The organism is Stappia sp. WLB 29, from assembly GCF_023507705.1.
Classification (GTDB): domain Bacteria; phylum Pseudomonadota; class Alphaproteobacteria; order Rhizobiales; family Stappiaceae; genus Stappia.
The window spans coordinates 1-57671 of the sequence record NZ_JALBGD010000011.1; the positions used below are offsets into that span (position 1 = coordinate 1).

Annotated in this window: 51 protein-coding genes and 1 riboswitch (1 of these 52 running past the window's edge); of the genes, 21 read left to right on the forward strand and 30 right to left on the reverse strand. The window is 65.0% G+C overall.

Features of this window, described 5'->3' with window-relative positions; all coding sequences use genetic code 11:
• Positions 1-266: 266 nt before the first annotated feature.
• Positions 267-617, forward strand: a complete 351-nt coding sequence (locus MNI96_RS18280) for an acyl-CoA thioesterase (RefSeq protein WP_067222700.1) — start codon at positions 267-269, stop codon at positions 615-617.
• Here the strand turns inward: MNI96_RS18280 and MNI96_RS18285 are convergent.
• The 9 genes from MNI96_RS18285 to MNI96_RS18325 form a co-directional block, all read right to left on the reverse strand.
• Entirely contained in the window at positions 575-955 is a 381-nt protein-coding gene (locus MNI96_RS18285) for a hypothetical protein (RefSeq protein ID WP_249695500.1), read from the reverse strand. The genes MNI96_RS18280 and MNI96_RS18285 overlap by 43 nt on opposite strands.
• A 43-nt stretch (positions 956-998) precedes the next feature.
• A riboswitch (SAM-I-IV-variant riboswitch) is annotated at positions 999-1138 on the reverse strand.
• 61 nt (positions 1139-1199) lie between these two features.
• A complete protein-coding gene (locus tag MNI96_RS18290; RefSeq protein ID WP_249695502.1) occupies positions 1200-2462 on the reverse strand; it encodes an MFS transporter in 1263 nt (420 codons plus the stop codon).
• Positions 2463-2675: 213 nt separating this feature from the next.
• The gene (gene serA, locus MNI96_RS18295) at positions 2676-3920 is read right to left on the reverse strand and encodes a phosphoglycerate dehydrogenase (protein ID WP_249695504.1); all 1245 of its coding nucleotides are present in this window, start codon (positions 3918-3920) and stop codon (positions 2676-2678) included.
• Between the two features lie 82 nt (positions 3921-4002).
• Entirely contained in the window at positions 4003-4884 is an 882-nt protein-coding gene (locus MNI96_RS18300) for an N-formylglutamate amidohydrolase (protein WP_249695505.1), read from the reverse strand.
• 3 nt (positions 4885-4887) lie between these two features.
• Positions 4888-5886: an ABC transporter ATP-binding protein gene (locus tag MNI96_RS18305; protein ID WP_249695508.1), complete on the reverse strand. Its 999-nt coding sequence runs from the start codon at positions 5884-5886 to the stop codon at positions 4888-4890.
• Complete coding sequence (locus MNI96_RS18310; RefSeq protein ID WP_249695509.1) at positions 5883-6881, reverse strand: ABC transporter ATP-binding protein; 999 nt, start codon at positions 6879-6881, stop codon at positions 5883-5885. The genes MNI96_RS18305 and MNI96_RS18310 overlap by 4 nt, the downstream gene beginning before the upstream one ends.
• Positions 6882-6888: 7 nt before the next feature.
• On the reverse strand, positions 6889-7812 hold the full coding sequence (locus tag MNI96_RS18315; RefSeq protein WP_249695511.1) for an ABC transporter permease: 924 nt from the start codon (positions 7810-7812) through the stop codon (positions 6889-6891).
• 10 nt (positions 7813-7822) lie between these two features.
• Positions 7823-8800 carry an ABC transporter permease gene (locus MNI96_RS18320; RefSeq protein WP_249695512.1) on the reverse strand — a complete coding sequence of 326 codons (978 nt, stop codon included), beginning with the start codon at positions 8798-8800 and terminating at the stop codon, positions 7823-7825.
• A gap of 155 nt (positions 8801-8955) precedes the next feature.
• Complete coding sequence (locus MNI96_RS18325) at positions 8956-10548, reverse strand: ABC transporter substrate-binding protein (RefSeq protein ID WP_249695515.1); 1593 nt, start codon at positions 10546-10548, stop codon at positions 8956-8958.
• Here MNI96_RS18325 and MNI96_RS18330 point away from each other — a divergent pair.
• From MNI96_RS18330 to MNI96_RS18345, 4 genes are all read left to right on the forward strand, one after another.
• The gene (locus MNI96_RS18330) at positions 10536-11690 is read left to right on the forward strand and encodes a LysR family transcriptional regulator (protein WP_249695516.1); all 1155 of its coding nucleotides are present in this window, start codon (positions 10536-10538) and stop codon (positions 11688-11690) included. The genes MNI96_RS18325 and MNI96_RS18330 overlap by 13 nt on opposite strands.
• A gap of 25 nt (positions 11691-11715) precedes the next feature.
• Positions 11716-12882 carry an acetylornithine deacetylase gene (argE, locus tag MNI96_RS18335; protein ID WP_249695519.1) on the forward strand — a complete coding sequence of 389 codons (1167 nt, stop codon included), beginning with the start codon at positions 11716-11718 and terminating at the stop codon, positions 12880-12882.
• A 37-nt stretch (positions 12883-12919) separates the two neighbouring features.
• Positions 12920-13879 (forward strand): M14 family metallopeptidase, encoded by a 960-nt coding sequence (locus tag MNI96_RS18340; RefSeq protein ID WP_249695521.1) that lies wholly within the window; start codon positions 12920-12922, stop codon positions 13877-13879.
• Positions 13880-14116: 237 nt separating this feature from the next.
• Positions 14117-16300: an anthranilate synthase gene (locus tag MNI96_RS18345; RefSeq protein WP_249695523.1), complete on the forward strand. Its 2184-nt coding sequence runs from the start codon at positions 14117-14119 to the stop codon at positions 16298-16300.
• 51 nt (positions 16301-16351) lie between these two features.
• On the opposite strand, the gene MNI96_RS18350 is transcribed toward MNI96_RS18345, so the two are convergent.
• Complete coding sequence (locus MNI96_RS18350; RefSeq protein ID WP_249695524.1) at positions 16352-16741, reverse strand: winged helix-turn-helix transcriptional regulator; 390 nt, start codon at positions 16739-16741, stop codon at positions 16352-16354.
• A gap of 221 nt (positions 16742-16962) precedes the next feature.
• Here MNI96_RS18350 and gstA point away from each other — a divergent pair, with 221 nt between their 5' ends.
• From gstA to MNI96_RS18365, 3 genes are all read left to right on the forward strand, one after another.
• A complete protein-coding gene (gene gstA, locus MNI96_RS18355) occupies positions 16963-17577 on the forward strand; it encodes a glutathione transferase GstA (RefSeq protein WP_249695526.1) in 615 nt (204 codons plus the stop codon).
• Positions 17578-17662: 85 nt separating this feature from the next.
• On the forward strand, positions 17663-18064 hold the full coding sequence (locus tag MNI96_RS18360) for a nuclear transport factor 2 family protein (protein ID WP_249695527.1): 402 nt from the start codon (positions 17663-17665) through the stop codon (positions 18062-18064).
• Positions 18065-18080: 16 nt separating this feature from the next.
• Complete coding sequence (locus MNI96_RS18365; RefSeq protein WP_249695529.1) at positions 18081-18299, forward strand: tautomerase family protein; 219 nt, start codon at positions 18081-18083, stop codon at positions 18297-18299.
• A 15-nt stretch (positions 18300-18314) separates the two neighbouring features.
• Here the strand turns inward: MNI96_RS18365 and MNI96_RS18370 are convergent, their stop codons facing one another.
• The 8 genes from MNI96_RS18370 to MNI96_RS18405 all read right to left on the reverse strand — a co-directional run bounded on the left by MNI96_RS18370 (position 18315) and on the right by MNI96_RS18405 (position 26800).
• Positions 18315-20321, reverse strand: a complete 2007-nt coding sequence (locus MNI96_RS18370; protein ID WP_249695532.1) for an acyltransferase family protein — start codon at positions 20319-20321, stop codon at positions 18315-18317.
• Positions 20322-20392: 71 nt separating this feature from the next.
• Positions 20393-21064: a nitroreductase gene (locus MNI96_RS18375; protein ID WP_249695534.1), complete on the reverse strand. Its 672-nt coding sequence runs from the start codon at positions 21062-21064 to the stop codon at positions 20393-20395.
• A gap of 94 nt (positions 21065-21158) precedes the next feature.
• Positions 21159-21608: a RidA family protein gene (locus MNI96_RS18380; RefSeq protein ID WP_349629196.1), complete on the reverse strand. Its 450-nt coding sequence runs from the start codon at positions 21606-21608 to the stop codon at positions 21159-21161.
• Between the two features lie 36 nt (positions 21609-21644).
• Positions 21645-23297, reverse strand: a complete 1653-nt coding sequence (locus MNI96_RS18385; protein ID WP_249695536.1) for a benzoate-CoA ligase family protein — start codon at positions 23295-23297, stop codon at positions 21645-21647.
• Positions 23298-23351: 54 nt separating this feature from the next.
• Positions 23352-24551: an acyl-CoA dehydrogenase family protein gene (locus MNI96_RS18390; protein ID WP_249695538.1), complete on the reverse strand. Its 1200-nt coding sequence runs from the start codon at positions 24549-24551 to the stop codon at positions 23352-23354.
• Positions 24552-24578: 27 nt separating this feature from the next.
• The gene (locus MNI96_RS18395) at positions 24579-25448 is read right to left on the reverse strand and encodes an enoyl-CoA hydratase family protein (RefSeq protein WP_249695540.1); all 870 of its coding nucleotides are present in this window, start codon (positions 25446-25448) and stop codon (positions 24579-24581) included.
• On the reverse strand, positions 25441-25992 hold the full coding sequence (locus MNI96_RS18400) for a MarR family winged helix-turn-helix transcriptional regulator (protein ID WP_158196352.1): 552 nt from the start codon (positions 25990-25992) through the stop codon (positions 25441-25443). The genes MNI96_RS18395 and MNI96_RS18400 overlap by 8 nt, the downstream gene beginning before the upstream one ends.
• Before the next feature lie 34 nt (positions 25993-26026).
• Complete coding sequence (locus MNI96_RS18405; RefSeq protein WP_249695542.1) at positions 26027-26800, reverse strand: SDR family NAD(P)-dependent oxidoreductase; 774 nt, start codon at positions 26798-26800, stop codon at positions 26027-26029.
• Positions 26801-27011: 211 nt separating this feature from the next.
• On the opposite strand from MNI96_RS18405, the gene MNI96_RS18410 reads away from it, so the two are divergent.
• Entirely contained in the window at positions 27012-29351 is a 2340-nt protein-coding gene (locus MNI96_RS18410) for a bifunctional salicylyl-CoA 5-hydroxylase/oxidoreductase (protein ID WP_249695544.1), read from the forward strand.
• Between the two features lie 134 nt (positions 29352-29485).
• On the forward strand, positions 29486-30877 hold the full coding sequence (locus MNI96_RS22030; protein WP_249695545.1) for a DUF418 domain-containing protein: 1392 nt from the start codon (positions 29486-29488) through the stop codon (positions 30875-30877).
• A 14-nt stretch (positions 30878-30891) separates the two neighbouring features.
• Here the strand turns inward: MNI96_RS22030 and MNI96_RS18420 are convergent, their stop codons facing one another.
• Entirely contained in the window at positions 30892-31404 is a 513-nt protein-coding gene (locus MNI96_RS18420; RefSeq protein WP_249695547.1) for a hypothetical protein, read from the reverse strand.
• Between the two features lie 263 nt (positions 31405-31667).
• Here MNI96_RS18420 and MNI96_RS18425 point away from each other — a divergent pair, with 263 nt between their 5' ends.
• The 6 genes from MNI96_RS18425 (at position 31668) to ilvD (ending at position 38327) form a co-directional block, all read left to right on the forward strand.
• Entirely contained in the window at positions 31668-32834 is a 1167-nt protein-coding gene (locus MNI96_RS18425) for an ABC transporter substrate-binding protein (protein WP_502960358.1), read from the forward strand.
• 94 nt (positions 32835-32928) lie between these two features.
• A complete protein-coding gene (locus MNI96_RS18430; RefSeq protein ID WP_249695549.1) occupies positions 32929-33852 on the forward strand; it encodes a branched-chain amino acid ABC transporter permease in 924 nt (307 codons plus the stop codon).
• A 4-nt stretch (positions 33853-33856) separates the two neighbouring features.
• The gene (locus tag MNI96_RS18435) at positions 33857-34858 is read left to right on the forward strand and encodes a branched-chain amino acid ABC transporter permease (protein ID WP_249695551.1); all 1002 of its coding nucleotides are present in this window, start codon (positions 33857-33859) and stop codon (positions 34856-34858) included.
• A complete protein-coding gene (locus MNI96_RS18440; RefSeq protein WP_249695553.1) occupies positions 34851-35603 on the forward strand; it encodes an ABC transporter ATP-binding protein in 753 nt (250 codons plus the stop codon). Before MNI96_RS18435 ends, MNI96_RS18440 begins: the two co-directional genes overlap by 8 nt.
• Positions 35603-36313, forward strand: coding sequence for an ABC transporter ATP-binding protein (locus MNI96_RS18445; RefSeq protein ID WP_249695556.1), 711 nt, complete (start codon positions 35603-35605; stop codon positions 36311-36313). The genes MNI96_RS18440 and MNI96_RS18445 overlap by 1 nt, the downstream gene beginning before the upstream one ends.
• 169 nt (positions 36314-36482) lie before the next feature.
• Entirely contained in the window at positions 36483-38327 is a 1845-nt protein-coding gene (gene ilvD / locus MNI96_RS18450; protein ID WP_249695558.1) for a dihydroxy-acid dehydratase, read from the forward strand.
• 131 nt (positions 38328-38458) lie between these two features.
• Here the strand turns inward: ilvD and MNI96_RS18455 are convergent, their stop codons facing one another.
• The 5 genes from MNI96_RS18455 to MNI96_RS18475 all read right to left on the reverse strand — a co-directional run bounded on the left by MNI96_RS18455 (position 38459) and on the right by MNI96_RS18475 (position 44765).
• The gene (locus MNI96_RS18455; protein WP_067341340.1) at positions 38459-39226 is read right to left on the reverse strand and encodes an SDR family NAD(P)-dependent oxidoreductase; all 768 of its coding nucleotides are present in this window, start codon (positions 39224-39226) and stop codon (positions 38459-38461) included.
• Positions 39227-39337: 111 nt separating this feature from the next.
• Entirely contained in the window at positions 39338-40669 is a 1332-nt protein-coding gene (locus MNI96_RS18460; protein WP_249695560.1) for an adenylate/guanylate cyclase domain-containing protein, read from the reverse strand.
• 119 nt (positions 40670-40788) lie between these two features.
• Complete coding sequence (locus tag MNI96_RS18465) at positions 40789-41607, reverse strand: MBL fold metallo-hydrolase (protein WP_249695562.1); 819 nt, start codon at positions 41605-41607, stop codon at positions 40789-40791.
• Between the two features lie 19 nt (positions 41608-41626).
• Complete coding sequence (locus MNI96_RS18470) at positions 41627-42085, reverse strand: cyclic nucleotide-binding domain-containing protein (RefSeq protein WP_249695563.1); 459 nt, start codon at positions 42083-42085, stop codon at positions 41627-41629.
• Between the two features lie 85 nt (positions 42086-42170).
• Positions 42171-44765 (reverse strand): ABC transporter ATP-binding protein, encoded by a 2595-nt coding sequence (locus MNI96_RS18475; protein ID WP_249695565.1) that lies wholly within the window; start codon positions 44763-44765, stop codon positions 42171-42173.
• A 200-nt stretch (positions 44766-44965) separates the two neighbouring features.
• Between MNI96_RS18475 and MNI96_RS18480 the strand changes: the two genes are divergently transcribed.
• From MNI96_RS18480 to MNI96_RS18500, 5 genes are all read left to right on the forward strand, one after another.
• Complete coding sequence (locus tag MNI96_RS18480) at positions 44966-46186, forward strand: glycosyltransferase family protein (protein ID WP_249695567.1); 1221 nt, start codon at positions 44966-44968, stop codon at positions 46184-46186.
• Positions 46187-46248: 62 nt separating this feature from the next.
• Positions 46249-47490, forward strand: a complete 1242-nt coding sequence (locus tag MNI96_RS18485; RefSeq protein WP_249695569.1) for a glycosyltransferase family 4 protein — start codon at positions 46249-46251, stop codon at positions 47488-47490.
• A 20-nt stretch (positions 47491-47510) separates the two neighbouring features.
• Entirely contained in the window at positions 47511-48638 is a 1128-nt protein-coding gene (locus tag MNI96_RS18490; RefSeq protein WP_249695571.1) for a glycosyltransferase family 4 protein, read from the forward strand.
• A 98-nt stretch (positions 48639-48736) separates the two neighbouring features.
• A complete protein-coding gene (locus MNI96_RS18495; protein ID WP_249695573.1) occupies positions 48737-49789 on the forward strand; it encodes a glycosyltransferase family protein in 1053 nt (350 codons plus the stop codon).
• Positions 49786-50595 (forward strand): polysaccharide deacetylase family protein, encoded by an 810-nt coding sequence (locus MNI96_RS18500; RefSeq protein WP_249695575.1) that lies wholly within the window; start codon positions 49786-49788, stop codon positions 50593-50595. The genes MNI96_RS18495 and MNI96_RS18500 overlap by 4 nt, the downstream gene beginning before the upstream one ends.
• On the opposite strand, the gene MNI96_RS18505 is transcribed toward MNI96_RS18500, so the two are convergent.
• From MNI96_RS18505 to MNI96_RS18530, 6 genes are all read right to left on the reverse strand, one after another.
• Positions 50576-51169 carry a class I SAM-dependent methyltransferase gene (locus MNI96_RS18505; RefSeq protein WP_158195656.1) on the reverse strand — a complete coding sequence of 198 codons (594 nt, stop codon included), beginning with the start codon at positions 51167-51169 and terminating at the stop codon, positions 50576-50578. The genes MNI96_RS18500 and MNI96_RS18505 overlap by 20 nt on opposite strands.
• Before the next feature lie 92 nt (positions 51170-51261).
• Positions 51262-52422 carry an ABC transporter permease gene (locus MNI96_RS18510; protein ID WP_249695577.1) on the reverse strand — a complete coding sequence of 387 codons (1161 nt, stop codon included), beginning with the start codon at positions 52420-52422 and terminating at the stop codon, positions 51262-51264.
• Entirely contained in the window at positions 52422-53441 is a 1020-nt protein-coding gene (locus tag MNI96_RS18515) for an ABC transporter permease (RefSeq protein ID WP_249695579.1), read from the reverse strand. Before MNI96_RS18515 ends, MNI96_RS18510 begins: the two co-directional genes overlap by 1 nt.
• A 39-nt stretch (positions 53442-53480) precedes the next feature.
• Complete coding sequence (locus MNI96_RS18520; RefSeq protein WP_249695581.1) at positions 53481-55379, reverse strand: ABC transporter substrate-binding protein; 1899 nt, start codon at positions 55377-55379, stop codon at positions 53481-53483.
• The gene (locus MNI96_RS18525) at positions 55376-57268 is read right to left on the reverse strand and encodes an ABC transporter ATP-binding protein (protein WP_249695583.1); all 1893 of its coding nucleotides are present in this window, start codon (positions 57266-57268) and stop codon (positions 55376-55378) included. Before MNI96_RS18525 ends, MNI96_RS18520 begins: the two co-directional genes overlap by 4 nt.
• 196 nt (positions 57269-57464) lie before the next feature.
• Positions 57465-57671 carry the 3' portion of an adenylate/guanylate cyclase domain-containing protein gene (locus tag MNI96_RS18530; protein WP_249695585.1) on the reverse strand. Its footprint extends 1701 nt past the window's final position, so 207 of the gene's 1908 nt are visible here — the last part of the coding sequence; its start codon lies off the right edge, out of view; the stop codon is at positions 57465-57467.

The following is a 57671-nucleotide window of genomic DNA, read 5'->3' on the forward strand; positions in this document are numbered from 1 at the left end:
CTGCGCAGCGAAATCGACAGGTTCCTGAAGGACGTCGCAGCGGCCTGACATCGCAGCGTCCCGCCCAAGGCAGGGAACTGCTCCCTTTCGCAAACAATTGCCCCCGGATCGCGTCACGGCCCGGGGGCCTTTTTCTTTCGCGTTGCGGCAAAGCAAGGCTAGGCTTGCGCTGGATATTCCACGATTCCGCAACGAGACAGGAGACATCGCCCGTGAGCGACCAGGAGACCATCGAAACCCCGAACGGCGAACTGACGCTACGGACGATGGCCATGCCCGCAGACACCAACGCGGCCGGAGACATCTTCGGCGGCTGGGTGCTGTCGCAGATGGACCTTGCCGGGGGCATCGCGGCCGGGCAGCGGGCACGCCGGCGCGTCGTGACGATCTCCGTCGAGCGGATGACCTTCATCCGCCCGGTCCATGTGGGCGACGTGCTTTGCGTCTATTGCCGAGTGACAGGCGTCGGCCGCACCTCAATGAAGATAGGTATCGAGGCCTGGGCCCTGCGCCATCGGCACGGTCAGCGCGAAAAGGTGACGGACGCGACCTTCACCTTCGTCGCGGTCGACGATCAGGGGCGGCCGATCCCGGTCCCGGCAGAAGACGAGGACTGACGCCGCCGCAGGCGGGCACGCAGCGCCACGGCAAGCTGCGGATAGCGGGCGGCGATGTCGCGGAACAACACTTCGTCGACCGCCCTGCGGCAGCCGCCGGTCCACAAGCGCTCGAGATCGGCGAGACGCTGCGCACGTTCGGCGTCGTCAAGAAGAGCCTGCCCCGGCCGCCCGGCCCGGCCGAGGCCGATGCAGGTCGCGCGCATTCTCAGGCCCGCGGCCAGAACGCGAATTTCGGAAAGACGCAGCGGTGCCTGGGCAGCCAAAGCACAGGGCCCTTTACGGCTCGCGGCTGCGGCATCAACATTCGCCTGCGCGGCAAAAGCGGCTGTGGACATAAAAAATCCTCCATCGGTTTCCCGAGGAGGACTGGCGCGGATCGAATGACCGTTTCGTTGCCGCTGATCTGCGGCCACATCCCCAAAACGCAAACCGGTTGTGCCGGTTCCTTGTGTCAGGGAGACCACCTTGCCCGGTCGGGCAGGTTGGCGAGGGCGCCAGCCCTTCTCTTGATGACCCGCGATCTATGCCATGCGGCACGCGCCGGTGCAAGAGGCAAGGCCGCGCGTCCTTCCGCTAAGGTCAGGCCGCGTCGCGCGACGTCTCTTCCTCGTCCTCGGCGCGTGGATCGAGGGCCAGCGTTTCCGGCGTGGAGAACCGGACACCCGACGCCATGGCGACGAAGTCCTCCTTGTCCTCCTGCGCCAGCGGCGCGCGCTGGGTCATGCGCCAGATGGAAAAGCCGATGATCAGCGCATGGGCGGCCGAGGTGACGGCAAAGAGCCCTTGCGGACGCGTCATCGTCATCATCACGGCCGCAAGCAGCGGACCGACGACGGAGCCGATACCGAACAGCAGAAGCAGGCCACCGCTGGTCTTGAGGAACTCGCCCGGTGGGGAGTGGTCGTTCGCATGGGCGACGATGACCGGATACATCGAATAAATCATGCCGCCGAAGGCGCCGACCAGCGCAATGATCGCGAGTGGAGACAGCGCGCCGCCGAAAGTCAGCGCGGCGCCGAGCAGGCAGCCGACGACCGCGATGCCGATCAGGACCATGCGGCGATCGATCCGGTCCGACAGGACCCCGATCGGGATCTGGATCAAGGCACCGGCAAGCAGCGCCACCGACATCATGGTGGCGATGGACGAGACGGACAGCCCGACCTGGCGGCCATAGACGGCGCCGAGCGTGCCGAAGGCGCTGTTGGAAATGCCCACGAGAAAGACGCCGATCACCGCGACCGGCGAGTTTCGCCACAGAGAGCGGATGTCCAGACGCACCTGGGACAGCGGCTGGGGGGCAGCGGCGGTCGACAGGGCGGTGGGCAGAAGCGCGCAGGAATAAACCATCGCGCCGACCACGAAGAACAGGAAACCAGCCGGATCTCCAAGGGTCAGCAGCATCTGCCCGGCGGTCGTCGCGCCGAGATTGATCATCGTGTAAATGCCGAAGATGCGGCCGCGCGTTTCCGGGTTGGCCCGCTCGTTGAGCCAGCTCTCCACCACCATCGCAGCCCCGGCAAAACAGAAGCCGGAGAGCGCCCGCAGCGGGATCCACGCCCAGGGCGTCATGAAAACGAGGTTCAGCAGCACGACGATTGAGGCGAGCGAGCAGAACGCACCAAAGGAGCGGATGTGGCCGACGCGGCTGACGATCACCGGCGTCAGCAGGCAGCCGCCGATATAGCCGATGGCCCAGCCGGTGCCCAGAAGACCGAGAGAACTGTCGGAAAACCCCTCGAACGAGCCCCTCAGCGGCAGCAGCAGCCCCTGTAGACCGCCCGCGAGCAGCAGCAGCGCGGAACCGATGAGAAGGGCAGCGATGGGAACGATCTGGGTCATGCGGGCCCGTGGGCTGGCGAAACGGGAATGCCTGCGGCGCAGGAGGGCGGGGCCGGAGGGCCGTCGTCCAACCTATCTTGCGGGCCTGCGTCGGAATTGAGGCAGGCGGCGGCGAAAGCCGACAGCGCGAAGCAGCCGGCAACTGCCGCGAAGCGTAACAAATTCCCGTTGAAGAACAACCGCTGCCGGAAAAACGGCGACAGTCCTGCCCACTCAGACCCGGTTCAGCAGACGGGCACGGATGGTGCCCGACAGGAGGCGGATCTCCTCCAGGATCTCAACCGCATTCGCCACCGGTCCATCGGCATCGAGCACGACGTAACCGATCTCGCCGTCGGTCTGGTAGTGCTGCGCCGCGATGTTGATCTTGTAACGGGCGAAGAGGTCGTTGAGCTTGCCGAGCTCGCCCGGCAAGTTGCGCTGGACCTGGATGAAGCGGGTGTTGCTCGTGCCCTTGGGCAGCTGCACCTGGGGGAAGTTCACCGCTCCGATTGTCGAGCCGACATCGGAATACTCGATCAGACGGCGGGCGACTTCCTCGCCGATCCGCTCCTGGGCCTCTTCCGTGGAGCCGCCGACATGCGGGGTGAGGATAACGTTGTCGAGGCCGCGCAGGGCCGAGACGAATTCCTCGTCGTTGGACTTGGGCTCGCTCGGGAAGACGTCGACAGCAGCGCCTGCCAAGTGACCGGAGCGCAGGGCCTGCGCCAGTGCATCGATGTCGAGCACCGTGCCGCGAGCATTGTTGATCAGGTAGGCACCCTTCTTCATCGCGGCGATCTCGTCGGCGCCGATCATGCCGCGGGTTTCCGGCGTCTGCGGCAGATGCAGCGAGACGACATCGGAAACAGTCAGCAACTCGCCGAGCGAGGAGACCGGCTCGACATTGCCGTGGCGCAGCTTGTCGGTGTGATCGTAATAAACCACCCGCATGCCCATCGCCTCGGCGAGCACGGCAAGCTGGGAGCCGATATTGCCGTAGCCGACGATGCCCAGCGTCTTGCCGCGGACCTCATTGCTGCCCGCCGCCGTCTTCAGCCAGCGGCCGTTATGGGCGGCCATCGACTTGGTGAACGCACCGCGCATCAGCATGACGATCTCGGCGATGGTCAGCTCGGCAACGCTGCGGGTGTTGGAGAACGGAGCATTGAAGACAGGGATTCCGCGCCGGTTGGAACCCACGAGGTCCACTTGGTTGGTGCCGACGGAGAAGCAGCCGACCGCGACCAGGGTGCCGGCGGCCTTGAGAATCTCCTCGTCGATCTGAGTGCGCGAGCGAATGCCGACGATGTGGACGCCCTGCAGCGCCTCGATCAGCGCATCGCGATCCAGCGCCGTCTTGAGTTGGGTGACGTTGGTGTAGCCCGCCTGCTCCAGCAGGACGGAGGCGGTCGGGCTGATGCCTTCCAACAGGAGCCAGCGGATTTGGTGCTTCGGGCGCGACAGACCGGTCTTCATGAAAGGGCGTTCCGTATGCGGTGCAAGGGAGGGGGCGGCGCATGCCGCCGCTGCGCTCTGGTGCCCTGTCTGCCGCAAAAATTCAACCGCCGCTTTTTGCAGCCCAGTCACGCAGGGAGACCAGAAAGGCGGAAAGCCGTGCTCGCGTCTCGGAAAAACGCGCGGTTTTGCCGTAGGTCTCGACATCCATGTAGAGCGCGCGGTTGACCTCGATCTGCAGCGAATGGACGCCGCGTGCCGGATCGCTGTGGCGCCGCAGGATCTCCGCGCCCTTGAAGGGATCGTTGACCGCAACCGAAAAGCCGAGATCCAGCAGCAGAGCCCGCGCCGCCTCCAGATAGCCCGCCCCTGCACTTGCCCCCTCGCGGTCCGACAGCACAATATCGGGCCGTAGCGATCCGATTGCGTCCTCGTGCATGGTGTTGGCCACCGGCTGCATGGAATGCAAGTCGAGGTGAAAGACGCGGCCATGCGCCGCGCGTGCTTCGGCGACCAGCTCGCCAAGCGCATCGTGATACGGATGCCAGCAGCGCTCCAGCCGGTCGAGGTACTCCGCGCGGAGGACCGGCCCGGCGAGAAGCGGTGCGCCGTCGGGCGGGGTCGCGGTCCACACGACACCCTTGCCGAGCTGCGCCTTGGCAGACGGAGCAAGCTCCAGTCCCTCAGCATTGTCGAGCGATTCCGGATCCAGATCGTCGGACGCGCGATTGACATCACAGTAGATGCGGCCGAAGCGCGCCTTCAGAAGCGGTACACCGAGGAAAGGAGCAGAGGAAAAGAGTTCATCGACATACATGTCTTCCGCCCGGCGATAGCGCTGGGGCGGCTGTGCGGGCCGGAAGTCCGGCGGATAGACCTTGCCCGAATGCGGACTGTCCAGCACGAGCGGCGCGACCGGACCGGCAGGCCGCAGGATGTCGAACACCTCCCCTTCCCCGTCCTTCGCCAGCGCCTCCGTGCCCATGTCCTATGCCTCGTTGAGATGGCAGGCGGAGACGCGGCCCGGAGCGATCTCGCGCAAGGCCGGCGCCTCCTCCCGGCAGCGCGGCATCGCATGCGGGCAGCGCGGATGGAAATGACAACCGGTCGGCGGGGCGAGCGGCGACGGGATCTCGCCCTTGACCGGCTGGAACACCCGCTTGCGCGTGTCGATGCGCGGCACCTCCTCCAGAAGCGCCCTAGCATAGGGGTGGTTCGGATCGGCGAAGAGCTCAGCGGCCGGCGCGCTTTCCACAACGCGGCCGAGATACATGATCACCACCCGGTCGGCGAGATGCTCGACGACACCAAGGTCGTGGGAGATGAAGAGATAGGTGAGGCCGAGATCCTCGCGCAGGTCCATGAAGAGATTGAGCACCTGCGCCTGGATCGAGACGTCGAGCGCCGCAATGCTCTCGTCGCAGACCAGAAAATCGGGCTGCACGGCGAGCGCCCGGGCGATGCCGATGCGCTGGCGCTGACCGCCGGAAAACTGGTGCGGGTAGCGGCTCTTGTAGCTGGGATCGAGGCCGACGCGCAGCAGCATGCGGTCGACATAGTCGGCGACCTCGCCGCTCGACACCAGACCGTGCACCCGTGGCGCCTCGCCAACGATGTCGCGCACCCGCATGCGCGGATTGAGCGAGGACATGGGATCCTGGAAGATCATCTGGATCTTCAACGTGGCTTCGCGCCGCTCTGCCCCGGACAGGCTGTCGATATCCCGTCCACGCCACAGGACGCGGCCGGAACTGGCCGCGTGGACGCCGGCGACCACGCGACCGAGGGTGGACTTGCCGCAGCCGCTCTCGCCGACAAGGCCGACCACCTCGCCTTCGGCGATCTGCAGCGAGACGTTGTCGACGGCGTGAACGACCTCCTCACGCCGGTTGCCCCCGAATAGGTTGACGATCTTCTCCGCCGCATCGAGACGGCGCACGAAGCGCTTCGACACGGCATCGAGGGCAAGAAGCGGTGCGGCGCTCATGCGGCACCTCCCCTGGCGGTTTCGAGAGTTCGATGCGGATGGTGGCAGCGCGCGAGGCGGCCGGCCTCCAGTTCGCTCAGTTCCGGCATGACCGTGCAGGCGGCATCGGCGCGCGGACAGCGGGCGGCAAAGCTGCACCCTTCCGGCAGGGACAGCAGCGACGGCGCCATGCCGGGAATCTGCGTCAGGCGCTCGCCGCGCCGGTTCTGGCTCGGCACGGAGCCGATCAGCCCATGCGTATAAGGATGGAAAGGCGCGTCGAGAACGGCATCGACCGGCCCCTGCTCGACGATGCGGCCGGCATACATCACCGCCACCCGGTCGGCGAGCCCGCCGACAACGGCAAGGTCATGGGTGATCCAGATCATCGCAAGACCGGTATCGGCGCACAGCTTCTGCACCTCGTAGAGGATCTGCGCCTGGATGGTGACGTCGAGCGCGGTGGTCGGCTCGTCGGCGACGATCACCTCCGGCTCGTTGAGAAGCGCAATGGCAATGGCGACGCGCTGGCGCATGCCGCCGGAGAACTGGTGCGGATAGGCCGCGAGCCGCTCGTCCGGCGAAGGAATGCCGACACGGGCGAGCGCCTCGCGTGCCCGCTCGCGAGCCGCCTCGCGCGACACGCCGGCATGGGCGCGGATCGCCTCGATCATCTGCGTATCGATGCGCAGGACCGGGTTCAGCGTCATCATCGGGTCCTGGAAGATCATGGCGATGCGGCGGCCGCGGAGCCGTCGCCATCCCTCCTCGGGCAGACCCGCCAATTCCTCGCCGCCCAGGCGGATCGAACCCGAGACGAGACGCCCAGGAGGATCGACAAGGCCCATCAGCGAAAAGCCGGTGACAGTCTTGCCCGATCCGCTTTCGCCGACAAGGCCGAGCACCTCACCGCGGGCAAGCGAGAAGGAGACGCCGTCAACGGCGCGGGCGACACCGGCCTTGGTGAAGAAATGGGTCCGCAGGTCGCGGACCTCGAGAACGGTTTCGCGGGTCATGCGGCCCTCATTTCTGCAGCCGCGGGTTCAGCACATCGCGGAGCTGGTCGCCGACAATGTTGATGGTGACGATGGTGATCAGCAGCGCCACACCCGGGAAGACGGCAATCCAGTACTTGCCGGACAGCATGTATTCGAAGCCGTTGGAGATCAGCAGCCCAAGGGAGGGCTCGGTCTGCGGCAGACCGACGCCGAGAAAGGACAGTGTCGCCTCCAGTGCGATGGCATGCGCCGTCTGCACCGTGCCGACGACGATCAGCGGCGCGATGCAGTTCGGCAGGATGTGGCGAAAGACGATACGCGCATGCGACAGGCCGAGACAGGCGGCGGCCTCGACATATTCGCGCCGTCGCTCGACCAGCGCCGAGGCCCGCACTGTGCGGGCGTAGTAGGCCCACTGCGCAATGACGAGCGCGATGATGATCTTGTCGATGCCCTTGCCGAGGATCGCAAGGAGTATCAGCGCGATCAGCACGGCGGGCAGCGACAGCTGGATGTCGACGATGCGCATTATCAGCCCTTCGATCCGACCGCCCGCATAGGCGGCAAGAAGACCGACGATCATACCGACCGTGAGCGCGATGATGGCCGAGGCGACGCCGACCGAGAGCGAGATGCGCAGCCCATAGATGATGGCCGAAAGCAGGTCGCGGCCGGCGCCGTCCGTGCCGAGCCAGAAGGTGACGCCGTCCATGCTCTGCGAGCCCGGCGGCAGACGGGCGTCGAAGATCGAGACGACAGCAAGATCGTAAGGGTTCTGCGGCGCGAGCCAGGGGGCGAAGACCGCCAGAATGATGATCGTCACGAGCAGAATGGCCGCAAGAACCGCCAGCCGGCTGTCGGTGAAATCCGACAGGAACCGGCGGAACGGCGTATCGAGCGCGGGCCGGACGGGCGCTGCACCGCCCGCCGGGGTTTCCGTGGATGCCATGGGATCCGCCTCACTGACCGCGGTCGCCGAGCCGCACGCGCGGATCGAGGACCGAATAGAGGATGTCGACCACCAGGTTGATGACGACGAACAGGAAGACGATCATCATCAGGTAGGCGACGATGATCGGACGGTCGAGCTGCTGGATCGACTCGATGAGCAGTTTGCCCATGCCCGGCCAAGCGAAGATCGTCTCCGTCACGACCGAGAAGGCGATGAGCGAGCCAAACTCGAGGCCGAGAACCGTGACGACCGGGATCAGGATGTTCTTCAGCAGGTGCACGCCGACAATGCGCGAGCGCGAGAGGCCCTTGGCGCGGGCGAACTTGATGTAGTCCTGCAGCATCGCCTCGCGTGTACCGGCCCGCGTCAGGCGGATCACCAACGAAATCTTGAGAAGCGCCAGATTGAGCGCCGGAAGCGCCAGATGCCGCAGCCCGTCGAGAGTCAGGAACGACAGCTGGATGCCGAAGACATCCACGGTATCGCCGCGCCCTGTCGAGGGAAGCCAGCCGAGCATCACGGCAAAGACCATGATCATCATGATCCCGACCCAGAAGGTGGGCAGCGAGAAGCCGACGATGGACCCGGCCATGATGGTCCTGGAGGCGAGGCTGTCGGGATAAAGCCCGGCATAGAGGCCGAGGGGAATGCCGATCACCACCGCCATGAGCAAGGCGGCGAAGGCAAGCTCCAGTGTCGCCGGCATGCGCTGGATGATCAGCCCGAGTGCCGGCTCGCCGAAAATGAAGGACTGGCCGAGATTGCCGCTGAGCGCGTTGGCAATGAACAGCCAGAACTGCTCCCAGATCGGCCTATCGAGGCCGAGGGCCCTTGTGACGTTCTCGATGTCCTGCTGGTCCATATCGGGGGTAACAAACATGTAGACCGGATCGCCGACCAGATGGACGCCGAAAAAGACGATCATGGCCATGGCGACCATGACCAGCGCGCTCTGCAGGAGGCGGCGGAGGATGAAGACGCTCATGGGGCGGTCTCCCGGCCTTGCGGCATGGGCTGGACAGGAAAGGCGGTAGCCACGACCGGCAAGGGCGGGGGCCCACCCCTACCGGCCAGTTCATCGCGACAGGAAATTGCGGGTGCCTCTGCCCCGGCTCGATGCCGGCGGCAGAGGCTTTCCGCTCAGTCCTTCAGCACGCCATAGGCGACCGTGTACTCGTCCGTGCGCGGGATGTACTTGAGGCCCTTGCGGCTCGCCCAGGTGTTGACCTGATAGTGGATCGGGATGATCGCGAGATCGCCGATGGCCACTTCGGTCGCCTTGGCCAGCAAGCCTGCACGCTTCTCGTCGTCCACCTCGGACAGCGCATCCTCGATCAGCTTGTCGACCTCGGGGTTGGAGTAGCGCCCGCGATTGGCCGTGCCCATGCCCTTGTCATTGTCGAAGGAGGCGATGAGCGCGCGCAGCGGCGAAGAGGCCTCGCCCGAGCCGGCACCCCAGCCGACCAGGATCAGCGAGAACTCCGGCAGGCCGTCCGCACCGGTGGACGCACGGGTGAAGTAGACCGAGCGCGGCATCGTCTCGACGGCTGTCTTGATGCCCGCCCGCGTCAGCATCTGGGCGATGGCCTCGGCGATCTTGGCATCGTTCAGATAGCGGTCGTTCGGCCCGTGGATGGTCAGCTCGAAGCCGTCCGGCAGCCCGGCCTCGGCGAGCAGCGCCTTCGCGCCTTCCACATCGTAGGCTTCGGCCTTCAGGTTCTCCGAAACGCCGAAGAAGCCTTCCGGCAGCAACTGGCCGGCGGGAATGGCGAGCCCTTCCATGACGCGGTCGCGGATCAGCTCGCGCGAGATCGCCTTGGAAATAGCCTGACGCACGCGCAGGTCCTGCAGCGGGTTCTTGATGTCGCCGCCGCCATTCGCCTTCACGAAGGGCGAGTTCTCGCGGAAGTGGTCGAGGTGAAGATAGATGACGCGGTTGGAAACGCCCTGCGAGAGAGCCACGTTGTCGCGCCCCTTCAGCGTTTCGATGTCGGTGGTCGGCACACCGTTGATGATGTCGACATCGCCGGCTAGAAGCGCGGCGACGCGCGAAGGGCCGGACTTGATCGGCTTCAGGGTGACCTTGTCCCAGATCGGCTTCTCGCCCCAATAGTCCGGGTTGGCCTCCAGCACGATCCGGTCGCCCGGCACGTATTCGGCGAACTTGTAAGGTCCGGTGCCGGCTGCCGCCTCACCCGAGTTGAAGGCTTCGGTCGTGCCGTTGCAGCCCGTCTCGTTGGAGATGATGGCGACGTTGCCGAGATCGTTGACCATGACCGGATAAGGAGCCTCCGTCTTCACGTGCACCGTGAAGTCGTCGATCTTCTCGAAGGTCTTGCCCTTGATGTAGGTACCGAAGCCGGCCGGCGAGTTCGGCACGTTGGGCGCGCGCTCGAAGGTGCAGATGACGTCGTCGGCATTGAAGTCCGACCCGTCGTGGAACTTCACGCCCTCGCGCAGCTTGAACTCCCAGGTCGTGCTGTCGATCGGCTTCCACGAGACGGCGAGGCCCGGCTTGAAGTTCTGCCGCTCGTCCGGATTGGCCAGGCGGTCGAACATCATGAAGCCGAGCTGGTTGTTCGGTCCCAGATTGTGGAAATGCGGATCGATGGAGGTCGCCTCGGAATCGAGCCCGATCACGAGATCCTCGGCGGCCGCGGGCGCGGAGAAGGCGACAATGGCACAAGCCGCCCCCATGAGCGCGCGCGCGAGCGGCGTCCTTGCAGACTTCATCAGGTAACTCCCCTCTGGATCCCCTCTGGATTTTTCCAGACGGGGCGGGATCGAGTGGTCCCCGTCTGCTGGTGCCTTGTCTCGAGGTCGATCGCCCCGGCGGCTTGTGGGAAAGGCTATTATGCGTTTATATAATCGACAAACGAAAAACGATAACTCAAACGCATAATGCTATTCCCATGGCAAATACAGAGGTTACGGACGAAGCCCCGGCCCGGCAAGCTGCCAACAGTCTCAACCGCAGCGGCTTGACGCTTCGCGAGCTGGAGGTGCTGCGAGCGGTCATCTCCGAAGGCAAGACGACGGCGGCGGCACATCGGCTGGGGATATCCCAGCCGGCCGTCAGCCGTGCGATCGCGCAGCTGGAGGCGCGGCTCAATCGCCAGCTCTTCCACCGCAACGGAAACAAGATCCTGCCGACCTCGGAGGGGCTGGCATTCAACGAGCAGATCGAACCGATCTTTGCGACGCTCGCCCGCCTCAATGCGGCGGAAACCGAAGACCTCAACGCCCAGCGGCTGCGGATCGCAGCACCGCCCACCCTCGCCCACAGGCTGATGACGCGGCTCATCCCCGGTTTCCTGAAGGAAAATCCGGAAGCCTCGGTGCATCTGGAAATCGGCATGTCGACCAACGTCACGGCGGCAGTCGCCGACGAAAACGCAGATCTCGGCATCAGCGACGGCCGAATGCGGCATGACGGCCTGAAGATGTATCCGTTCCGTCAGGCCATCGCCCACGCCGCGATCCCGGTCGACCACAGGCTTGCGCAACGGGACGAGATCGTGCCGGAGGACCTTGCCGGCGAATCCTTCATCGCGCTGACCCGCCGCTTCCATCAGCGCAACGTCTACGACCGGATCTTCGCCGAACGCGGTATCGAGCGGAAAATCCGTGCCGAAACGGCAACCAGCATCGCCATCTGCGAACTGGTGCGCGAGGGAATGGGAATCGGGCTGGTGAACCCGTTCCCGGTGAGCCTGCGCCCACTCGAGGGCGTGGTGTTCCGCCGATTCTCGCCAAGGGTCGACTACCTCACCCAGTTCTTCGTTCCCGCCGGACGCGTCTCACCGATCGCCCAGCGCTTCATCGAACATGCGCGCCGGGCCGTGCCGGTCGACGCCTACTCGCATCCGGCCTGATCCGGCCGCAAGGAAAGGAAATCGCATGCTCCAGCTTGCTGCCCCACGCTCGGCCGGCACCCTGAAGGACCTTGTCGGCTTCGACACGACAAGCCGCAATTCCAATCTCGCATTGATTGCCCATGTCGAAACGTTCTTCGCCGCGCGCGGGATCGCCACGACGCGCGTGCCGGACGAGACCGGAGAGAAGGCGAACCTGATCGCCACCATCGGCCCGAAGGACGTTCCGGGCTTCGTGCTGTCGGGGCATACGGATGTGGTGCCGGTGGACGGGCAAAACTGGACCAGCGACGCCTTCACGCTGACCGAGCGCGACGGCCTGCTCTACGGGCGCGGCGCCTGCGACATGAAAGGTTTCCTCGCCTGCTGTCTCGCGAAGGTCGACGACATGCTGGCGCGCGATCTCGCCAAGCCGATTCATTTCGCCTTCTCCTATGACGAGGAAGTGGGCTGCAAGGGCGTGCCGAGTCTCATTGAGCGGCTGGTCGAAACTGTCGCGTTGCCTGAGGCCTGCTTCGTCGGCGAGCCGACGGAGATGCAGGTGATCATCGGTCACAAGGCCAAGCGCTCCTACCGGGCCATCGTTACGGGCCGGACCTGCCATTCCTCGCTGGCCCCGCAGGGCGTCAACGCCATCGATCATGCCGCGCGCCTGATCCTCAAGGTGCGCGAGATGGGCATGGAGCTCGCGGCGGGTCCGAGCGACCCGCTGTACGATGTGCCGGTGACGACGGCCCATACGGGCACGGTTTCCGGCGGCACGGCGCTCAACATCGTGCCGGACCACTGCGAGTTCGCCTTCGAGTTCCGGATCCTGCCGGGCGAAGATGCCGATGCCTTGGTCGACGAGGTGATGCGCTTTGCCCGGGAAGAGATCGAGCCGGAAATGAAGGCACGTGCGCCCGAAACCAGCATCGCCTTCGAACAGATCTCCAGCTTCCCCGGCCTCGACACCTCGGCGGACGCCGATGTGACCCGCCTTGCCAAGCGGCTGGCCGAACGCAACGACCACGCCAAGGTCGCCTACGGCACCGAAGGCGGCCGGTTCGTCGAGATCGCCGCGATCCCGACCGTGGTGATCGGCCCCGGCTCCATCGAGCAGGCCCACAAGGCGGACGAGTTCATTGCCGTCACGGAACTCGCCAAGTGCGAGGCCTTCCTCGACCGGCTGATCGACGAAGCCGCCCGCTGAATCATAGTTTCCCGTACCGCCATCGCCGAGAGACACCATGACCGCCCAGACCCCGCCTGTCGAACTGTCGAAAACCGACATCACCCCCTATCGCGCCGGCAATACCGGCATCGAGGGCGTCACCACTTTCGATAGCGGCGTTGCCGGTCCGCACGTAGCCGTGACGGCGGTGGTTCATGGCAACGAGTTGTGCGGCCCGATCGCACTGGACTGGCTGTTCCGCCAGGATGTCCGCCCGGTGCGCGGCAAGCTCTCGCTCGCGTTCATCAACCTGGATGCCTACGACCGTTTCGACCCGGCCGATCCCTTTGCCTCGCGCTGGGCGGACGAGGACATGAACCGCCTGTGGCAGCCGGAGACGCTGAACGGCGGCGAGACCTTGGAGCGCAAACGTGCCAAGGAGCTGCGCCCCTTCATCGACGACGTCGACCTGCTGCTCGACATCCACTCCATGCAGAGCGCGACGGCACCGCTCTACATCGCTGGCCCGCTGGCCAAGGGGCGTACGCTGGCCCGTGCGGTGGGAACGCCGGCGCTGGTGGTCAGCGACGAGGGCCACGCGGCCGGCAAACGGATGCGCGACTATGGCGGTTTCGGTGATCCTGCGAGTCAAAAGAACGCGCTGCTGGTGGAATGCGGCCAGCACTGGGAGGCGGCCAGCGCCGATGTGGCGCTGGAGACGGCCCTCCGTTTCCTGCAGGTGACGGGTGCCGTGGCCGAGAACGCCTTTGCCGACGAACTGGCCCGCTTCCCCCCGCCGAAGCCACAGGACTTCATCGAGATCATCGAGCCGGTGACCATCATGACCGATGCCTTCCGCTTCGTGGAGGACTATGTCGGGCAGGAGGTGATCGAAAAGGCCGGTACCGTGATTGCCCATGACGGCGATACGCCCGTGACCGTGCCGGAAGACCGCACGGTGCTGATCATGCCGAACCGGCGACCGGTGAAGGGCCAGACAGCCGTTCGGCTGGGTCGCTTCGTCGCCGGGGCATGAACTCGGTCCGGCGACTTTCGCCGTTGCGGACGGTGCCGGCATGCGCTACTGACAAAAGCATGACGATGACGACGACGATCAACGGCTGGTGGTGGCGCTCCTGGTAACAGGCGGCGAACGACAGCGCGTGACGTAACGTCACTCGAGGAGTTTCACAAAGCCGCCGCGGGGTCCCGCCGGCGGCTTTGTCATGTCCGGCCGGGAGGATCGCGGCCAGCGGAGGCAGGGAAGACGGACATGCAGACAGGACGCGAAGAGACCTTCGTGACGAAGGGAGGCATCGGCATCAGCGTCATGACGCGGGCCGCCGATTACGAACAGGGCACATCGCCCTGGATCGACCGGCTGGACGCGGAGCGAGGTGCGGTCTTCTCCTCCTCCTATGAATATCCGGGGCGCTATACCCGCTGGGACATGGCGCTGGTCAACCCGCCGCTGGTGCTGGAATCGCGCGGACCCAACGTGCGCGTCGAAGCGCTGAACGAGCGCGGGCTTCTGCTGCTACCGGCGGTCGAGCGCTGCCTGGCCGCGCATGAGGATGTGGAGGGACTTGCGCGCAATGAGGGAACGCTCACCTTGAGGGTCCGTCCCGCGACCCGCGCCTTCTCCGAGGAAGAACGCTCGCGCCAGCCTTCAGTCTTCTCGGTGATCCGGGCGGTCAGCGCGCTGTTCGCCTGCGACGACGGGCATCTCGGCCTCTATGGTGCCTTCGGCTACGATCTCGCGTTCCAGTTCGAGCCTATCGAACTGGTCCTCGTCCGCCCCGACGACCAACGCGACGTGGTGCTCTATCTGCCGGACGAGATCCTGCTGGTCGACCACTACGGCCGCAAGGCACATGTGCGAAGCTACGACTTCGAGGTCGACGGGACCAGCACCGCCGACCTGCCGCGCGGCGGGTCGAAGGAGGCCTATCGGCCGGCCAACGAAAATCCGGGGCGGGGCGACCATGAGCCCGGCGAATATGCGAAGCTGGTGGACGCAGCCAAGGACTATTTCCGGCGCGGCGACCTGTTCGAGACCGTCCCCGGCCAGGTGTTCTACGAAGCCTGCCCGGCAGCGCCTTCCGCCGTGAGCCGGCGACTGACGGAGATCAACCCTTCCCCTTACGGCTTCTTCATCAACCTGGGCAATGCCGAATACCTCGTCGGCGCAAGCCCGGAGATGTATGTGCGTGTGTCCGGGCGGCGCGTGGAGACATGCCCGATCTCCGGCACGATCCGGCGTGGCAGAAACGCCATCGAGGACGAAGCCCAGATCCGCAAGCTGTTGAATTCGGCCAAGGACGAGGCCGAGTTGACCATGTGCTCGGATGTCGATCGCAACGACAAGAGCCGCATCTGCGTGCCGGGCTCCGTCCGGGTGATCGGCCGGCGCCAGATCGAGATGTATTCCCGCCTGATCCATACGGTCGACCACATCGAAGGTATCCTGCGCGACGATCTCGACGCGCTCGACGCCTTCCTGTCGCACACATGGGCGGTAACGGTGACCGGCGCGCCGAAGCGATGGGCGATGGAGTTCATCGAGCGCCACGAGAAGAGCCCGCGCGCCTGGTATGGTGGCGCCATCGGTGCCATCCTGTTCAACGGCGACATGAACACCGGCCTGACGCTCCGCACCGTCCGGATCAAGGACGGCGTCGCCCAGATCCGAGCCGGCGCGACGCTGCTCTACGACAGTGTGCCTGAGGAGGAGGAGGCCGAGACGGAGCTGAAGGCAGAGGCCATGCGCGCCGCCGTGCGCGAGGCCGGGCTCGCCCGCGAGCGCAAGCTCGATCCGCTCGCCGCCCAACCGGGCAAGGGGCTGAAGATCCTGCTCGTCGACCACGAGGACAGCTTCGTCCACACGCTCGCCAACTACTTCCGGCAAACCGGTGCGGAGGTGGTCACCTATCGTTCGCCTGTTGCGGAGAGCGTGTTCCACGACGCGGCACCGGACCTGGTGGTGTTGTCGCCCGGCCCCGGCAGTCCGAAAGACTTCGACTGCGCGGCGACCATCGGCCGGGCGCGGGCGCGCGGATTGCCGATCTTTGGCGTCTGTCTCGGACTGCAGGCTTTGGCGGAAGCCTATGGCGGCGAACTCGCCCAACTCGCCATCCCCATGCACGGCAAGCCTTCGCCCGTCTCCTTCACCGAAGGCTCGATGCTGTTCGAGGGACTCGTCTCGCCGGTGACGGTCGGACGTTATCACTCGCTGCATGCAAAACGGGACAAGCTGCCGGCCGGCTTCCGGATAACTTCCGAGACCGAGGACGGGACAATCATGGCCCTAGAGCACGAGAGCGAGCCGGTCGCGGCAGTGCAATTCCATCCCGAGTCGATCATGTCGCTCGATCAGGATGCCGGCCACCGGATCATCCAGAACGTGGTGACTCGCCTTGCCCGGCAGAAGCTGCAGGCGATGGCCGCTGCCAGCTGATCGGCAGCACAACACCTGAATTCGGGCGCGGCACCGCCGCGCCCGAATTCTCTATTCCGCAGCGCCGAGCTCCGCGTCCCTGCCGAGGCAGCTCTGCCTGCTGCGCATCTTCAGCTTGTGCGACACCTCGACGATGGCACGGATCGCCGGCAGCAGTTCCGAGCCAAGATCGGTCAGCGAATATTCCACCGACGGCGGCGATGTCGGGCGCACGGCGCGCGCGACCACACCCTTCTTTTCCAGATCTCTGAGCCGTGCAGTCAGCACCTTTGCCGAGACGGCCGGAATGTCCAGCCGCAACTCGGAGAACCGACGCGGTCCGGCCGCCAGGCACCAGATCACGTTCGGTGTCCATGCGCCTTTCAGGATTTCCATGCAGTGGCTGAGCGGGCAGCCCTCCGGCGGCGGAGGGCTTTGGTTCTTTCGGATCTTGAGGGCCATGCCTGCCTTCCCCGACGAACGATGCCGGGTTCTTTTCCTGCACGCCAAAGCGAACGGGAACGGGTTACCAGTCGGAAATCTCATTCTCCCGTAACACAAGGTTTGCAGGTTTACAAAGGTAACCAAAGCTTCCTAGATGCCGAAGACGCTGCGATCAACCGTAGCAACATGTTCCGCTCCGGATACAACCGGGCGGCCAGACATATGAGAGCATTGAAAACATGAAGCTCTACTACAAGCCGGGCGCCTGCTCGCTCGCCACTCATATCGTCCTCAACGAGTTGGGCCTGTCCTTCGACGTGGAAAGCGTCGATACGGCCGCCAAGAAGACGGCGGGTGGGCGCGACTTCCTCGAGATCAACCCGGACGGCTACGTTCCCGCGCTGGAGCTGGACAACGGCACCGTGCTGACCGAGGGCGCCGCTATCCTGCAATATCTTGCAGACCAGCACCCGGCTTCCGGCCTGGCACCCGCGCCCGGCTCCTGGGAGCGCACCCAGCTGCACCAGCACCTGAACTTCATCTCTGCCGAACTGCACAAGTCCTTCGGGCCGCTGTTCCTGGGTGCGGAAGGTGCCGCCCGCGATGCGGCAGTCGAGAAGGTGCTCAAGCGGATCGCACATTTCGAGCCGATCTTCGCCGACGGCCGTACCTACCTGATGGGCGACGTGTTCTCGGTCGCCGATGCCTATCTCTTCACCGTGCTGAACTGGACCGGTTTCGTCGGGATCTCGCTCGACGAGTTTCCGAATGTGAAGGCCTTCCAAGCACGCGCCGGGGGCCGCGCGGCCGCCCGCCATGCGCTGGAGCGCGAGGGCCTGCTGAAGGCCGCCTGAACGGACGGTTTCCTGCAAGCGTATCGGAGCGGCGGGCGGATTGCCTGCCCGTCGCGTCCGGCAAGGTCAGGATCGGGGCACTCTGATGACACCCAGCAAAACCGCGGATTTCACCGCCATTCTCGAGCTATGCAGGCGCTATCACGATGCCCTGCATCGCAGCGATGCGGAGCTGCTCGGCAGCCTGTTCCATGAAAATGCCCTCTACGCGGCAACGACCGACGGCGACGTCCGCTTCTGGAGCATGGAGCATTATCTGCCGGTCGTCGCAGGACGCCCCGCGCCTGCCTCACGCGGCGAAGCGGCGGACGGCGAAGTCGTCGCCATCACCTTCGCGGGCCCCAATGCGGCATTGGCTCAGGTCCGCAGTTCCATCGGCGAGCGCTTCTTCACCGACTTCCTGTCGCTGGTAAAGATCGACAGGAACTGGCTGATCGCCGCCAAGGTGTTCGATTACATCACCAAGCCACGCGACGCGGCCGCCTGACACCAACGAGGTACCCATGCCCTACGTGAACATCAAGGTGACCCGCGAAGGCGTCACCCGCGAGCAGAAAGCCCGGCTGATCGCGGGCGTCACCGATCTTCTCATCGAGGTGCTCGACAAGGATCCCGCAACCACCTTCGTCGTGATCGACGAGGTCGATCTGGAGAACTGGGGGATAGCCGGCGTGCAGACGGACGTCTTCCGAGCCCGAAAGAGGGCCACCTCACCGCAGTGACTGCCGACCGCACCGCTAGTCGCGGCCGAGCAGCGGCGCCAGCGCCTCGACCAAGTGGGGCGACAGCATTTCGGCGCCGCGAACCGTCAGGTGATTGGAGTCGAAATAGAGTGGCTCATCGCCGGCCGCGATCTTGCAGGCACCGGCGGCACCGCACAGCCCGTCGAGCGGATCGACCACGCGCCAGTCGTGGCGCTCGGTCGCCCGGTTCAGCGCGGCGCGGGTGGCCTGTTGACGAAGGAGCGCGCCACTGCGATCCGGCCCGGCAGGCTCGGCAAAGCCGAAACGCTCCGACACGGCGATCGCCGACGGCACATTGATGCCAGGCTCCGGCACGGTGTGGACGAGGATCACCGGAATGCCGGCCTCATCAAACCGCGCGGCGAGAGCTTCGGCCGCTTCATCCAATGCCTTGAGACGCGCAAGGCGCTGTGCGTCCGATGGGGGCGGCGCAAAGCGAAGATCGACGCCCGTACCGCCTTCGGCGATGAGCGTCCAGCGCGCGACAAGGATCACCGCATCGGGGCGGACTGCGAGGATTTCGTCCAGCACCCGGGTCGTGAATTGCTGGCATGTGCCGTCCGGCTCGGAGCCCCCGATACGCGGATCGGCCAACGGTGGACAGCCGGCCTTGGCAACCAGAAGTCCGCCAATCTCAAGCTCGGCGAGCGCGGCATCGACACCCGGCGCCAGGGCGGCAGCGTGGGAGTCGCCCCAAAGGACCACCCTTGCGCGTCCCTCCCCCGCCCCCAATCGGCAAGGGCTGTCCGATTGCCCGCGTTCGGCAAGAACGAAACTATCGTCGCGCCAACGGCTCATACAGGCGAGGCGATCGCTTGTCCGCCACTCCTCGTTCGCCGCCATCAGCCCGGTAACGCGCGGCGGGATACGTTGCGGCAGGCCGTCGGTCGCCTCCACCACGGCGGTTATCGCCAGTGTCGCCAGCGAGAGACCAGTAAAAAGACCGAAGGCGCGAGCAGCCCCCTTGTGCCGCCAGCCCCGGACAGGCTGTTCGACGAAGCGCCAGGTCGCTGCAGACAGCACCGCCATCAGCAGGAGGAGCGAGGCCGTGGTTGTCGGCGCGGCGGGGTCGAACCCGAGGGTGCGGGCAAAGGCGATCACTGGCCAGTGCCAAAGATAGAGCGAATAAGAGACAAGGCCGACCGCGATGCAGACCGGCCAGCGCAAGGCGGCAGTCACACGGGGTTGGCCGCCGGCACCGGACATGATGATGAGCCCGCCCCCCAGGCAAGGAAGCAGTGCCCAGCCCCCGGGGTAAGCCAATTCCTCGGACAGCAGGACGAACGATACTGCGATCATGGCAAGGCCGAGGGCGCCGGCGACTTCACGCTGTGGCTGCGAAAGCCTTGTGCCCGCTCCCGATATGGCGAGCAGCGCACCGATCATCAGTTCGAAGGCCCGCGTATGCGGCATGAAGAAGCCCGCTCGCGGCGCCAGTACGGCCATCGCGATGCTGGCAACAAGTGAGGCTGCGCCGAGCACAAGAACCAGCAACAGAGCCTTGCGTGCGGATGGTCCGGCAAAGCGTACCAGCAGCATCAGGAGCAGCGGGAAGACGACGTAGAACTGCTCCTCGACCGCCAGCGACCAGAGATGCAGCAGGTGATCCTGTTCGGAGGCCTGGTCGAAATAGTCGATCCGCTGGGCAAACCAGAAATTGGCGGCGAAGAGCACGGAAGCCCGTGCAGACATGGAGAACGCATCGAACTCCACCGGCATCAGCACGAGAGCCGCGACGAGGAAGCTTGCGGCAAGCACCAGATAATAGGCCGGCAGGATGCGCAGGATACGCCGCTGGTAGAAGGTCTTGAGGGTGAAACGTCCGGCCGCGAGCTCCGTCCAGACGATGCCGGTGATCAGGTAACCCGAGATGACGAAGAAGATGTCGACGCCGGCAAAGCCGCCAGGCAGCCAGTCCGAATTGAGGTGGAACACCACCACCGACAGGACGGCCACGGCACGAAGGCCATCAATATCCGGTCGGTAGGCAGCAGGTGTCACGGCGGCGGACGCGTCCCGTTCGTTGGTCCGGCTGTCTATTTCACATGGAGCAAGGCAGCACAAGCGTACGTCTAGAACCCTTTGAAGATTGCGATCTCGCTGACCGGAGCGCGGTCACTCCTCCAGCGGTTGACCGGCGCCGCAGCATCCGCGTGCCCAAGCGCTATGGCGCAGAACAGCATGTGTTCGGTGTCCGGCCGAAGATGGCGCGCGACCGTTCCGTGCCACTGCGCCCAGGCTTCCTGGGCGCAGGTGTGGAGCCCATGCGCACGGGCCGCCAACATCACCGACTGCAGGAACATCCCGCAATCGGCCCATTGCGGCGGTCCCATCGAGCGGTCCAGATAGATGAAAAGGCCGACCGGCGCCCCGAAAAGGCGGAAGTTCCTGCGGAACTGGCGGCCGCGCCCCGCCTTGTCCTCGCGGGAGACCCCAAGCGCAGAATAGAGCGCTTCCCCCACCTGGAACCGGCGAGAGGCATAAGGCTCCTTCAGGTCTGCGGGATAGATGCGGTACTCCGGCGTCTCGCCGCGCGGCATCTCCTGCATCATTGCCTCGACATCGTCGAGAAGAGCAGCCAGGGGTTCGCCCGTCAGCGCATGGACGTACCAGGGCTGAAGGTTGCCGCCCGAAGGGGCACGGCCGGCAGCGACGAGAATCTCGCGCACGATACGCTCCGGCACCGGATCGGGACGGAATGCACGACAGGAATAGCGGCTGTCGAGCGCATCGAGAACGTTCATCGCAAAGGCGCTCCGAGGGAAGGGTGACTTGGCGCGCCACCCTGCCCTTACCGCCCGATGCGTTCAAGGGCCCCTGAGAAAACTGCGGAGCCGGTCACACCGGCAAGATGGCCGTTCCCTCGATCTCCACCTTGGCCTCCGGTTCGACCAGAGCAACCACCTGAACCACCGCCATGGCCGGGTAGTTGCGGCCCATGACCGCGCGATAGACGGGGCCCAGTTCCTTCAGGCAGTCACGGTAAGCGTCGATGTCGGTAACGTACCAGGTCAGCCGGGCGATATGCTCCGGACCGCCTCCGGCCGCGCCGACGACCGCCACGACATTTTCAAGCGTCTGGCGAATCTGGCCAAGGAAGTCAGGCGGGAAGATGCCGTCCGGCGTCCAGCCGATCTGGCCGCCGGTCAACACCATCCGCCCTTCGCCGGCCATGCCGTTGGCATAGCCCTTCGGGATGGGCCAACCTTCCGGCTGCAGGGCCGCGAGCGGCGAAGGTACGGAGGCACGCGCGGGCATTGCGGTGGCGGTGTCGGCTGTCTTGCTCATTGGGTCTTCCAGGTCCCGATCTTCAATTGTTCGCGTTCAAGACGCGGCGGATCTTGCGGCCGGCGGTTCGCCTTCTCCCGCAGCCAGTTCGCGCAGAGCGAAACGCTGCAGCTTGCCGGTTTCGGTGCGCGGCAGCGCGGTGACGAACTCGATGGCTCGCGGATACTTGTAAGGGGCGAGTTCCGCCTTGATGTAGTCCTGCAGCGTCTTGATCAGGGCCGCATCGCCTGTAACGCCCGGCTTCAGCACCACATAGGCCTTGACGATGCGGCCGCGGTCCGGGTCCGGCGCGCCCACCACACCGCATTCGGCAACCGCCGGATGGGCGAGCAGCGTACCCTCCACCTCAGGACCGGCGATGTTGTAGCCCGACGAGACGATCATGTCGTCGGAGCGCGCCTGGTACCAGAAGTAGCCATCGGCGTCGCGAATATAGGTGTCGCCCGTGACGTTCCATCCATCGATCACATAGGCGGCCTGGCGATCGTCGGCGAGATAGCGGCAGCCGGTGGGGCCGCGTACCGCGAGCCGCCCGGGCATGCCGTCCGACACCTCCTTGCCGTCGGCCCCGATGACCTTCGCCTCATAGCCGGGCACGGGCTTGCCGGTTGCACCGGGACGCACCTCGTCCTCGCGAGCGGCAATGAAGATGTGCAGCATCTCCGTCGCGCCGATGCCATCGAGAATACGGATGCCGGTCGCAGCGAGCCAGTCGTCCCAGGTCGCCTTGGGCAGCGCCTCTCCGGCCGACACGCATTTGCGCAAGGAGGAAAGATCCGCATCGCCCTTCTTGGCAAGGATCGCGCGGTAGGCGGTCGGTGCGGTGAACATCACCGTCGGCCGCATCTCCGGGATCGCCTTCAGCAGATCGTCGGGGCCTGCCCGCTCCAGCAGGATGGCCGTCGCGCCGACGCGGAAGGGAAACAGGACAAGGCCGCCGAGACCGAAGGTGAAGGCGAGCGGCGGCGAGCCGATGAACACGTCGCTTTCCTGAGGCCGCAGCACTTCGCGCGAATAGCAGTCGCAGATCGCCAGCATGTCGCGGTGGAAGTGCATCGTCGCCTTCGGGACGCCCGTCGTGCCGGAGGTGAAGCCGAGCAGGCAGACATCATCCGAGGCAGTGTCGCAGGCCGTGAAATCCGGGGAAGCGGCCTCCATGCGGCGCTCCAGCGAGCCTTCGTCGCCGCTGCCGGCATAGAGGATCGTCTTCAGCCTGTCGGTGCGGCCGCGGGTCAGCTCCATCTCCTCGGCGAGGCGATGGTCGCAGACTGCGAGCGACAACTCGGCCTTGTCGACGATGACGGCGAGCTCCTTGGCGCGCAGCAGCGGCATGGTGGCGACGACAATGCCGCCAGCCTTCAGGATCGCGAAGTAGACCGCCGTCATCATCGGTGTATTGGGAAAGCGCAGGAGCACGCGGTTGCCCGGCTGCAGGCCGAAATCGGCCACCAGCACATTGGCGATCCGGTTCACCTTTTCGGCGAGTTCGCCGTAGGTCCAGCGCTCGGTCGGGGAAACAAGCGCCAGCTTGTTGCCGCGGCCTTCCGCGACGTTCTTGTCGATCAACTCGACTGCACAGTTCATCCGCTCGGGATAGCCGAGCTTCTCCAGATTGATGAAATCGGGCCAGAGCTCACGCGGTGGCAGATTGTCCGCCGCGAAGGTGTCGGTGTGGGCTGAGCGGGCCATTCGGCACTCCTGTGGAAGGTTGGGGCGGCCGGTTTCCGGCGCGTTTTATGGTCGTCATTCGGCCGCTGCAGCGGAAGAGCGGCGAGCGGCATGGTCGGCGATCGCCTGACGCGCGATCACGATCTTCTGGATTTCGGTAGCGCCCTCGTAGATGCGCAGGGCACGCACGTCGCGGTAGAGTTCTTCCATCTTGCAGCCGACGCGCACGCCATGGCCGCCGTGGAGCTGAACCGCACGGTCCACCACCTTCTGGGCGTTCTCGGTCGCCACCATCTTGGCGAGCGCCGCCTCGCGCGTTACCCGCGGCGCGCCCATGTCCTTGGTCCAGGCGGCGCGATAGACAAGAAGCGCCGCTGCATCGACGTCGGCGACCATGTCGGCGAGCGCCCCTTGCGTCAGTTGGAGGTCGGCGAGCGGTGCCCCGAAGAGCTTGCGGCGGGTGGTGTGCTCCAGCGTGTCGGCCAGTGCCCGCCGCGCAAAGCCGAGCGCGGCTGCGCCAACGGTCGAGCGGAAGATGTCGAGCGTGGCCATCGCGACCTTGAAGCCCTCGCCCGGCCGGCCGAGACGCACCGAAACCGGCACGCGAACGTCATCGAAGGACAGGGTCGCCAACGGATGCGGCGCCACGGTGTCGATGCGCTCCTTGACCGAGAACCCGACTGCATCGGCATCCACCACGAAGGCCGACAGTCCACGGGCGCCCGGTGCTTCGCCGGTGCGGGCGAAAACGACGTAGTGGTCGGCGATGCCGCCGTTCGAGATCCACGTTTTCTCGCCGGCGATGCGGACATGATCCGGCCCGTCAGCCTCGGCGACCGTCGCAAGGGCTGCCACATCCGATCCGGCCTCCGGCTCGGACAGGGCGAAGGCTGCAATCTTCTCCCCGCGCATGACCGGCGGCAGGTAGCGGTCCTTCAACTCGTCGGAGCCGGCAAGCGTGATCGAGCCCGTTCCCAGCCCCTGCATGGCGAAGGCAAAATCGGCGAGACCGTTGTAGCGGGCCAGCGTTTCCCGGGCGATGCACAGGCTGCGAACGTCCAGCCGCTCATGCAGGCCGCCATGGGAGGCCGGCACGGCCGCACGCAGCAGGCCTGCCTTGCCGAGTGCTGCGACCAGCCGGCGGCAGGAACCGTCGACGTCGTGATGGTCGGCAAGGCCGGCGACCTCGGCTGCGGCAAAGGCCTCCACCCGCGCGGCAAAGGCCCGATGTCCGTCGTCGAAAAACGGCCAGTCGAGAAAGCTCAGGTCGGTCATCGCATCCTCCTCCTCAACGACGGCGCGTCAATTGCCCTCGAAGACGGGCTTCTGCTTCGCTGCGAATGCCTCGAACGCCCGGCGATAGTCCTCTGTCTTCATGCACACCGCCTGCGCCAGCGCCTCGGCCTCGATGGCCTGGTCGACCGACATGTCCCACTCCATGTGGAGCATGCGCTTGGTCATGGCGTTGGCGAAGGTCGGGCCGGCGGACAGGCTGTCGGCGAGCGCCTTTGCCTCATCGAGAACTGTTTCGGACGACGCCAGACGGTTGAAGAAGCCCCAACGCTCGGCCTCCTCGCCGCTCATGACGCGGCCGGTATAAAGAAGTTCCGAGGCACGCCCCTGCCCTATGATCCTCGGCAGGATGGCGCATGCCCCCATGTCGCAGCCGGCAAGGCCGACCCGGTTGAACAGGAATGCGACCTTGGCACCTGCCGTTCCCACGCGCAGGTCCGACGCCATGGCGACGATGGCGCCGGCGCCGACACAGATGCCGTCGATGGCCGCGACGATCGGCTGCGGGCACGCGCGCATCGCCTTGACCAGTTCGCCTGTCATGCGGGTGAACTGCAGCAGCCCAGGCATGTCGCGCGACAGGAGCGGCTCGATGATCTCGAAGACGTCGCCGCCCGAGCAGAAATTGCCGCCGGCACCGGTGACGACCACCGTCTTCACTTCCTCGTCGAACTGCAGGGCGCGGAACAGGTCGCGCAGCTCCGCATAGGAATGGAAGGTGAGCGGGTTCTTGCGCTCCGGGCGGTTCAGCGTGATCACCGCCGTCTTGCCGTCCACGTCGAGGCGGAAGTGGGTCGGCTGATACTCCCGCACGGGCAGCGTAATCGAATAGGTCTCCTGCGCGCCAGCGGGCGGGGCGGAAACGGCGGCATCAGCCATTGGACGGCTCCTTGTCGGTGGAAGTCGTTGTGCGTGTCGGGTCGGCGGCAGTGCGCGCCGATGTCTTCGCCCGTCCCAACAGGCGCATCAGGTCGTCGATGTCGGCATCGGACAGATCAGCGAACAGATCGCCGATCCAGTCGCCATGGGCATGCGCCATCGCCTCGAAGCCGGAGCGCCCTTCCGGCGTCAGGCTGACGAGAGCCGAGCGCCGGTCCCCTGGCGCCGGGCGGCGCTCGACAAGCCCATCTTGGACGAGACGTTCGACAAGGCCCGTGACGTTGCCGGCTGAGACCATCATGCGCCGGGACAAATCGCCAAGAGTCAGCCCTTCGGGCGCCTTTTCCAGCTGTGCCATCAAGTCGAACCGCGGCAGCGTCACATCGAACTCACCGCGCAGCCGCGAGCGGATCTCGCTTTCGATCAGGTTCGTCAGGGTCAGCAGGCGCAGCCAGAGACGCAGCTCCGCACGATGGTCGTCGCCGTGCACGCGGGTTTCCGCGTCGAGCAGGATCGCGGCGGCGTCCGCCCCACTCTCCGTCATGCCGCCATTTCCGCTCTCGTCCATCTGCGCGCCCTCACATCACCTCGCCGCCGGCGACCGCGATCGCCTGCCCCGTCACCGAACGGGCTGACTCTCCCGCAAGCCAGGCAACCGTGTCGGCCACTTCATCCGGGTCGATCAGCCGCTTCTGCGGATTGTCGCGAACCATGTCGGCGATGATGTCCGCCTCTTCGCGGCCCGTCTTTTCGCGGATCTTAGCAACGCTCTCGCGCACCAGATCGGTATCGGCAAACCCCGGGCAGACCGCATTGATGGTCACGCCGGTTTCGGCCGTTTCCAGCGCAAGAGAGCGAGTCAGGCCGATTACCGCATGCTTGGCGGAAACATAGGCCGAGACATAGCGGTAGCCCTTGAGCCCGGCGGTGGAGGCGACGTTGACGATGCGCCCCTCCCGGGCCTCGACCATGCCGGGCAGGACCGCATGGCAGGCGTTCACAATGCTCATCAGGTTAACGGAGAACATCCGTTCGAAGCGCTCGGGCGACGTCTTGAGGAAGGGAGCGCTCTCCGCCTGCCCCGCGTTGTTGACGAGGATGGAGATCCGACCGTGCTCCGCCTCGGCCTTGCGAAGCACTTCCGTCAAGGCGTCCCGGTCGGTGACATCGGCGGCGGCAAAACCCGTAGCACCGATCTCCTGCGCCGTTGCAGCAGCCCGCTCGGCATTGCGGCCAAGGATGGTGACGGACGCGCCGCCGGCGATCAGCCGGCGGGCGATGGCAAGCCCGATACCGCGCGTTCCCCCGGTTACCAGGGCGTGACGGCCGTGAAACGGAGCCTCTTTCGCCATGCCTCTCCCCGAAATTTTCCGGTCTTTGCCGCACCACCAGAACGGCGTTGCGTCCCGAATTATTTTAAGCTTAAAATATCTGCGAGGGGGACGCAAGCGCATCCATGCGGCGACCCGATACCGGCGGCACGCCGGCCCGACGGGAGGCCAGCGGAGATCCAGCCGGCGGCGATGTCCCGCAAACCGAGAACGGACAGGGAAGGATCTGGTCATGCGTATCGAGGTCATCGGCGGCGGCCCGGCGGGGCTCTATTTCGCGATCCTCATGAAGAAGGCGCGCCCGTCGGCCCGCATCACCGTGCACGAGCGCAACCGGGCGGACGACACGTTCGGCTTCGGCGTGGTGTTTTCCGACCAGACGCTGGAAACCTTCGAGAAATACGACCGCGAGAGCTATCGCGCGATCACCGAGAACTTCGCCTACTGGGACGACATCGCAATCCACTACAAGGACGCGAGCTTCCGGATCGGCGGCAACGGCTTCTGCGGCTGCTCCCGCCGCACGCTTCTGTTGCTCCTGCAGGAGCGCGCCCGCGAGCTGGGCGTCGAGATGCACTTCCAGGCGGACGTGCCGGGTATCGAACAGTTCCCCGACGCCGACCTGATCGTCGCCGCCGACGGTATCAATTCGGCCGTGCGCGAGGCGCATCGGGACCATTTCCGCCCCTCTGTCGACCTGCGCCCCAACAAGTTCACGTGGATGGGCTCCACCAAGCCGCTCGACGCCTTCACCTTCTACTTCAAGGAAACCGAGCACGGCATCTTCATCGCCCACACCTACCAGTACGAGCCGGGCCGCTCGACCTGGGTCCTGGAGACCGATCCGGAAACCTTCGAGAAGGCCGGGATCGGCGCGATGTCGGAGCAGGAATCCGCAGATTGCCTGGAAGGCGTGTTCGCCGAGGAACTCGATGGCCACAAGCTGCTGATCAACCGCTCGATGTGGCGCAACTTCCCGATGATCCGCAACGCCCGCACGACGATGGGCAATGTGGTGCTGCTGGGCGATGCCAAGTCGACGGCGCACTTCTCCATCGGCTCCGGCACCAAGCTGGCCATGGAGGACGCCATCGCGCTCTACGAGAGCGTCATGCGCAAGCCGAGCATTGCTGACGCCCTTGCCGACTTCGAGGAAACGCGCCGCGAAGAGGTAGAGAAGACCCAGCACGCGGCCGACGTGTCGCTGGTGTGGTTCGAGCACGTGAAGCGCTACTGGCACATGGATCCGGTCACCTTCGCCTTCGGTGTGATGACTCGATCCAAGGCGATCACCTACGACAACCTGGAGCTGCGCGCGCCCGACTTCGTGGCGGCCGCAACCCGCGCCTTTGCTGAGAAGGTCAAGGCGTCCGGGCTCGACGTCGACACGCAGAACCCGACGGTTCCCGCATTCCAGCCGCTGCGCCTGCGCGAGATGCAGGTCTCGAACCGCTTCGTCGTCTCGCCGATGTGCATGTATTCCGCGGTCGACGGCATGCCGCAGGACTTCCACCTCGTCCACTACGGCTCGCGCGCTATGGGCGGCGCCGGCCTCGTCTTCACCGAGATGACCTGCGTTTCGCCGACCGCGCGCATTACGCCTGGCTGCGCCGGCCTGTGGACCGACGAGCAGCAGAGCGCATGGACGCGGATCGTCGACTTCGTCCACGGTCAGTCGGATGCGAAAATCTGCCTGCAGCTCGGCCATGCCGGGCGCAAGGGGGCCTCGAAGCTGATGTGGGAGGGCATGGACCGCCCGCTGCCCGAAGGCGAAGCCTGGCCGATTCTGTCGGCGTCTGCCCTGCCCTACTATCCGGACAGCCAGACGCCCAAGGCGATGAACCGCGCGGACATGGATGCGGTGAAGGCGGATTTCGTCGCCGCCGTCGAGCGGGCAATCGCCTGCGGCTTCGACATGATCGAGCTGCACTGCGCGCACGGCTACCTGCTGGCAAGCTTCCTCTCGCCGGTCACCAACCAGCGTGACGACGAGTATGGCGGCTCCATCGAGAACCGCCTACGCTATCCGCTGGAGGTGTTCGAAGCGATGCGGGCGGCCTGGCCGCAGCACAAGCCGATGTCGGTGCGCGTCTCGGCGACGGATTGGATCGAGGGCGGCATCACCGGCGACGACAGCGTCGTGATCGCCCGCGCCTTCGCTCAGGCCGGAGCCGATCTCATCGACGTCTCCACCGGACAGACCAGCCCGGCGAGCTCACCGGTCTACGGCCGCATGTTCCAGACGTCCTTCGCCGACCAGATCCGCAACGAGGCCGAGATCGCCACCATGGCGGTCGGCGCCATCACCTCGGCGGACCAGGCCAACACGATCCTGGCGGCTGGGCGTGCGGACCTGATCGCGCTCGGACGGCCGCATCTGGCGGACCCGTCCTTCACCCTGCGCGCGGCGGGCGACTATGGCGTCGGCGACATCTTCGCGCCGAAGCAGTACCAGCCGGGCAAGTTCCAGCTGCTGCGCAATGCCGAGCGTGCTCGCGAGGAATTGAAGGAACTGAAGCTCAAGGCGAAGCCGAAGACGCACAACCCGGCCTACCGCGAAGCCGCGGAATAGGAAGGGAAAACCGCCAAGCCGATATCAGGGCGCGACCTGCGGCAGCAGGCCGCGCCCTTTGCAATCGCACTTGTGCGACTCGGCGCCCGGGAGTAAGCAGTCGCGCAAGTCTTCTCCTTTCCGGACATCACACCGTGGATCAAAGTATCCGTCGGACCAGCGCCGATGCGGCCGCAAACGCGGCCGGGTCGAGCCGGCTGGTCGTGCTGGACGCCCTGCGCGGCCTTGCGGCCCTCGGCATCCTGTGGCGCAACATCTTCGTCTTCGGCATGCCGGCGGTCGCCTTCTCCCTGCCCGAGGAATGGGGCGAGGCCGTCGTCTCGAACGTCGCTTCCTGGCTGTTCGTCGTCATCTTCGTCGACGGAACCATGCGCGGGCTGTTCTCGCTGATCTTCGGTGCGACGGCGATCCTGTTGATGGAGCGGCACGCCCGCGATCCGGGAGGACTGCTGGCTGCCGATCTTTATTTCCGCCGACTGATGTGGCTGATCGCCTTCGGCATCATCCATGGATACCTGCTGCTGTGGCCGCATGACGTGCTCTACGTCTACGGACTTCTGGGCATGTTTCTCTTCGTCTTCCGCAATCTGTCGGGCCGCAAGCTGCTGGCCATCGCCCTAGTGGTCTTCGCCATTTCCTCCCTGAAGGATGGGACGGGCCTGTCGCTCGACCAGATCTCGAGCGATGCGTTCGAGGCGGCCCAGAGCGAGCAGGTGCTGCCGGACGAGGGTACCGACGCGCAGCCGGATGGCGCCGGCCAGCCCCCGTTGGCCCCGCCCCAGGACAACGCGCAGCAGGAAGCGGAACAGCAGGAGAGCGAGGACGAGGCGGCTATGTTCGAGGAGCTGGAGCGCATGGCTCTGGCGGAGATGGACGAACGCCTTGCCGGCTATACCGAAGTGGTTCGCAACCTTGCTCCCGAGACATTCCAGGAGCAGACGACGCTGTTCTTCACCGACCACATCCTCGATGTCGGCGCGATGATGTTCTTCGGCATGGCGCTCTATCGACTGGGAGCCTTCTCGGGCGGGTGGAGCACCGGGCAATACGCGGCGTTGGCTCTCGCCGGCCTTTCGGGCGGCATCTTCCTCGGTTTCTTGGTCCATGGCACCAACGCGATCCCCGGGTTCGAGAGCTGGTCGCTCGGATCGTGGGATGCCTATTTTTACAATCTTCGGCGACTGCTGATCGGCCTGGGCCTGATCGGCCTGGCCAATCTGCTGGCGCGCAGCGGCGCGGGACGGGTCCTGCTCGCACCCTTCGTGGCGGTCGGCAAGATCCCCCTCACGGTCTATATCGGCCAGACCGTGATCTGCGGCATCGTGTTCTACGGCTTCGGTTTCGGCCTGTTCGGATCGATGGAGCACCATCAGCTTCTGATGATCGCGCTCGGCATCAACGTCGCGCAGATCCTCTTCGCCCTCGCCTGGCAGCGCACAGGGCATCAGGGTCCGCTCGAATGGCTGCTGCGCTGGCTGGTCCAGCAAGGGCCGCAGGCATCCACGGGCGCTAACCGGAAGGCCTGAGGCAGGCCGGACAGTCAGTCGCAATCCCGACGCGACGAAACGCCAACACCGCCCTGCTGTCCGCCTCCCACGACGATGCCTGTGGACCGGCAGCGCTCCCGGCGGGTCAGCGGACGCGGTTCTCCGGCCATGCAGGCGGCATAGGCCTTGTCGAAGGCTGCCTGCCACGCCTCTACGTCCACCCGGCCAAGCCCCTGTAGCGCGACAATGCCGCCGGCGGTCCGCGCGCCGCGCGCGGCGCCTCCAGGGCTCCAGCCCGTGCCGAAACGGTCGCGTCCTGCGAGACCGCCGACGATGGCGCCGTCGATGCCGGCCGCGGCAACATCGTCCGCATCCGGCCCTCTCGGCGTGTCCTGATCGGCAAAGTCGGATGCCATGTCGATACAGGCTTGCGAGCGAGTCGGATCGACCGGTTCCGGACCGGAATCAGCGCGGCCCGCCGGCGGCATCGACAACAGGCAGGCAAAAGCGCCGGCAAGCACCACGGCACGCGTGCCTGTCTTCCCTCTCCCGTACCATGCCGCCATCTTCACCGCTCCTTGGGCTGCCTGCCCCCACAAATTGCCTGCCGGAAACATCTTGGAGCCTATTCGGTTTCCGCTTTCCGCATGCTTAACTTGCGCGTCCGTGCATGATGGGGCTTCACAGAGGAAATATTTTAGGCTTAAAATATTTCCTGGCCGCCGGGAGAGCGGAAGCGGCGGAACAGCCGCGATAACGACCATATGCCATCCAGATGCACGCAGGGGCCGCAGGGCCTCGATGCGGGCGGTCCTGAGGGGAGACTACAATGAAGCGTATGTTCACGGCGGCAGTTGCCGCAGCGGCACTTGGCCTGACCGGCATGGCCGCTCAGGCCGAAAGCCTGAAGATCGGATTCCTCGCCACGCTGTCCGGCCCGCCGGCCGCGCTTGGCGAGCACATGCGCGATGGCTTCCTGCTCGGCGTCAAGCAGGCCGGCGGCAAGCTCGGCGGCCTCGACACCGAGGTTCTGGTGGTTGACGACGAGCTGAAGCCGGATGCGGCTCTGACCAAGGTACGCGGCCTCATCGAGCGCGACCAGGTCGACATGCTGGCCGGTATCGTCTTCTCCAACGTGATGATGGCCGTCTACAAGCCGATCATCGATGCCGAGAAGATCTTTGTCGGCGGCAATGCGGGCCCCTCGCCGATCGCCGGCAAGGCCTGCTCGCCCTACTTCTTCACCACGTCCTACCAGAACGACCAGAACCACGAGGCGATGGGCAAGTATGCCGAGGATGCCGGCTACAAGCGCATGGTCATCATGGCGCCGAACTACCAGGCTGGTAAGGACTCGCTCGCCGGCTTCAAGCGCTACTTCAAGGGCGAAATCGTCGACGAGATGTACACGCAGCTCGGCCAGCTCGACTTCTCCTCGGAGCTGACCAAGATCGCCGCGGCCAAGCCGGACGCAGTGTTCGTCTTCATGCCGGGCGGCATGGGCGTGAACCTCGTCAAGCAGTATGCCCAGGCCGGCCTGTCCAGTCAGGTGCCGTTCCTGTCGGCCTTCACCGTCGACGAGACGACGCTGCCGGCGACCCAGGAAACCGCCCTCGGCCTGCTGTCCGGCGCGCAGTGGGCTCCGAACCTCGACAACGAGGCCAACAAGGCCTTCGTCGCGGCCTTCGAAGAGGAATATGGCTACGTTCCGTCCATCTACGCCTCGCAGGGCTATGACGCTGCGCGCCTGATCGACGGCGCCGTGAAGAAGGCCGGTGGCAAGGCCGACAAGGCCAAGCTCATGGCAGCCATGAAGGAAGCTCCGTTCGAGAGCGTTCGCGGCGACTTCAGCTTCAACACCAACCACTTCCCGATCCAGGACGTGTACGTGGTGAAGGCCGTGAAGCGCGAAGACGGCAAGTACGCCACCGAGACCGTCGAGAAGGTGTTCGACGACAAGATCGACGCCTATGTCGGCGAGTGCGGAATGAACTGATGCAGTTCCCCGCCGGGGCATGTGCACGCCCCGGCGGGTTTTTCGCCCGCCCCCATCCCACCGCAATGCTTGCGCAACCGACGAGGCCGGTCCGTTGAGCGCCACCCTTCTTGCCGTCCAGACGCTGAACGGCCTGCAACTCGGTATCCTGCTGTTCCTGATCGCTGCGGGCCTGACGTTGGTCTTCGGCGTCATGGATTTCATCAATCTGGCGCACGGCGTGCAGTACATGCTCGGAGCCTATCTCGCCGTCACCGGATACAGCCTCACCGGCACCTTCTGGGGTGCCCTGCTGTTCGGCATGCTTGGCGCACTCGTCGTCGGGCTGGTTCTCGAACTGCTGGTGTTCCGGCATCTTTACGACCGGGATCACCTTGACCAGGTGCTCGCGACCTTCGGCATCATCCTCTTCCTCAATGAGGCTGTCCGCACCATCTGGGGGTCCACCCCGCTGACCCTGCCGATGCCCGACTTGCTGAGCGGTTCCTTCGAGCTGATGGACGGCCTGCTCTATCCGGTCTACCGCATCGCCTTGATCGTTGCCGGTCTGGTCGTCGCCGCCGTGCTTTACCTCCTCGTCACCCGCACCCGCGCCGGCATGCTGGTGCGTGCCGGCGCCACCAACGCTCCGATGGTGGCCGCGCTCGGCGTCGATATCCGCCGCCTCTTCATGCTGGTCTTCGGCTTCGGCACGATGCTCGCGGGCTTTGCCGGCATCCTCGCCGCGCCGATCCTGGTCGTCGAGCCGGGCATGGGCGACAACCTCTTGATCCTCGCCTTCGTCGTGATCGTCATCGGCGGCATCGGCTCGATCCGCGGCGCCTTCATCGCAGCGCTGATCGTCGGGCTCGTCGACACGCTCGGTCGGGGCTTTGCCACCGATATCGCCAAGCTGGTGATGTCGCCGTCCGCCGCAAACGGCGTCGGCCCGGCCATCGCCTCGATGCTGATCTATCTCCTGATGGCTGCGGTGCTGTTCTTCCGGCCGACCGGCCTGTTCCCGGCGCGCGGAGGCTGAGCCGATGACCGCAAGTCCCGTCTCCACGACCGGCCCCGCGACCAGTTCCATGGTCCCTGTCCGGCGTCGTTCCCGCGAGACGCTGATCGCCGCCGTCGCGTTCATCCTGTTCGCCCTGCTGCCGCCGATGGCCAGCGCGTTGAACGACACGTTCTTCGTCTTCTTCGCCATTCGTGTGATGGTGTTTGCCATCGCCGCCGTCAGCCTGTCGCTGATACTCGGCTTCGGTGCGCTGGTCAGCTTCGGCCATGCCGCCTATCTCGGCCTTGGAGCTTACAGCGTGGGCATCCTCGCCGAGCACGGCTACTGGGACGTGACCGTCTCGCTTCCCGTTACGCTTCTCGTCTGCGGTCTGTTCGCTGCGATTACCGGCGCCATCAGCCTGAAGACGCGCGGCGTCTACTTCATCATGATCACCCTCGCCTTCGGACAGATGGCCTATTACACGGCAACCTCGCTGTCGGCCTATGGCGGCGACGACGGGCTGACCATCTGGGGCCGCACCGAGATCTTCGCCTCCTCCGTCCTCAGCGACCGGACGACGTTCTACTACGTGGTCCTCGGCATGCTGATTCTGAGCTATGTCATTGCGCGGGTCATCGTCGCCTCCCGCTTCGGCAGGGTGCTGCAGGGCGCCAAGCAGAGCGAGATGCGGCTTCGGGCCGTCGGTATCGATCCCTATTGGTATCGGCTGGTCGCATATGTGATCGCCGGGATGATGGCCGGCGTTGCCGGCGCGCTGCTTGCCAATGCGGCCGAATTCGTGTCCCCGGCCTACATGTCTTGGCACCGATCGGGCGAACTCATCGTCATGGTGGTCCTGGGTGGCCTCGGCTCGCTCGCAGGTTCCATCGTCGGAGCCGCAAGCTTCCTCGTGCTGGAGGAAGTGCTGGCGCATTTCACCGAGCACTGGCGGCTGATCTTCGGCCCCCTTCTCGTGCTGGTCGTGCTGTTCGGCAAGGGCGGCCTGACCGCAATGCTCGGCGGAGGACGCAAGAATGGCTGATCCGATCCTGCAGCTCCAGGACCTCACCAAGGCCTATGGCGCGCTCAAGGTCACCGACCACGTATCGCTCGACGTGCTGCCCGGCGAGATCCACGCGATCATCGGCCCGAACGGGGCCGGCAAGACCACGCTGATCGGCCAGATCTCTGGTTCGCTGCGCCCGGACGGCGGCAGCATCCGCTTCGCCGGCGAGAACGTGACCCACCTCCCGATGCATGCAAGAGCGCGCATCGGCCTGGCACGCTCCTTCCAGATCACCGAAATCCTGCCGGCCTTCACGGCCCGCGAGAACGTCGCGCTAGCGCTGCAGGCGAAACAGGGCCACTCGTTCCGCTTTCTGCGCAATGTCTCGCGCGACCGCGATCTCAACGACCGCGCCCTCGCCTGCCTCGCAGAACTCGGCCTTTCGCATCGCGCCGACTTGCCGGCCGGCATCCTGTCGCATGGCGAAAAACGCGCGCTGGAGCTCGCCATCGCCATGGCTTGCGAGCCGAAGCTGCTGCTTCTGGACGAACCGATGGCCGGCACGGGGCGTGAGGAGACCGACCGTCTGGTCGAGGTCCTCAGCCAATTGAAAGGCCGCTATGCGATGCTCCTTGTTGAGCACGACATGAGCGCAGTCTTCGCGCTTGCCGACCGCATCTCGGTCCTCGTTTACGGACAGATCATCGAGACCGGCACGCCGGACCAGATCCGCGCCAGCACCAAGGTGCGGGAAGCCTATCTCGGCGAGGAGGCCGCCTGATGAGCCATCTGCTGGAACTGGAGGGCATCGAGGCCGCCTATGGCGCAGCGAAAGTGCTGTTCGGCATGAGCTTTACCGTCGGCACCGGCGAAGTCGTGACTCTGATGGGTCGCAACGGCATGGGCAAGACGACGACCATCCGCACGCTGATGGGGATGATGTCCGCCAGCAGCGGTCGGATCCGCTTCGAGGGCACGGACGTAACGGGCGCGCCCTCCTACCGGATCGCGCAGTGCGGTCTCGGCCTAGTGCCCGAAGGTCGCCAGGTATTTCCGACACTGTCGGTGGAGGAAAACCTTGTTGCGACCTCCGCAAACCGGTTCGGCGCAACGCCGGGTTGGTCCCTGTCGCGGGTCTACGAGTTCTTTCCGCGTCTCAAGGAGCGCCGCTCCAACATGGGCAACCAGCTCTCCGGCGGCGAGCAGCAGATGCTCGCCATCGGCCGGGCGCTGATGACCAACCCGAAGCTCCTCATCCTCGACGAAGCGACGGAGGGCCTGGCCCCGCTGATCCGCGCCGAGATCTGGGCCTGCCTCAAGCGGCTCAAGGGCGACGGCCAGTCGATCCTCGTGGTCGACAAGAATGTCGAGGCGCTGGAAGTCCTGGCCGACAGGCATGTGGTGGTGGAAAAGGGCCAGGTCGCCTGGAGCGGCACGAGCGCCGAGCTGAAGGCCGACCCAACCATCCGCGAGCGCTATCTCAGCGTGTGAAAACTCCGATTTTCAGCCCATACGGGCGCACAATGCGCCCGATCCGGCACCCTTGCGCGCAACGCATGGCCGGATTGTCGGCCTGTCCAGCAATTTCCTTGCGTCGACGGTCCCGATCCCGTACCCCATCCTTCCGAACTAATAGTCATACGAACTGATCGAGGCGAGCATGCCGACTTACCGGTCCAGAACCACCACCCACGGACGCAACATGGCGGGCGCACGCGGCCTGTGGCGCGCCACAGGCATGAAGGACGGAGATTTCGGCAAACCGATCATTGCCGTGGTCAACTCCTTCACCCAGTTCGTGCCGGGTCATGTGCATCTGAAGGATCTCGGCCAGCTGGTCGCCCGCGAGATCGAGGCTGCCGGCGGCGTTGCCAAGGAGTTCAACACGATCGCCGTCGACGACGGTATCGCGATGGGCCATGACGGCATGCTCTACTCGCTGCCCTCGCGCGAGATCATCGCCGACAGCGTCGAATACATGGTCAACGCCCACTGCGCCGACGCCATGGTCTGCATCTCCAACTGCGACAAGATCACTCCCGGCATGCTGATGGCCGCAATGCGCCTCAATATCCCGGCCGTGTTCGTCTCGGGTGGCCCGATGGAAGCCGGCAAGGTGAAGCTGGCCGACGGGAAGGAGCGCCACCTCGACCTGGTCGATGCGATGGTCGCGGCGGCCGACGACAGCATGTCCGACGAAGACGTTCAGACCATCGAACGGTCCGCCTGCCCCACCTGCGGCTCCTGCTCCGGCATGTTCACCGCCAACTCGATGAACTGCCTCACCGAGGCGCTCGGCCTGTCGCTTCCCGGCAACGGCTCGACGCTCGCCACCCACGCGGACCGCAGGCGGCTGTTCGTCGAGGCCGGCCACCTGATCGTCGATGTCACCCGTCGCTATTACGAGCAGGACGACGACAGCGTGCTGCCCCGCTCGATCGCCAACCGTCAGGCGTTCCACAACGCCATGTCGCTGGACATCGCCATGGGCGGCTCGACCAACACCGTGCTGCACCTGCTGGCCGCGGCCCGCGAGGGCGAGATCGACTTCACGATGGCCGACATCGACAAGCTGTCGCGCAAGGTGCCGGTGCTGTGCAAGGTCGCCCCGTCGGTCTCGCATGTTCACATGGAAGACGTGCACCGGGCCGGCGGCATCATGGGCATTCTCGGTGAGCTTGACCGTGCCGGCCTGCTCGACACGTCCCTGCCCATGGTCCATTCGCCGAGCGTCGCCGACGCGCTGGATCGCTGGGACGTGAAGCGCACCACCAGCCAGAGCGTCCACGACTTCTTCCGCGCCGGACCGGCGGGCATCCCCAGCCAGACCGCCTTCTCGCAGGATTGCCGCTACGACAGCGTCGACACCGACCGCGAAAAGGGCGTGATCCGTGCGAAGGAGTATGCCTACTCCCAGGACGGCGGCCTTGCGGTTCTCTACGGCAACATCGCCCGTGACGGCTGCATCGTGAAGACGGCCGGCGTCGATGAATCCATTCTCAAGTTCACCGGCCGTGTCCGCATTTTCGAAAGCCAGGACAGCGCGGTCAGCGCCATCCTCACCGGCAAGATCGAAGCCGGCGACGTCGTGCTGATCCGCTATGAGGGCCCGCGCGGCGGTCCCGGCATGCAGGAAATGCTCTATCCGACGAGTTATCTGAAGTCGAAAGGTCTCGGCAAGAAGTGCGCCCTCGTTACCGATGGGCGCTTCTCCGGCGGCACCTCCGGCCTGTCCATCGGCCACGTTTCGCCCGAGGCGGCGGAAGGTGGAGAGATCGGCCTTGCGCAGGAGGGTGACACGCTCGAGATCGACATCCCGAACCGCACGATCCACCTTGTCGTCTCGGACGAGGAGATGGCGCGCCGGCGTGCGGAGATGGAAGCCAGGGGCGCAGATGCCTGGAAGCCGGGCGAGAAGCGCACGCGCAAGATCTCCACGGCCCTGAAGGCCTATGCGCTGCTTGCGACCTCGGCCGCAGAAGGCGCCGTGCGCCGCGTCGACTGAGCCACCAGCCGCAGAATACGAAAAACCGGCCGCCCATCGGGCGGCCGGTTTCATTTTGTGCGCATGAATACGGTGCCAACCATCTGAGGCACCCGCGCGTCAGCGCGGTGCACATTGCCTGCACCTGCGCATCAGCGCGGTGCCATGCGGATCGCGCCATCGAGACGGATGGTCTCGCCGTTGAGCATCGGATTTTCGCAGATCGCCGCGACGAGGTCCGCATATTCCGACGGACGGCCGAGGCGCGAGGGGAACGGCACCTGCTGGCCGAGCGAATCCTGCACTTCCTGCGAAAGGCCGAGCAGCATCGGCGTCTCGAAGATGCCCGGAGCGATGGTCATGACGCGAATGCCGGACTTCGACAGATCGCGGGCGATCGGCAGCGTCGAGGCGGCAACACCGCCTTTGGATGCGGCATAGGCGACCTGGCCGATCTGGCCGTCGAACGCTGCCACCGAAGCCGTGGAAACTATGACACCGCGCTCTCCGTCGGCCGTGACCGGATCAAGCTCCACCATCGCGGTGGACGAATGCGCAATGCAGCGGAAGGTACCGACCAGATTGACCGCGATCACCTTTTCGAACATGTCCAGCGGGTGCGGTTCGCCGCGCGACGTGGTCTTGGCCACCGGTGCGATACCCGCACAGTTGACGAGAATGCGCTCGACACCAAAATGCTCGCGAGCGGCCGCAAAGCCGGCCTTGACGCTGTCATTGTTGGTCACGTCGACCGCGACGAAAGCGCCACCGATCTCCTTGGCGATCGCCTCGCCCTGCTCCACATTCATGTCGAACAGCGTGACCTTCACGCCAGCGGCGGCAAGACGGCGGGCCGTCGCAGCGCCAAGACCCGACGCACCGCCCGTTACGACGGCGGCAATTCCTTCCCCAAGCTTCATGTTCACTCCCTGATTTTATCGAGGTGCAACGCACCTTCTGGACCGGATGGGTGAGCAACAGGTGGCAGGAAGCGGACGAGCGGTCAAGCATCTGCCGCCTATGACCTAACGTCATGCGAGAACGATGAGATCGGCTCTTTCGGACAGCCCGGGCACGACCTGGCAAGGGCGCATTTCCGGCCCGAAATCCGCCAAACCGCGAGCCACCGCAGCCGCATAGGTGGCAGCATCCGTCAGCACGGTGGTGCCCTGTTGCTTGTTGGCGTCCTCCAGTTTTGCCGCTCGGTTGACTGCATCTCCAATGACGGTGAACTCGAGCCTGCCGGCGGCGCCCACCACGCCGACCGTGACCGGGCCGGACGCAATGGCCGCCCCCGCCCGCAAGGCTTCAGGCCACCCCACAAGCGTCAGGTCCGGTGCCAGATCGGCGAAAACCCGCGGAAGTTCCAGGCCCGCCCGCACCGCATCCGCCGCCGCTGTCGGACTGGGCGCGACCGCACCAAACGTCGCCAAAACCCCGTCACCGAGAAACTTGTCGACCTCGCCTCCATGGCGAGAGATGACGCGAAGCACCGCTTCCTGGTATCGAGACAGGATCATCATCACCGTCTCGGGCGGCAAGGTGGCAGCGATACGCGTGAAGCCGCGGATGTCGACCATCATGACGGCAGCGTCCCGCAGCCTTCCCTGCCCCGCAGTCAGCGCTTCCTCGGCGCCAGTGATCGAACGGGCCACCTCCGGTGCAAAGAACCGTCTCAGGTCCTGAGCGGCCGCGTGGTCGCGCACTGCTTCGAAGAACATCCTGCGCCCGCGGTAGAGCGCGACGGAAAGACACAGGGTAACCCCGAGGATGACGATGACCTTGTCGAGTTCTGCGCCGATCAGGATCGCGTTCGAGGTCAGATACTCGACGTAGTTGCGAGTGATGGACATGGAACCCATGCCCTGGAGGACGGCATAGAGCACCAGCGTACCCCAGCCGAGCGCCCCGACGAGGCCGGTTATCAACACGAAGCGCGGCTCGAAGCGCAGCGCCCGCAGCGCGATGAACAGGAACAGATACATCAGCGTCGGCGCCTTCAGATAGAAGGTCGCCGGCTGCGCGTACTGGATATGGAACGAGAAGATCAGTCCGCACAAAAGAGCAACGTCGACGATGACCGAAATCACCAGATACCAGAACGGCAGGTCTATTCGGTAGGACAGCGCCACACGCAGGATCGTGAACAAGGAATAGGCGCCAAGAGCCAGTGGCACGAAGTTGAACCCGCCGCCCCCTTCCGCACGAGGCGCGAGCGAGTAAAGCACCGCAAAGAACAGCACCATGGCCAGCTGGATCCAGCCGATCAGACGCTCCGCCTCTGTTTCGCGCCGAGCGATTTCCAAGCGCACACGCGCGGGAACGCCGCTCGCGTGGTCACCTCTTTTGCCGGCTCGTGCCATCGCCCCTCCCCTCGCCAGGACGATCCTAACGCACAGGCGTTCTCGCAGCCTCGTCACTTTCCCTCGACGGGTCCGACCGTCTTGCGATCGTCACCTCGGCAAGGATGTCACCTTCGGCCTCACGGAACGACAACCATCCCCTCACGTCCGACAACAGCCCCGGGATGCCGGCGGGAGGCTTCTTCGCCGATAGCGTCGAGCGCATCGTCGGACCGCCTCGGATCATGGTGATGCAGAACCACTTGCGAGATCCCGGCCTCCAACCCCAGTTCGACACCCTTCTGCCAGGTGGAATGTCCCCAACCGGCATAACGAGCATATTCCTCGTCCGTATACATGGCGTCGTAAATCATCACGTCGGCGCCTTCCACGAAGCGCTGGACGGCCCGATCCACTTCGGCATTGCCATGCTCGTGATCGGTTATCACGCAGATCGATTTTCCCTCATGCGCAATCCGATAGCCCGTGGCGCCGCCCGGATGGTTGAGGGCAACCGTGGTCAAGCGTGCCGCCCCCTTGCGCTCGACCTCTCCACCGGCGCGGAAGTTGCGGAAAGTCACCGCCCGCAGCGTGTTGGCTGCCACGGGAAAGATCGGCGGCGACATGATGCGGCAGATGATGTCCATCAGCCCGGAACTGTCGGCGAAATGCCCGGCCCAGGCGTTGATGGAAAACCGGTCGTCATAGGCGGGCGTGAAGAACGGCAATCCGCAAATATGGTCGAGATGAGTATGGGTGAAGAAGAGGTCGTATTCTGCCGGCGGACGGGCGTGCAGTTCCATTCCCAGATTACGCGCGCCTGATCCGCAGTCGATCATAAAGATGTCATCACCGGCATGAACCTCGAAACACGTGGTCTCTCCGCCGTAGCGCAGTGTCGAGGGACCGGGCGTCGGCGTCGAGCCACGCACGCCCCACAGCTTCAGCGAAAGGGTCACAGAAAGGCCATCCCCGTCTTCACGCCCTGCCGCCCGCGGACTGGAGTGCAACGAGATCCTGCGTGGTACGATCCAGGCGTTTGGCGAGCGTGCGCATCACCTCTAGCGACATATCCGGGAACTCCTTGAGGAGACGGAGGAAATCATCCTTCGAGACAGTCAGGACGTCCATCTCCTTGGTAGCTACGACAGTGGCCGTCCGGGGAACGTCGCACAGGATCGCGATCTCGCCAACTATCGAATTCTCGCCCAGCCGCGCCACCGCGCGTTCGCCGTCCGGGGTGCTCACACGCACCTCGGCCTCACCGGCAAGGATGATGAAAGCAGAATCGCCCTCGTCTCCCTGATCGCAAAGGTGCTCGCCCGGCGTGAAGCGCGTCCGGTCGGAGATGAAGGCCAGGAGCCTTAGCTTGGTGGCGTCGATGCCCCGGAAAAGCGGCACACGCCGCAACGCATCGACTTCCGCATCAAGGGTCACATGTCCTCCTTCGGGAGCGCGGCCGGAACGGTACCGTACGCCTCCGCAGTCAGGTTGGGGACGGCCGTTATGGCGGGCAGTTGCATCATGAGGCAGCTTCCTCATCCACAACGCGTCCCTGGTTCATCACGATACTATGGTCGAACTCGCCCGCCACGATCAAATTGGGCGCGCCGAACAGCAGCATCCGCCCCTTGAGCGCCCGGCGGATGGAGGAGCGAAGCGCCTTGTCGTCGTCGCTGCCGCTGCTTCCCGTGTCATCGAGAATGGTGATCGGGGCGTTCTTCATCAATGCCCGCACCAACGCAACACGCCGGCGCTGACCGGTGGAAAGGCGCGAACCCGCGACACCGACATGGAAATCGAGACCGGCGCGCACGATCGGGCGGCGCAGTTCCATCTCGTCGACGATCGAGCGGATGAGCCCGTCGATTTTCTCGCGCGCATCGCGCCGGTCGACGCGCGGACGGCCGAACAGAAGATTGTCCTCGATCGACATCGGCGCGATGAAGCTGTCGCGGTCGAACACGACAAAGCGGCTCTGGTCGCCATTGAGGCGCTTATGGAAGGCCGCACGTGCCGCGACGATCTCCTCGCGCATGGCTTCGTCGAGAACGCCGAGGCGGTGACGCGCAGGAATGAGCTTGAAGGCCAGACCGATCAGCCGCTCCTTATCGGGGCCGCGCAGTTGCCCCTTCGAGGATTCGAGGCGAGAGATGCGCACGATCCTGTCGAATTCCGGCAACTCGTCGAGCGTGATGAAGGAGTAGTCGCCGAGCAGGCCGGAATCGTCGCTGACATTTGCGAACAGTTCGACCATCGTGCCGGCGATCTTCATGCCGATCTCGACAAGCCGATCCCGCAAGCCCGTCTCTTCAAGTGCCGCCGCGACATCAGGATCCGATGCCAGGGTATCGATGCCGAGGGTCGGGTCCACAGGCATCGCGAACAACAGGTTTTCGGCAAGACTGGCGGAATTGTTGAAGCGCTCTACATCCCAAAGCTCGACCATCGCCGCGAGGCGGCCGTCACCGGCAACCCTGTCTGCGAGTGCCCTGCGCACGGCAAGCACGCGGTCGGCGAACTCCGGATAGCGCGCCGGATCGATGGGCGACTGCAACCCCATCCGGAACACGTCGGCGGCAAGTCCGGTCATCTCGATCAATTCGAGCGCGCGCGCATCCAGAGCGTCGACCGTATCGACACCAGCAGCCTCGAAGTCTTCCCACTCCGCCTCGATATCGTATTCCGGGTTCTGCGTTGCTCGCGCCTCGGCCAGCCGGCGGACATGCCTTGCCTTGTCATCCCCTTCCCGCTCCGGAGGACGCAACGGCCGATGGCGGAGGCCATAGAGAATGTTGTCGCGTACGGTGCCGGTCCACACATGTACCGAAGGACCGACATAGGCGATCTGGCGGCCAAGCACCGCCTCGCTCAGATTGTCGAGATTGTGCCCGCCTATCTCCACCCGTCCGCTTGTCGCCCCCAGCAGACCGGCCGCAAGCTGGAGCACCTCGGAGCGGCCGGACCCATCCGGCCCAGCGACGGCCGCATGCGCACCGGCCTTCACTGCCAACGAGACATCGAACACTTCCTGCCCCGCGGCTCCACCGGAGAAGCTGACGCTGCGCATCACCAGATCGCCGGCCAACTGCGTATCGGCGGTCTCGTCCGTGAGACGCGCAACCGGATAAATGTCGGCAGGATCGAAATTCTCGACCACCGTCTGGTACTTCACCTCGACGTCCGCAACCATCTGGTAGTAGGCGAGAAGCTCTTTCCAAGGGCCAGCAAGATCCTTGTACGCGGCGATGACGGCCAGTAGCGCGCCGATCGACAGGTCACCTTCGATTACGAGCCAGCCACCGATCAGATAGAACAGGAACGGCGTCAACTGGTTCATGAAGTTGTTCAGAAACTTTATGAAATACTTCCAGTTGAAGATCTTGAAGCGGATCTGGTAGTTGGTATAGAGGCGCTCGGAAATATCCGCGGAATGCCAAGCAGATGCGTCGTTGGCATGAATTTCCGACACGCCGCCGATGCTCTCACCAATCTTGTCGGCGATCACCCGTACATTACGTACGCGCTGGCGCGACAGCAGAACGACCCGCTTCTGCAGCTTCGGGATGACATAGGCCTGCATCGGATAGGAGGAAATGGCTGCCAGCCCGAGCAGCGGATCCTGCATGAAGATGAAGCCGATCTGCACGGCCAGCATACCGCCCTGATAGGCGGGAAGCGCCACAGCCTCGCCGATGAAGCCGCCAACGTCCTCCACCTCCGATGTGATCATCGGGATGATCTCGCCGGAACTGACCTTCTTGAAGTGCGGCAGACGGAAACGCAGGACGCGCTGGAACAGCTCGAATCGCAGGCGGCGCAACATGCGCTCGCCGAGCCGGCCCTTATAGACGTTCAAGGCAAGCTTGATGCCGTTGGATAGAATCACCAGACCGAGAAAGGCCAGGCACAACACGACCAGGTAGGAAACCTGGTCGAACTCGAACCCATAGACCTCACGCGGGAAGTTTTCGCCCTGAATCGCGTCGTTGACGATGAGCTTCGGAAGCTCCAGCAGCACATAGGTGACCGGATAGGCGATCACCGTAATGAGCAGGATCGTCAGTTGCTGACGGGCGCTGTATCGCCAGATGAACTTGAAGAGGCTTTTTTCCATCGTCGGTCGCGTTATCGGGTCGCGGGCCTGTTCACCATCCGGCAGGTCTCTCGCGCGTATCATAACGCAGCTCGCCAAAACCGCTACAAGTAACGATAGCGCTCACACTTGCATCGACCGCAATCGGAAGATAGAGAAAGACTGACAATGGGGACGCGCGGCCATGCGCCAGTACCGACGCGCTGACCGAATGGGTAGGCATGACCAATAGCGCCCCGAAAGTGCTGATCTACAGCCATGATTCCTTCGGGCTCGGTCATCTGCGACGGTGCCGCACCATCGCGCATGCGCTGACTCGCCGCTTCTCCGACATGTCCGTGCTGATCCTGTCGGGATCTCCGATCATCGGCAGCTTCGAGTTTCGCTCGCGCGTCGACTTCGTGCGCATTCCCGGCGTGATCAAACTGCGCAATGGCGAATACACGCCGCTGTCGCTTTCGCTCAACATCGAGCATATCCTCGCGATCCGAACCTCGATCATCGAGCATACAGCCAAGGTTTTCGACCCTGACATTCTGATCGTCGACAAGGAGCCGCTCGGTCTGCGCGGCGAGATCCTCGGCACGCTGGAGATGCTCAAGGAGCGCGGCAACACGCGCCTGATCCTGGGTCTGCGCGACGTGATGGACGATCCGACCGTGCTGCGCGAGGAGTGGACACGCAAGAACGTCGATCCGGCATTGGAAAGCCTCTACGACGAAATCTGGGTCTACGGCCCGCCAGACCTGCACGACCCGCTGGCGGGAATGGGCCTTTCGGCCAATGTCCACGCGAAGGCGGTGAACACCGGCTATCTGCGCCGCGATGTGCCGGCCGATGCACGGATCACTGAGCCCCTGCCCTTCGACGACGAGCCCTATATCCTTGTCACGCCGGGCGGCGGCGGCGACGGTGTCGAAATGGTCGACTGGGTGATGCGCGCCTACGAATCCCGCGCACAACCGCTCTTCCCCGCCTTGATCGTCCTCGGCCCGTTCATGCCGGCACAGGCCGCAGCGGAGTTCCAGGCGCGGGCAGAATCGCTGCGCGACGTGCACATCCTGCGCTTCCTGCCGACCATCGAGCCCTACATGGCCGGTGCCAAGGCCATCGTCGGCATGGGCGGCTACAACACGTTCTGCGAGATCCTGTCCTTCGACAAGCCGACGCTCCTGGTGCCGCGCGTCGTTCCGCGCCGCGAGCAGTCGATCCGGGCCACAAGAGCCGAGACCATCGGTCTTTTGAAGGTGCTCCCTATCGACGCCTACCCGGACGTCGACAAGATGATCGACGCATTGGCGGAACTGCCTTGGCTCGCTCCGCCCTCCGCCGCCGGCATCGACAACCTGCTCGGCGGTCTCGACGTGATCGGCGACCGGGTGGAGCGCATCCTCGCGCAGCGTAGCGCCGCCGTCCGGGAACTTGCTTCCGCGCGCGCCTGACCGTCCGCGTTCATCCGCGTCGTTCAGGGCCGACCTTCACGCTTTCAGGACCTTCGCATCGCATGTCCCGTATCGCCGTTGTCGTAAAAGGGTATCCGCGTCTTTCGGAGACTTTCATCGCGCAGGAGATCCTCGGCCTGGAGCGCCGCGGGATCGGCCAGTTGATCGTCGCCCTGCGCCAGCCCTACGACCCTTTCATCCACGAAGTACACCGGCAGATCTCGGCCGAAGTGCTCTATCTGCCGGAATATGTGAAGGATGATCCTGCGCGCGTTGCCCGGGCAAAACGCTGGGCTGAACGGCAGCCGACCTACCGCGATGCCCACGCCCTGTTCATGGCCGACTTCGCCAGGGAACCGAATGCCAACCGCCAGCGCCGCTGGGCACAGGCCTGCGTCTTCGCGCATGAACTCCCCGGCGACGTCGCCTGGATCCACACCCACTACCTGCATACGCCCTGTTCGGTGGCGCGGTACGCGGCGCATCTGTCTGGGCGCGGCTGGTCGTTTTCCGCCCATGCCAAGGACATCTGGACCAGCGAGGAATGGGACCTGCGGGTGAAGCTCGACGATGCCGCCTGGGGCGTCACCTGCACCCGCGTCAATCTCGACCATCTCCGCTCGCTCTGCGCGCAGCCGGACAAGCTGGAACTTGTCTATCACGGGCTGGACTTCTCGCCTTTCCCCGGCCGCAAAGTCTGCGGCGAGGGCGATGGCAGGCAAGCCGGTCCGGTCCGCATTCTCTCCGTGGGTAGAGCCGTGGAGAAGAAGGGTTACGACGACCTTCTGGCGGCTCTGGCAGCCCTGCCCGAAGGGCTGGACTGGCATTTCGAGCATATCGGCGGCGGTGAGCAGGCGACCCGTCTGGCGGATCTCGCCAGCTCGCTCGGCATTTCCAGCCGCGTCACTTGGCATGGAGCACGACCGCGTGAGGACGTAATCGAAGCCACGCAGCGGGCAGATCTCTTCGTCCTCGCCTCGAAGGTGGCGAAGTCCGGCGACCGCGACGGCCTGCCCAACGTGCTGATGGAGGCCCAGGCGATGGGCCTGTGCTGCCTCGCCACCGATGTCTCGGCAATCCCCGAGCTCATTCGCAATGGAAAGACCGGTCTCCTGGTGCCGCCGGGGGATCGCGAGCGCTTGCGCGATGCGCTTGCCTCGCTCATAGCCGACCCGGCTCTGCGCGAGCAGCTTGGCAGAGCCGCCTCCGATGATGTCCGCACACGCTTTTCGACGGATCCGGGCCTCGACCGGTTGGCAGCGCGCTTCGCCCCCCACCTGAAGGAGCGGGCACGAGCCTCTTAAAGGTTCTCCAGGAGACCGGCATGCGCGTCGCCTTCACAGCTCCGATGAAGCCCCTCGACGATCCGGTGCCGTCCGGCGACCGAACCATGGGCAGGCTGATCGTCCAGGCGCTGGAAGCAGCGGACCACGAGGTGACGGTCGCAACACGGTTTCGGTCATGGAGGGCGACCGGCGGCATCGAGGTTCAACAGGAGGTGGAGCGGGCAGCGCTCGCGGAAGCAGAGGGTGTCCTGTCATCGTGGGAGGCGTCAGGCTACCGCCCCGACCTCTTCCTGACCTATCACCTCTATCACAAGGCCCCCGACTGGATCGGCCCGGCGATAGCTTCGCGGCTGGGCATCCCCTATGTCGTCGTCGAGGCCAGCCGCGCCCCCAAGCGCAAGACGGGCGAATGGGCCTATGGCTTTGCCGCGGCAGACGCCGCACTGGCGCGCGCCGATCTGGTTGCGGCCATGCACAGGGCAGACAGGGAATGCCTTGCCGCGGTCGTTTCCGCGGAGCGCCTTGCGGTCCTTGCCCCGTTTCTCGACGCAAGCCGATTCCTGCAGGCGTCCCGTATCCCGCGCCGGGAGGGTGAACCCATCCGACTGCTTGCCATCGGCATGATGCGCGAGGGAGCGAAGCTTGCCTCCTATCGCGTGCTCGCCGATGCGCTGGACCGATTGCCGAGCTCTTCCCGTTTCACCCTCACCGTTGCCGGAGACGGGCCTTGCAGGGCGGAGGTCGAGGCGCTGCTCGCCCATTATCCGGTCACCTTCACGGGCGCTGTTGCGGGAGACGATATTCCGACCCTTTGCGCCTCCCACGACCTCTTCGTCTGGCCGGCGATCCGCGAGGCATTCGGCCTCGTCTTCCTCGAGGCTCAGGCGGCCGGCCTTGCCATTGTAGGCGGCGACACGTTCGGCGTGCCCGATATCGTCGCCCATGGTGCAACCGGACTTCTGTCGAGTGAGGGCGACGCCGCAGCTTTCGCGCAAAACCTCGCGGCGCTTGTGTCGGATCCTGCTCGCGCGGCGGGCATGGGGCTTGCTGCCCGCGAACACATCCGCGAGCGGCACACGCTGTCGAGCGGTGCCGACAGTCTCCACGGGCTGCTGGGGCAAGCCTTGCGCAACTTCGCCCTGCGCGCTACCGCTTCGCCGCAATGACACGATCCGCCTTCATCCATGTCCAGCACCTGCTCGGGACCGGCCACGCCCTGCGTGCTGCCGCCATCGGCCGCGCGCTCGCAGCGCGCGGTATCTCGGTGACGCTCGCAACCGGGAACCGGCTTCCGCCGCTGCTCGACACCACGGGTATCGCGATCGTCGAACTACCGCCGGTGAGGGCACAGGACGCGCGCTTCAAAACCTTCCTGACACCGGAGGGGCACGAGATCGGCGAGGCGTGGAAGACGGCTCGTACCCAGGCCACTCTGGACGCCTTTCGGGATCGGCCGTTCGACCTGCTGCTCACTGAAACATGGCCGTTCGGACGGCGCCCCTTCGCGTTCGAGATGCAAAGTCTGGTCGACGCCGCCAGGGCGCAGTCCCGCCCGCCGCTCATCGCCTCCTCCATCCGCGATATCCTCGTGCGAAAGCAGGAGCTCTGGAAGGAGGAGGAGATGGCGGAGCGGGCGCTGGCCGCCTACGACCTGGTCCTCGTCCACTCCGACCCGTCCTTCATCCGGCTGGAGGACAGCTTTCCCTTCGCCGACCGCGTGTCGCATCTGCTGCGCTACACCGGCTTTGCGGAGACGGGCACGGGTGGCACAGAGGCCCCAGGCGACGACGGCAGCGACGAGGTCATTGTCTCCTGCGGCGGCGGCGCCGTCGGCATCGGACTGCTCAGGGCTGCCCTGAAAGCTCCCGCCCTTTCCCGTCTTGCCGGCGAGTGTCGCTGGCGGCTCCTCGCCGGCCATGACATCGACGAGGAGAGCTTTCTGGAGCTGTCCAGGCAGGCCGCAGAGAACATCATTGTCGAGCGGGCTCGGCGAGACTTTCCATCGCTGCTCGAGCGGGCCCGCCTTTCGATCAGCCAGGCGGGCTACAACACCGTTCTGGATATTTTACGGGCCGGCGTGCCCAGCGTGCTTGTGCCCTTCGCCCAGATCAAGGAAACGGAGCAGCAGCAGCGAGCGGATGCGCTGGTGCGCCATGGCCGCGCCGTTACTGTTCCGGAAAAGACGCTCACACCAGAGGCCCTTGCAAGAGCCGCCGACGATGCATTGAGCCTGCCGCGGCGCGATATCCCGGTTCGATTCGGCGGGGCGGAGACGGCTGCCGATATCATGGTGGATGCGCTGGAGGCCCGCCGATGAGAGAGGCCGGGCTTCGCGACTTTCGGGACGTTCTCGATCGGCATCTCGACTGGTTCGCCGAACGCGGCCACGCCGTGCCGGTCTGGTGGCGCGACGACGATGCGATCGAGCCCACCCCGGCGCTTGATCGGCTGCTGCATATCGCAAACACGCACGAGATCGAGGTCGCGCTCGCAGTGATCCCCGCGAATGCGACAGAGGCTCTTGCCAACCGGCTTTCCGGCGAGCGCTTCGCCTCGGTCGTTCAGCACGGATACGAGCACCGCAACTTCCAGGACAAGACGCGAGGAGAAAAGGCCGCGGAGTTCGGCCGCCGGCGCGATCCCGACGAGGCGCTTGCCGTTCTTGCCCGTGGCAACAAGCGCCTGGCCGAGTTGTTCGGCTCGCGCTTCGTGCCGGTCATGGTGCCGCCGTGGAACCGTATCGCGCCGCGCATCTCAGCCCGACTGACGGAAGCCGGGCTTGCAGGCCTGTCGACCTTCACACAGTTTCATCCGCGTGCGCTTGTACAGGTGCAGACGCATGTGGACATGATCAAGTGGAAGAAGGAGCGGCGCTTCATCGGCTGGCATTCGGCCAGCCTGCGCTTCGATTACCATCTGACGCGAAGACGCACGAACCCGGCCGAGCCGCTGGGCATCCTCTCCCATCACCTGGCGCAGAACGACGCCTGCTTCGAGTTTCTGGAGAGGACGTTCGAGATCTTGCGGGCGCATCCCGGCGCCCGCTTCGCCCGCATATCCGAGCTTCTGGACGCCGAGCGGATGGAGCGAGGCCTGTCGCCGGTCAGCCGGCCGCGGGCCTGAGCAGCCGCAGCCGCCAGGTGACGTTCTTCTTGTCGGAGGTCAGGCGGTAATCGTCGAGGACTTCCCAGTCCGGGCCGTCGGTCGCTTCCCACAGGCGAGCGATCAGGCGGTTGGCACCCGACTCAAGCCGCTTCGGCGAATACATCGAAATAGCGATCACGCCACCCGGCGCCAGGAACGGCACGTAGCGCGCTACCGCCGCTGCCGGATCGTCGGAGAAGTGCAGCACCTCGTTGAAGACGATGGCGGAGAAGGCCTCGCCCTGCTCCGGTGCGAACGTATGCAGGTCGCCGGCGCGCAACGATGCGATCTCCGGGTCCACATTGGCGATGCCGAGCGCGGCCGGCGCGAGATCGACGCCGACATAACGCTGGATGCCCATCGGCTGAAGGCGCTCATACAACAAGCCTTCGCCGCACCCGATGTCCAGCACCCGGTCGAGCGAGCCGTTGAGGGCGAGCCACATACCGATGATGCCGTAACGACCGCTTTCGGGCAGATCGCGAAGGAACGCCCAGCGCCCGCGCCGATATTCCTCGTCCCAGCCGTCGGCGGTCGATGCGTTCTTGGACATGCCTTGTCTTCCTATTCGCCGGCGTGGCGACCGGTCTTTCAACGCCCCCTGCCAGACAGATGCCATGGCATCTGCCTGCCCGCAGCCGGACATCACTTATACGGGTCGGCGGCGTCGCGCAAACCGTCGCCAAGGAAATTGAACGCGAGCACGACGATGATGATGGGAACGACCGGCGCCATCAGCCAGGGATAGATGACCACAACCGAGATATCCTGCGCCTCGTTGAGCAGGACGCCCCAGGACACCGCAGGCCGGCGCAGACCGAGGTTGAGGTAGGACAGCGCCGTCTCGCCGAGGATCATCGCCGGGATCGACAGGGAGGCCGATGCGATGATGTGGCTCGTGAAGCCCGGCAGCAGGTGCTTGCGGATGACGCGCGAAGGCTTCGCCCCCATCAGCAGTGCGGCCTTGGCATATTCCTCCTCGCGCAAAGCCAGCAGCTTGGAGCGCACGGCACGCGCAAGACCGGGCCAGTCGAGCAGGCCGAGGATCACCGTGATGCCGAGATAGATCCAGACGGGCGACCAGGTGACCGGAAGGGCGGCCGACAGTGCCATCCACAAGGGCAGTTCCGGCAGCGAGCGCAGGATCTCGATCACCCGCTGGATTGCGCTGTCGATGAGGCCACCGAAAAAGCCGGCCAGCCCGCCGAAGAACAGTCCCAGCACGATGGAGATGGTCACGCCGATCAGGCCGACGGTAAGCGACAGGCGCGCGCCATATACGAGGCCGGAGAACACATCCCGCCCCAATCGGTCGGTACCGAGGAGGTAGAGCGTCCCGTCCTTCGCCGGACAGACAAGGTGGAAGCTCGCATCGAAAAGACCCCAGAACCTGTATTGCGGTCCGAAGCAGAAGAAGCGCAGCGGCTGCACGTCCTGGCGGTCTTCGGTGTAGACCCAGCGCACCGTCTCCAGGTCGATATCCGCCTTCAGGCCGTAGACGAACGGGCCGACGAAGGAGCCTTCATGGAACAGGCGCAGCGTCTGCGGCGGCGCGTAGAGATGGTCGTTGGAGCGCTGGTTCGGTGAGTAGGGTGCGATCACCTCGGCAAACGGGACGCACAGGTAGAACAGGATGAGGATCACGCCCGACCACACGGCGACCCGATGGCGGCGGAACTTCCACCACATGATCGTCCACTGCGAGGCCTGATAGTAACGCTCCTGCTCCGGGGTAAGCGTTTCTGCGTGAGACGGGTTGAATGCGTCCGGATTGACGTAGTGCTCGGGCTCGTTGCGCATGTTCATCACGCCTTCCCCCCAAGCCGGATACGCGGGTCGAGGACCGCCAGAAGCAGATCCGACACCAGCATGCCGATCAGCGTCAGGACCGCGACGAAGAGCAGGATGAAGCCGGCGAGAAACTGGTCCTGCGACTGCAGGGCATTCAGCAACACAGGTCCGACCGTCGGCAGGTTGAGCACCACCGACACGATGACCGAGCCGGAAACAAGCGAGGGGATCAGGTTGCCGATATCGGCAATGAACGGATTGAGCGCCATGCGCAGCGGATACTTCACCAGAAGGCGGGACTCGCGCAGGCCCTTGGCGCGCGCCGTTGTCACGTATTGCTTGTGGAGTTCATCCAGAAGATTCGCCCGCAGGCGCCGGATCATCGCCGCCGTGCCGGCGGTTCCGATGACCACCGTCGGCACGATCAGGTGCGCCAGCACCGACAGCGCCTTCCCCACGCTCCAGGGCTGGCCGATGTATTCCGGCGCCATGAGCCCGCCGACCGACAGGCCGAACCAGAGGTTGGCGAAGTACAGCATGATCAGGCCGAGAAGGAAGTTCGGCGTCGCAAGCCCGATATAGCCGATGAACGTGAAGCCGTAGTCGCCCCAGGAATATTGCCTGGTCGCCGAATAGATGCCGATCGGGAAGGAGACGACATAGACGAACAGGATCGTCGCCGTGTTCAGCACGATGGTCAGCGGCAGGGTCGGCCCCACCACTTCGGACACCGGCTTCTCGTATTCGAAAGACCAGCCCCAATTGCCCTGCAGCAACCCGTCGAAGCCATGTACGCCCGGCCAAAGGCCGATCCAGATCAGGTAGCGCTCCAGGAATGGCCGGTCGAGTGCGAACTCCGCCCGCAGGAACTCGAGCTTGGCGATGGATGCGCTTTCTCCGGTCGCTCGCAGAGCTGCAATCTGGTTGGAGATGTAGTCACCGGCCGGAAGCTCGATGATGACGAATGTCAGCAGGCTGATCACGAACAGCGTCGGGATCATCGTCAACACCCGGCGCAGGATATAGTAGAGCATCAAGCGGTTCCCCCAGCGCCCCGCAGCGCCATTCTCACGTCACTTCCGGTAGAATTCGTCCATTCGGTGAATGCCGAACTGAGCACCGGGATCCCAGCCGTAAATGCCTTCCTTCGGCACATTGCCGAGACCCTTCACCACAATCGGCTGACGGACTTCCGACACCAGCCCGATATGAATCGTCTCCTCGGCATGGATCTTCAGGATCTCATGCCAGATTTCCGTCCGCTCCTCCTCGGAGCTGGACTTCAGCCAGTCGTCGTAGAGCTGCGTCAACCGGATCGCCGGCTCCCAGTCCGGCTTTTCTCCGGTCTGACCGTCGGTCTCGTACCAATTGCCCCAACGCGACCAGGACAGGAAATCGCTGCGCACCGGCGCAAAGTCCTCCGGCGGCATTTCCGAGGTCGGAATCCCGTTTTCGAAACCCGCCCACACCGACATGACCAGCAGGCCCGATAGCGCCCGTTCGCGGATGATGTCGCGCTGGCTCGGCTTGGCGAACAGCTTCACGCCGATCTCGCGCCAGGTCTCCCCCACGAGTTCCAGCGCGTCGAGCTCTTCCTGGCTCTCGCCGGTCGCCTCGACGATGATCTCGAGCGGCCGGCCATCCGGCATCAGCCGCACTCCGTCGCCCCGGCGCTCCGTCAGGCCTATCTCGTCCAGCAGGCGATTCGCCTCCTCGGGGTCAAACTGGGCATGGAGATCGCGGTACTCTTGACGATACAGCGGGCTCTGCTCGAGCACCGTATCGTTGCCCGGCGTCGCGAGCCCGAGATAAAGCACCTTGTTGATCATCTCGCGGTCGATGCCGAGCGAGAGCGCACGGCGGAACCTCGTATCCAGCATCAGCTTGCGCCAGACCGGATCGGCGACCGTCAGGTTGGGTTGCAGGGAAATCTGCGAGCCCTTGCTGATCGGCCAGAGATAGGTCTCGAACCGGCCGAGCTTTTCGCCGCGCTTGAGGATCGTGATGTCGGAAAAGCCGATATTGCGCGCCTGCAGGTCGGCTTCGCCGGCCTGGGTCTTCGCGGCGATGATCTTGCCATCAGCCACCGTCATGATGACGCTGTCGAGATAGGGCAGCTGCTGCCCTGCGGAATCGATCCGATGGTAGAACGGATTCCGGTGCAGCACGAACCGCCGCTCGCTGTCATCCACCAGCCTCACCCATGGCTGCAGGCTGGGCAGCCCCGGGTTCCGGGCATCATACATGTCGTCCATCTTGTTGAAGAGCGCGGCCCAGCTGCGCAGCTTGCGCTCTTCTGCCAGCTTCTGGATCTTCTCCGCATCCCCGTAGCGCGCGTGGAACTGCTTCAGGTAATGCGCCGGACGATAGATGAAGGGCGGACGCGACTTGGCCAGTTCCGGCTTGAACAGCGGGTTGGGAGCGTCCCACATGAAGCGGACAGTCGTCTCGTCGATCACCTCGAAGACCGGTGGCTTGCCCCCGGCCAGCATGAACTGCGGCAGGCCCGAGGGCTGGAGCTCGGCATTCGAGGCGACATCCTTGTACCAGAACCGGATATCCTCGGAGGTGAACGGGTGGCCGTCCGACCACTTGTGCCCTTTGCGCAGGACGAGGGTGAAGATGCGCCCTTCTTCCTCGATAAAGTCCTTCAGGATGTCGGGCACCAGCTCCAGCTGCTCGTTATAGGCAACGAGACGGGCGTAACCCCAGACGTTGATCAGGCGCACGTCGCGCGAGCGGCCGATCAGCGTGTCGATCTTGCCGCCCGGCGTACCGATCTGGCGGCCGCGCGCCTCCAGGTCGACGATCAGCGGCTCCTCCGGCACCCGCTCCGAAACCGGCGGCAGGTCGGTGCCGACCCGCGGCGCAAGCGACGGCGTCTCCTTCAGCGTCAGAGCCGACGCCGGCAAGGCCGCAAGCACGGACGCGCAGAGCAGGGCAAGGGCAGGCAGCACGGTGCGGGATTTCATTGGGCTGCCTCCATCGAAAGCGGCGTACCGTTACCGACAAGACCCGGCGCGCATACGAAATGCCCTTTCTCCATCTCCACCAGCACCGGGCGAACACCATCGACGATGCGGTAAGGCTCGGGCCAGAGATCGGGTTCCGATGCCCGGCCCGCCTCCAGCGCCGCAAAATCCAGAGGAGCATTCAGATCGGGCTCCGGCACGGAGGCGAGCAGCGCGCGAGTGTAGGGATGGAGCGGATTTCCGATCACATCACGTGTACTGCCGACCTCGACCACCCGTCCTCGGCACATCACGGCCAGCCGTTCGGCGATATAGTCGACGACCGCAAGATTATGACTGACGAAGAGATAGGTGAGCCCGAGCTCTTTCTTCAGGTCCCGCAGCAGATTGAGGATCTGCGCCTGCACCGATACGTCGAGCGCCGATGTAGGCTCGTCGCAGAGAATGAATTCCGGATTGAGCGCAAGTGCCCGCGCAATGCCGATACGCTGGCGCTGACCGCCTGAGAACGAATGCGGGTAGCGACGCAGGAAGCGCGGATCGAGCCCGACGAGGCGCATCAACTCGCGTACCCGCTCGGCCCGCTCCTCCGGAGTGCCGACCTTGTGGATCACGAGCGGCTCCATCAGCAACTCGTTCACTGTCATCCGCGGGTTCAGCGACGAGAACGGATCCTGGAAGATCAGTTGCACCCGGCGGCGGTATTCCAGCAGATCAGGTCCCTGCATGCTCGCGACATCGACAGGCCCCTCGCCGCAGTCGTAGCGGATCGCGCCCTCGTTGATCTCGATCGCCCGCAGGATCGCCTTGGCGGCGGTCGTCTTGCCGGAGCCGCTTTCGCCGACAAGGCCGAGGCATTCGCCGCGCTTCACGGTCAGGTTGACATTGTCGAGCGCCAGAACCGTTCGCGTTCCGCCTCCCAGAAACCCGCCCTTGCGGGTGGTGAAACGCTTGGTGACGTCGGTCATGCTCATCAGCGGCTGGCCGACGGCGCAGGCGCGTTCTGAGCGTCCCTTCTTGAGGAAGCCTTCCGCGTGCGGCTCGATCGGTCGGATCGGCACCAGCCGCTCGCCTTCATCCATGCCGAAGCGCGGCACCGCGTTGAGCAGTGCCTTGAGGTAGTCGTGGCGAGGATCGGCGAAGAGGGATGCGGCGCTGCCGCGCTCCATGATCCGTCCGTGGTAGATCACCACCACCTCGTCGGCCATGTTGGCGACAACGCCGAAATCGTGGGTGATGAGCAGCGTCGACATCTGCAACTCGGCCTGCACATCCTTGATCAGCTTGAGGATCTCGGCCTGGATGGTGACGTCGAGCGCAGTCGTGGGCTCGTCGGCGATCAGCAGTGCCGGATGGCAGATCATCGCCATGGCGATCATCGCACGCTGGCGCAGGCCGCCGGATAGCTCGAAGGCATAGGAATCGAGAGCGCGCGCCGGATCGGGAAACCGCACCAGCCGCAACATTTCCCGCGTCAGTTCGCGCGCCTCCTGTGCGCTGACGCCCCGATGCAGCTCGGCCGCCTCGCCGATCTGGTCGCCGATCGTGTGAAGTGGCGACAGGGACGTCATCGGCTCCTGGAAGATGATGGCGATCCGGTTGCCGCGGATGGCACGCATGGCCGCCCCCTTGCGATCGAGGGCGGCGATGTCGACCGCGGCAGCTGTGTCGTTCTCCCGAAACAACACGCGGCCGCCAGTGATATGCGCCTTTTCCGGCAGAAGGCCCATGATCGTCTGGGAAATGACGGTCTTGCCGGAGCCGGACTCTCCCACAAGAGCCACGGTCCGATTGCGGGGAACGGAAAAGGAGACATCGTCGACGGCTCGGATGCGGCCTTCGCCGGTCAGGAAATCGACACTCAGCCCGTCGATCGTCAACACATCCACGTGGCTTTTCCTCCTCCAGACGCCCTCGGTGTTTTCCGTTGTCGCGCCATTATAGGAGACCAGTGCCAGCACGAAAGTGCGTGTTGCCCCTTGCCCCCCTGTCGCTCTTAACAGTGCTAGCGCAGGCGCGTGTGACCGGCATCACAAATTAATGACATCACCTTGAAAAACTGTTGTGAAAAACCATCGCAGACCGTCAGCCTGCCAGATCAATATCGGCCCCGGGGATGCACAACCCTTCCGGTGTGACCGTATCGTCGAGCCGCCAGACCGCAATCGCCTCGCTGCGGCCGCGCAGGCGGTGTGTTCCCACCTTCTGCGCTGCACCGGCGGCGATCATGCCGCCCGACTGGGCTTGGATACGGCTGACGGCGGTGTCGCTGGCCAAGATCACCACCTCGTC

Bases quoted from the DNA above. Each gene is read 5' to 3' on its own strand.
- MNI96_RS18460 (WP_249695560.1), bottom strand. From the start codon at position 40,669: ATGGCACGAGCCGGCAAAAGAGGTGACCACGCGAGCGGCGTTCCCGCG.
- MNI96_RS18480 (WP_249695567.1), top strand. From the start codon at position 44,966: ATGACCAATAGCGCCCCGAAAGTGCTGATCTACAGCCATGATTCCTTC.
- argE (WP_249695519.1), top strand. From the start codon at position 11,716: ATGCTCCAGCTTGCTGCCCCACGCTCGGCCGGCACCCTGAAGGACCTT.
- MNI96_RS18515 (WP_249695579.1), bottom strand. From the start codon at position 53,441: ATGCTCTACTATATCCTGCGCCGGGTGTTGACGATGATCCCGACGCTG.
- MNI96_RS18405 (WP_249695542.1), bottom strand. From the start codon at position 26,800: ATGGCGAAAGAGGCTCCGTTTCACGGCCGTCACGCCCTGGTAACCGGG.
- MNI96_RS18345 (WP_249695523.1), top strand. From the start codon at position 14,117: ATGCAGACAGGACGCGAAGAGACCTTCGTGACGAAGGGAGGCATCGGC.
- MNI96_RS18455 (WP_067341340.1), bottom strand. From the start codon at position 39,226: ATGAAGCTTGGGGAAGGAATTGCCGCCGTCGTAACGGGCGGTGCGTCG.
- MNI96_RS18420 (WP_249695547.1), bottom strand. From the start codon at position 31,404: ATGGCGGCATGGTACGGGAGAGGGAAGACAGGCACGCGTGCCGTGGTG.
- MNI96_RS18305 (WP_249695508.1), bottom strand. From the start codon at position 5,886: ATGAGCGCCGCACCGCTTCTTGCCCTCGATGCCGTGTCGAAGCGCTTC.
- MNI96_RS18445 (WP_249695556.1), top strand. From the start codon at position 35,603: ATGAGCCATCTGCTGGAACTGGAGGGCATCGAGGCCGCCTATGGCGCA.
- MNI96_RS18365 (WP_249695529.1), top strand. From the start codon at position 18,081: ATGCCCTACGTGAACATCAAGGTGACCCGCGAAGGCGTCACCCGCGAG.
- MNI96_RS18350 (WP_249695524.1), bottom strand. From the start codon at position 16,741: ATGGCCCTCAAGATCCGAAAGAACCAAAGCCCTCCGCCGCCGGAGGGC.
- MNI96_RS18325 (WP_249695515.1), bottom strand. From the start codon at position 10,548: ATGAAGTCTGCAAGGACGCCGCTCGCGCGCGCGCTCATGGGGGCGGCT.
- MNI96_RS18375 (WP_249695534.1), bottom strand. From the start codon at position 21,064: ATGAACGTTCTCGATGCGCTCGACAGCCGCTATTCCTGTCGTGCATTC.
- MNI96_RS18490 (WP_249695571.1), top strand. From the start codon at position 47,511: ATGCGCGTCGCCTTCACAGCTCCGATGAAGCCCCTCGACGATCCGGTG.
- MNI96_RS18390 (WP_249695538.1), bottom strand. From the start codon at position 24,551: ATGACCGACCTGAGCTTTCTCGACTGGCCGTTTTTCGACGACGGACAT.
- MNI96_RS18315 (WP_249695511.1), bottom strand. From the start codon at position 7,812: ATGGCATCCACGGAAACCCCGGCGGGCGGTGCAGCGCCCGTCCGGCCC.
- MNI96_RS18435 (WP_249695551.1), top strand. From the start codon at position 33,857: ATGACCGCAAGTCCCGTCTCCACGACCGGCCCCGCGACCAGTTCCATG.
- MNI96_RS18380 (WP_349629196.1), bottom strand. From the start codon at position 21,608: ATGAGCAAGACAGCCGACACCGCCACCGCAATGCCCGCGCGTGCCTCC.
- MNI96_RS18340 (WP_249695521.1), top strand. From the start codon at position 12,920: ATGACCGCCCAGACCCCGCCTGTCGAACTGTCGAAAACCGACATCACC.
- MNI96_RS18410 (WP_249695544.1), top strand. From the start codon at position 27,012: ATGCGTATCGAGGTCATCGGCGGCGGCCCGGCGGGGCTCTATTTCGCG.
- MNI96_RS18285 (WP_249695500.1), bottom strand. From the start codon at position 955: ATGTCCACAGCCGCTTTTGCCGCGCAGGCGAATGTTGATGCCGCAGCC.
- MNI96_RS18385 (WP_249695536.1), bottom strand. From the start codon at position 23,297: ATGGCCCGCTCAGCCCACACCGACACCTTCGCGGCGGACAATCTGCCA.
- MNI96_RS18400 (WP_158196352.1), bottom strand. From the start codon at position 25,992: ATGACGGAGAGTGGGGCGGACGCCGCCGCGATCCTGCTCGACGCGGAA.
- MNI96_RS18310 (WP_249695509.1), bottom strand. From the start codon at position 6,881: ATGACCCGCGAAACCGTTCTCGAGGTCCGCGACCTGCGGACCCATTTC.
- MNI96_RS18510 (WP_249695577.1), bottom strand. From the start codon at position 52,422: ATGAACATGCGCAACGAGCCCGAGCACTACGTCAATCCGGACGCATTC.
- MNI96_RS18360 (WP_249695527.1), top strand. From the start codon at position 17,663: ATGACACCCAGCAAAACCGCGGATTTCACCGCCATTCTCGAGCTATGC.
- MNI96_RS18395 (WP_249695540.1), bottom strand. From the start codon at position 25,448: ATGGCTGATGCCGCCGTTTCCGCCCCGCCCGCTGGCGCGCAGGAGACC.
- MNI96_RS18520 (WP_249695581.1), bottom strand. From the start codon at position 55,379: ATGAAATCCCGCACCGTGCTGCCTGCCCTTGCCCTGCTCTGCGCGTCC.
- MNI96_RS18485 (WP_249695569.1), top strand. From the start codon at position 46,249: ATGTCCCGTATCGCCGTTGTCGTAAAAGGGTATCCGCGTCTTTCGGAG.
- MNI96_RS18300 (WP_249695505.1), bottom strand. From the start codon at position 4,884: ATGGGCACGGAGGCGCTGGCGAAGGACGGGGAAGGGGAGGTGTTCGAC.
- ilvD (WP_249695558.1), top strand. From the start codon at position 36,483: ATGCCGACTTACCGGTCCAGAACCACCACCCACGGACGCAACATGGCG.
- MNI96_RS18280 (WP_067222700.1), top strand. From the start codon at position 267: ATGGCCATGCCCGCAGACACCAACGCGGCCGGAGACATCTTCGGCGGC.
- MNI96_RS18475 (WP_249695565.1), bottom strand. From the start codon at position 44,765: ATGGAAAAAAGCCTCTTCAAGTTCATCTGGCGATACAGCGCCCGTCAG.
- MNI96_RS18425 (WP_502960358.1), top strand. From the start codon at position 31,668: ATGAAGCGTATGTTCACGGCGGCAGTTGCCGCAGCGGCACTTGGCCTG.
- MNI96_RS18320 (WP_249695512.1), bottom strand. From the start codon at position 8,800: ATGAGCGTCTTCATCCTCCGCCGCCTCCTGCAGAGCGCGCTGGTCATG.
- MNI96_RS18440 (WP_249695553.1), top strand. From the start codon at position 34,851: ATGGCTGATCCGATCCTGCAGCTCCAGGACCTCACCAAGGCCTATGGC.
- MNI96_RS18290 (WP_249695502.1), bottom strand. From the start codon at position 2,462: ATGACCCAGATCGTTCCCATCGCTGCCCTTCTCATCGGTTCCGCGCTG.
- gstA (WP_249695526.1), top strand. From the start codon at position 16,963: ATGAAGCTCTACTACAAGCCGGGCGCCTGCTCGCTCGCCACTCATATC.
- MNI96_RS18500 (WP_249695575.1), top strand. From the start codon at position 49,786: ATGAGAGAGGCCGGGCTTCGCGACTTTCGGGACGTTCTCGATCGGCAT.
- MNI96_RS18505 (WP_158195656.1), bottom strand. From the start codon at position 51,169: ATGTCCAAGAACGCATCGACCGCCGACGGCTGGGACGAGGAATATCGG.
- serA (WP_249695504.1), bottom strand. From the start codon at position 3,920: ATGAAGACCGGTCTGTCGCGCCCGAAGCACCAAATCCGCTGGCTCCTG.